The sequence below is a fragment of the Nonomuraea sp. B208 genome, from assembly GCF_057536035.1.
Genome location: NZ_BAAJOU010000030.1, coordinates 228,105 through 283,114, shown reverse-complemented (window position 1 = coordinate 283,114; position 55,010 = coordinate 228,105). Strand labels below are relative to the sequence as shown.

The following is a 55,010-nucleotide window of genomic DNA, read 5'->3' as shown; positions in this document are numbered from 1 at the left end:
TCTGCCGGGCCGTGTGGAACACCGGTCTCGAACAACGGCGGGAATACCGGCGACGCGGGCAGTGGATCACCTATGCCGAGCAGTGCAGGCAACTCGCCGACGCCCCCGCCCAGGTGATCCAGCAGACCCTCAAAGACCTGGACCAGGCGTGCCGCAAACATGGCGCCTGGACGGTGCACTGGAAGTCGAAGGCGAAGTGGCGGCCCTCGTTCCGGTTCCCCACCGCCAGACATTTGCCCGTGGAGCGGATCAACCGCAAGTGGGGGCGAGTCTTCCTGCCCAAGTTCGGGTGGACGCGGTTTCGGATGTCGCGCCCGCTCGGGGGAAGCGTCAAGTCCGCGACCGTGTCCCGGGACGGCAGGCACTGGTTCATCAGCTTCCTGATCGACGATGGGATCGCCGAGCGTGAGGAACACGCCTGCCCTCAATGGGTGGGCGTGGACCGGGGGGTGGTCACGGCCGCCGTGACCTCGGACGGGGAGTTCTTCGACCGTCGCCACGCCGGAAGCGACGGTGTCTCCTCCAGGCAGCTGCCACGGGAGACGGAACAGGACCGAAAGGACGACCCCGGGTATCTCACGCCCGGCGAAGCGGAACGGTATCTACGGCTGCAACGCCGGCTCGCCCGCACGAAGAAGGGGTCGAAGCGGCGCAAGGCGGTCACGGCCGCGATGAGTGAGATCATGCGGCGAGTCCGGTGGCGGCGCGCCGACTTCAACGCCCAAGCCGCGCACCGGCTCACCCGCGGGTACGGGCATGTGGTCATCGAAGACCTGAACACCAAGGGCATGAGCGCGGCCGTCAAGCCCAGGCCCGACCCCGGCCGGCCGGGCAGGTTCCTGCGCAACGGCGCGGCGGCCAAGTCCGGGCTCAACAAGGCGATTCTCGACAAGGGCTGGTACGGCCTGGAAGTCGCTCTGCGCTCCAAGGCGCGCTACACCGGCAGCGTCATCCATGAGATCAACCCCGCGTACACGTCCCAGACGTGCCCGGAACCCGCGTGCGGGAAGGTGGACGAGAAGAGCCGCAAGAGCCAAGCGATCTTCTCCTGCACTTCTTGCGGGCACACCGAGCACGCCGACATCGTCGGGGCGAAGAACGTCAAGAGCAAAGGACAGGCGGCCGGGCTGGCCGTCTCAGGGCGTGGAGACCCACCCGGGTCCGTGAAACGTCAAGCACCCCGTTCCACGGCACGGGCCGCGCAAGCGGCACGAGCTGCCGCATAGCGGCACGGGAATCCCCGTCCCTTCAGGGCGGGGAGCAGGTCAATGTGCCCGTCCAGGGGAAGAAGCGTGCACATCGGCTGCTTCGGGGACGGCCATCCACACGTTCATCCGCAGCGACCACGTGCCGTCCGGAGGGCTCACGAGCGAGCGTTCGTCCTGGCGGGCGGTGAGCGCGAAGACCTGCACGGGAGTGCCGTACCTCGCGACCTGGTCGGCCTCGGCGGCCAGCACGACCGGCACCCGGCCGGCCGCCCGCACCCGCTCCGCGAGCCGCCGCGTCTCGTCGTCGCGTGCCACGTCCATGCCGTCCGGCCGCAGCACGCGGGCGGTCGGCCGGTCGCACATCCCCCGTACGACCTGGGTGAACCGCTCGCCGGTGACCCGCTCGACGATCAGCACCGACGCCCGTTCGGGCAGCCGCGCGCACATGGCGGCCACGGCTGCCGCCTCGCCCCGCTCGATCGGCGTGAACGCGGTGCCGATCGAGGTCACGGCGGGCGGGACCAGCACGGCCACGACCGCGAGCGCGCTCACCCAGCGCCGGCCGCCGGTCCACGCCCGCAGCCGGTCCAGCCCGTACGCGGCCAGCACCACCAGCCCCGGGATCACGACCGGGACCAGGCGGCGGGCGGCCCACGGATGGTCGGGCGTGATCTCGGGCCGGACCAGCGTGGTGACCGTCGTCCAGCCGATCACCGCGAGCGGCAGCAGCCAGGCGAACGGCGTGCCGTCGCGCAGCAGCCGCCGGGTGAGCAGCGCCGCCGCGAGCGTGGCCAGCACGAGCGCGGGGAGGCCGACGTACCAGGCGACCCAGTGCAGCGACTGCTCGAAGTAGAGGCGGCGGCCGTCCACCGGCAGGCCGTTGGCCCGCTGGATGGCCTCGATCATGTCGAACGTGCGCCGGTCGTCGTCGGTCACCGGGGCGCGGGTGACGGTCTGGAACCACGGGCGGGCGTACAGCGCGGCCATGAGCAGCACGACCAGCCCCGCCCCCGCCGCCGGCGCCCAGCGCGGCGCCCGCAGGCGGGCCAGGAGCGGCGCGGCGGCCGTGCCGGCCGCGGTGAGCACGAGCACGGCGGCGCAGATCAGCAGCAGCGGCCGCACCGAGCCCGACAGGTAGTTCAGATAGGACCGCGCCAGCAGGTACGCCGCCAGCAGCCCGAGCCCCGCCCCTGCCGCCAGCCCGGCCAGCAGCGGCGGCCCGAGCGCCCCCCGCGGCCGGCCGGCCCGCCGCATCGCGACCAGCAGCCCCGCGAAGGCCAGCACCGGCAGCACGTCCCGCAGCCCGTCGATCCGCACCAGCACCGCCAGCCCGAACACCAGGCCCGCCAAGAAGCCCCGCCACCGGCCGGCCCGCTCCAGCGCGTCGTACGTCAACGCCAGCCCGCCGAACAGCAGGATCAGCGACGGGATCTCGCTGAACGTGGTCCGCGAGGTGTAGAGGACCGGCAGGCTGACCGCGAACGCCGCCGCCGCGACCGGCGCCCACCGCGCCCCCGCCAGCCGCGCGGTCACCCCTGCCACGGCGAGCACGGCGAGCGCCCCCAGCACGGCGGGCATCACGAACGGCACGCCCAGCCAGTCGCCGGGCGCGAACAGCATCGGCGCTCCCGGCATGAACTGCGGCGCCACGCCCCCGTCCACCCGGTAGAACCCGACGCTCTCGAAGACCAGCGCGGGATCGGCCCCGCCGAACGCCTCGGGGCGCACGTCGATCGGCAGCGCGCCGTGGCGGGCGATCCAGGCGGTGTACTGGGCGTAGGTCGCCGGGTCGCGCCGGACGGCCAGTTGCTCGCTGTGCAGGAGGGCGTTGAACACGCCCGACGCCACGGCGATCACCGCCACCGCCGCGACCTGCCACCAGGCGGTCTCCCCTACCACGGCGCGCGCCCGCGTTCCGGCCCAGGTCAGCAGGGCGGCGGCGGGCAGGCCGAGCAGCAGGGCGGGCAGCGGCGCGAAGCGGCCGAGCAGCAGCAGCGGCAGCCCGGCGAGCAGCCAGCCCGCCACGGCCAGCGCGGGCGCGACGGACAGCGCGGCGAGCGCCCGGCCGGGGAGGAGACGTTCCATCGAGCAGCGAGCGTATCCGGTCGCGCGGCGTGGAACCGGTACCGTACGGCACGTGCCGGAACTGGATCGGGAGGACGTGCGCGTGACGGAGGAGGTTCGCGCGGACGGGCCGGCGGCGCGGGAACAGGGGCGGGGACGGGGGCGGCGGCGGGTGCCGCGCGATCTGGGGTCCCTGGCCCGGCGGCACCGGTGGTTCCTGGTGGTGCTCGCGCTCGGCACGCTGCTCCGCGCCCTCGCCATGCTGGGCTACCGCCCTGCCCTGTGGTTCCCCGACACCTACACCTACGTCGTCACCGTCTTCCACCCGCGTCCCGACCTGGTCCGCCCGGCCGGCTACTCGATGTTCATCAAGCTGCTGGAGCCGCTGCACTCCTTCGCCGCCGTGGCGGCGGTCCAGCACCTGATGGGCCTGGCCGCCGGCGTGCTGATCTACCGGGTGGCCCGGCGGGCGCCGCGCTGGGCGGCGACGCTCGCCACGGTGCCGGTGCTGCTCGACGCCTACCAGGTCGAGCTGGAGCACCTGCTGGTGTCGGACACGCTGTTCATGTTCCTGGTGGTGTCCGCCGTGGCGCTGGGCGCCACCCGCCGTACGGGCGTGGCCGTCGCCATCGGCCTGCTGCTCGCCGCCGCCACCCTGACGAGGACCGTGGGGCAGCCGCTCATCGTGGTGTTCGCGGCCTGGTTCCTGCTGCGGCGGCGGTTCCGGCCCACCGGGGCGCTGCTGGCGGCGGCCCTGGTGCCGGTGGTCGCGTACGGGGCCTGGTTCTACGTCACGTACCAGCGGGTGGGCCTGGTCGGCGCGAACGGCGTCTTCCTGTACGCCCGCACGATGTCGTTCGCCGACTGCGCCAGGATGGACCCGCCCGCCGACCTGAAGGTCCTGTGCGACCCGCGCCCGCCGGAGCAGCGCCCGCCCTCGCAGGAGTACATCTGGGCCAAGGACGCCCCGATCGTGCGGTTGCCGGGCATCACCTTCACCAAGGAGACCGACGACCTCGCCGCCCGCTTCGCGGCGCGGGCGATCCTCACCCAGCCGCTCGACTACGCCGCCTCGGTCCTGGGGGAGCTGGCCCGTACGTTCCGCTGGGACCGGCCGGTCTACCCCGACCAGGAGATCTACGCCTACTACGAGTTCCCGGTCACGCCGCCGGGACCGCCCGGCCGCTATCCCGCGCAGCGGGGCGCGGAGTTCGCCCAGCGCTACGAGCAGGGCGCGATCGGCACGGAGATCGTCGAGCCCTACGCGGGATGGCTGCGGGCCTACCAGGGCATGGCGCGGCTGCCCGGCCCGGTGCTCCTGGCGGCCCTCCTGGTGCCCCCGGTCGCGGCGCTCAGGCGCAGGCGTTCGGGGGGACGGCTCGCCGGGGGCGCGTACTGGGCGCTGCCGTGGTCCACGGCGATCGTGCTGTTGATCACACCGGCCGCGGCGGCGGAGTTCGACTACCGGTACGTGCTGCCGGCCGTCCCCCTGGCGTGCCTGGCCGCGGCCCTCAGCATCCGCCCTGACCTGCGGTCAAACGCGGAGGGCGGCAAAGAGTTCGGCGATAATATTCCCCCTTATGTCCGGTCCTGAGTATGCTTCTCCGCGGAAACATCACGCCCAGGTCACGGTACTTTCCGGCGGTCGTCGCACCGGACACTCGGAACGTCACCTAATCTCATGGCGCGGCAGGACCAAGCCGGCGCACGGGCGCGAGGAACGAGGCCAGGGGGCGTATGAGTGACTACAGGATCGCGCCGGTAGTCGACACCGCGCAGCAGGGCTACCGCTCGGCGCCCACCCAGCCAGGCAGCAGGATGGCCCGCAGGGCCGCCGCCGGCGGCGGCGCGAGCCCCATGCCGCCGCCCCCTCCCCCTCCGCCCGGCGACGAGCCGCCGCGCGGCCGTCGCGGCGGCGGTGGCGGTGGCGGAGGCGGCAAGATGCGGGTGCTGGCCTGGGTCAGCATCGGCGTCACCACGGTCATGGTGGCGGGCTCGCTGACCGCCTACGCGACGTTCCGCGACGCCTTCGGCAACATCACCCAGAAGAGCGTCAAGGACGACATCATCAACCCCCGGCCCCCGGACACCGGCGCGCTCAACGTGCTGCTCGTCGGCTCCGACACGCGGGCGGGCGCGGGCAACGCGAGGTACGGCCAGCAGACCGCCCGGCTGGCCGACGCGGGCGGCAAGCGCACCGACACGATCATCCTCATGCACATCTCGCCCAACCGCGACAAGGCCCGGCTGATCAGCTTCCCGCGCGACTCCATGGTGCAGATCCCCAAGTGCAAGAACGAGACCACCAAGCAGGAGATGGCGCCGCGCCGTGACATGATCAACTCGGCGTACAACTCGGGCGGCGTCGCCTGCACGATCTCCACCATCGAGACCCTCACCGGCATCCGCGTCAACCACTTCGTCGAGGTCGACTTCAGCGGCTTCAAGAACATCGTGGACGCGCTCGGCGGCATCGAGATCTGCCTGAGGACCGCCGTCAACGACAAGGCCAGCAAGCTCGTCCTGCCCGCCGGCAAGAGCCGGCTCGACGGCGAGAAGGCGCTCGGCTACGTGCGTCTGCGCAAGTACGGCGACGGCAGCGACATCCAGCGCATCCGCCGCCAGCAGATCTTCCTCAGCAAGGTCGTCGCCAAGGCCACCAGCAGCGAGCTGCTCACCGACGTCGGCAAGCTCAGGGACTTCATCTCCGCCGCGGCCGGCTCGGTCACCATGGACCCCGAGCTCGCCAACGACCCCGAGCAGCTCATCGAGATCGCGACGAGCGCCAAGCAGCTCACGGCGGGCGGCGTGCAGTTCACCACCATCCCGTGGGTCCCCGACCCGGAGGACAAGAACCGCGTGGTGTGGAAGGAACCCGACGCCACCAAGCTGTTCACCTCGATCAAGACCGACACCGAGGTCGCCACCCCGGCCCCGTCGGCCAGCGCGGGCACCGGCAAGCCGAAGGTGACGATCAAGCCGGAGCAGGTCAAGGTGCAGGTGCTCAACGGCACCAAGACCGTCGGCAAGGCCCGCGAGGTCGCCGACCAGCTCGCCGAGCAGGGCTTCACCGTCGTCGGCCTCGGCAACTACGAGGCGCCGGGCGGCGTCGGCCTGGCCAAGACCGAGGTCCACTACGCCAAGACGACCGAGACGGCCCCCGACTACGCCGGCACGCTGGCGGGCGCGGTGCTGCCCAAGCCGACGGCGGCGTCGGGGCGGGTCAAGGTGACCAACCCGTCGGCGTACACGTCCACGACCGCCGCCGCGGGGGCCGCGCCGAAGGGCGCGCCGGTCATCCAGCTCGTGGTGGGCGAGGACTTCGACTCGGTCAAGGTCACCAAGCTGCCGGACAGTGTGAAGAACAGCACCATCACCGCCGCCGACCAGAAGAACGTCTGCACCTGAGGCTCCAAATTCGCTGTGTAACCCGGCATTCTGGGCGGCTGTCGGAGACAGGAACCGTACGGGCGGGATAATGTGTTGCGGGTCGGCGACGCAGCGCGACACCGGATCGTTACCGGATCATCACGTCTCGTTGGCGCCGTGCTCCCCGGCCCCTAGCGAAGCTGAGCGACTTCCCCCGTGTCTGACACCAGATTCTCCCGACCGGCCACGACTCCCGGGGGCCAGGCGGCTCCGGGCGAGGAAGGCGGCCCCGCCCAGACGGGCGCGCGGTGGCCGCTGCCGGAGGAGTCGATCTGGAGCGACCGCACCGACCCCGGCGTCGCAGGCCCCCAGGGCCCGCGCCCGCAGGGACCGGCCGCACAGGGACCAGCCCCGCAGGGAACGGCCGCACAGGGATCAGGCCCGCAGGGGCCGGCCCCGCAGAGGCCGGCCGCGCAAGGAGCGGGACCACAGGGACCGGGCTCGCACGCGGGTCCGCCCAACCGGGCCCCCGGCGCTCCCGCTCACCAAGGCACTCCGCCGCACGATCCCGCTCCTCGGGGGCCTGGCTCCGCTTTCCAGCGGCCCGCCGCCCCTGCCGGGCCGGCCGGCTACGCGGGTGCGCCGGGTGTCCCGGGCGCTCCTGCCGGGCGTCCAGGCCCGCCGCCGGGTGCCGGGAACGCCCGTCCGGACGGGCCCGCCACCGGGGCTGCCGCCGGGCCCGCCACCGGGGCTGCCGCCGGGCCCGCCACCGCCACCGGGGCCACCGCCCAGGCCGGGCCCGGTGAGGGCGCGGAGGCCGAGGCGCGGCCCGAGGCCGAGCCGCCGCGCCGCCGCCGCGACCCGTTCCTCGACAACGTCAAGTTCGTCCTGATCGCGCTCGTGGTCGTGGGCCACTCCCTGGTGCCCACGCTCGCCGCCGACAGCTCGCGGGCGCTCTACATCTTCATCTACACCTTCCACATGCCGCTGTTCGTGCTGATCAGCGGCTACCTGTCCAGGAACTTCTGGAACTCCAACGCCAAGACCAACAAGCTGGTCGACACGTTCCTGGTCCCGTACGTCATCGTCGAGGTCGGCTACGCCGCGCTCCGCACCGCGCTGGGCAGCAAGTGGAGCCTGACCATCATCGACCCGGCCTGGCTCAACTGGTATCTGCTGGCGCTGCTGTTCTGGCGCCTGTCCACACCGGTGTGGAAGCGCATGAAGTACCCGGTGCCGGTGGCGATCGCCATCTACCTGTTCGCCGGGTTCTCCCAGATCTCCGGTGACTTCAGCATGGACCGCTTCTTCGGCCTGATGCCGTTCTTCGTCATCGGCCTGGTCATGCAGCCCGAGCACTTCGAGATGCTCAACCGGCGCTGGATCAAGATCGTGTCGGTGTTCACGATCCTCGGCGCGGCCGCCGTGGCGATCCTCGTGGCCCCCCACATCAAGCTCGGCCCGTTCTACTACAAGAACAGCTACGCCGACCTCAACCTGTCCTGGTACATGGGCATCGGCCTGCGCACGGCGCTGCTGATCTGCGCGCTGGCGATGTGCTTCGCCGTGCTGGCGCTGGTGCCCCGGGGCGAGACGTGGTTCTCCGACCTCGGCACCCGCACGCTCTACTGCTACCTGCTGCACGGCGTCCCTGTGCTGATCGCCAAGGAGATGGGCTGGCTGGAGTTCCCGTGGCTGTTCGGGCCGCTGGGCGTGCTGGCCATCGCGTCCAGTTGCTTCGCGCTGGCGATCATCCTGTGCCTGCCGGAGACCAGGACCCTCTTCAAGTGGGTGCTGGAGCCACGCCTGACCTGGCTCTACCGGCGGCCGTCGGCGAAGCTGAGCGCCGGAAGTTAGGCGAGCGTTCCACCCGAGTTCACGCCCGTGACCGTGTGGGCGCGGAGCATCGACACATGCGCGCATGTGTCGCCACCACCGTCCATCATCCCGAGGACGCCCGGATCATGCACCGGCAGATCCGGGCGCTGCTCGACGCGGGCCACGAGGTGACCTACGTCGCGCCGTTCACCTACCACAACGTGACCCCGGCGGCCGGGCTGACGCCGGTGGACGTGCCCCGCCGCGCCTCGCTCCGGAGGGCCCACGCCGCGCTCAGGCGCGCGCTCAGGGACGCGGACCTGCTCGTCGTCCACGAGCACCGGCTGCTGCGGGCGCTGCCGCACCGGCGCCCACCGGTCGTCTGGGACGTACGCGAGCGGGTCACGCCCCGCCGCCTCGCCCGCGCGGAGCGGCGGCACCGGATCGTCACCTCGGCGGAGGTGCCGGAGGCCACGTTCGTCGCCGCCGAGCCGCCGCCGCCCGGCGACGCCAGGATCGTGCACCTCGGCCGCCTCGCCGCCGACCGGGGCGTGACGGAGCTGATCGCCCTGGCCGAGCGCCTGGCCCCGCACGGGGTCCGGCTCGATCTCATCGGCCCGGCCGAGCCCGGTGTGCGCCCGCTGCTGCGCGACGCCCAGCGGGTCGGCCTGCTCGACTGGTACGGCTACGTGCCGCTCCGCCACGCCCTGCGCATGGCCGAGGGCGCGCTCGCCGGGCTGTCGCTGGCGGACGAGACGGTGCCGTGGCTGCCGACGAAGATCCTCGACTACATGGGCCGTGGCCTCCCGGTGGTCACCACTCCCCAGGGCGCGGCCCCTGTGGAGTCCGCCGCGTGCGGCCTGGTCGTGCCCCGGGACGTGGACGCCGTGCTGAACGCCGTGCTCGACCTCAAGGAGGACCCGGCCCGCCGGGCCGAGCTGGGGGCGCGCGGGCACGCCGAGGCCCGGCTGCGCCACCACTGGCCCGACCACGCGGCGGCCTTCGTGCGTCACGCCGAGTCGTGGGCGGGCCTCGGCGCCGCCCGCGTCCTCACGTCCGGGGTAGGCATCAGGGGCGCGGCGGGCATGGCGGCCCGGCGTGGCGGTTGATGTACTGAAGCCATGGCATCGCAACTGATCCAGGGCCGGACGGTCGAGTTCCCCGTCCGGGTGCGGGACGCGCAGGTGTGCAGTGCCGTCTACCCGGTCCGTGCCGACGCCGCGCGGGCGGTGATCGCCTACTCCGGCCTGGACGTGGCCGAGGCGCTGCCCGGCAAGGCCGTCTGCGTGCTGGTGTTCGTCGACTACCGCGACGGCGACCTCGACGCCTATCACGAGTTCGGCATGGCGTTCCTGGTCCGGCCGCCGGGCATGGCGGGCTCTCCTGGGCCGGGCGAGGTGCTGAGGGCGGGGGTGTTCGTGCACTGGCTGCCGGTGGACCAGGGGTTCACGCTGGAGGCCGGGCGGACGCTGTGGGGGTTCCCGAAGGAGCTGGCGGACATCGAGCTGCGGCTCGGGTCGCCGTACAAGCGGTGTGTGCTGCGCAAGGACGGCCGGCTCGTGCTCGACCTGCTGATCAAGCCCGGCGTCCCGGTGCCGGGGGCGACCGCGGTGACGCCCATGGACGCCTACACCCACCGCGACGGGGTCACCCGGCGGGTGCCGTGGTCCGTACGGGCCCGCGGCGCGCGGGTGCGGCCGGGCGGGGCGCTGATCCGCCTGGGCAACCACCCCATCGCCAAGGAGCTGAGCGAGCTGGGGCTGCCCAAGCGGGCGCTGTTCAGCACGACGGTCGCGCGGGCGCAGATGACCTTCGGCGAGGCGTCACCCGCCTGAGAGAGACGCAGCGGCTCAGACGATCGGCGGGCGGCCCAGCTTGACCATGCGCCACGCCGTGCGCCAGGCCATCGGCCGCCGCTCGCCGGCGGGCGTGCGCAGCCCCTCGGCGAAGCCGCGGAACCACGCCTTGATCGCGGTCGGCGAGCGGCGCTCGCGGATGAGCGTGAGCACGACCCAGTTGGTCAGGTAGAGCACCGCCAGCGGCCACGGCAGGTTGCGCCGCGCCAGCCAGACCCGGTTGCGGGCGTTGAGCCGGTAGAACTCGGCGTGCCGGGTGGGCGGCACCTGCGGGTGGTACATCACCGTCTCGGCGTCGTACTCGATGCGGTAGCCCTCGCCGAGCAGCCGCCAGGCCAGGTCGGTCTCCTCGTGGGCGTAGAAGAACCGCTCGGGCAGGCCGCCCACCTGGAGGAACGCCGAGCGCCTGATGGCCGAGGCGCCGCCGAGGAACGTGGTGACGGGCGAGGAGCGCTGCGGATCGCCGGCCCGCAGCCTCGGGACGTGGCGCCGCTGGCCGATGCCGCCGTCGGGGTCCATCACCCGGAAGGAGATCACCGCGAGGTCGGGCTCGGTGGCGAAGCGGTCGCGTACGTGGGCGACGACCTTCTGGTCGGCGTACCAGCCGTCGTCGTCGAGGAACAGCACGACGTCTCCGGAGCACTCCTCCACGCCGCGGTTGCGGCCGGCGGGGATGCCGGTGTTACGGTCGAGCCGGATCGATTTGACGACCGCGGACGACCCTTCGGGTGGCGTCGCCGACACCGCGGGCACGTCGGCGCCATTGCCCACGATCACCACCTCGACGTCGCCGTCGATCTGGTTGAGCGCGGACTCGACCGCCCGGTTCAGCTCCGCGACCCGGTTGCCCATGGTGAGGATGACGCACGAGATCTTCAACGAATCACTGTCCTGACGCGTTGAGAACACGGGCGGAGCATTCTTTCATGATCACCGAGTCTGGTCGCATGGTCCTGAATCTAGGGTGAGCTAAGCGTATCGGAACCGAGGGTGAACCCCCACCGAACCGACGACGTCCGATCAATACGACGGACGAGCGGCCGCTCCGGTTCCGACATCGGATCACGCCAGCCGCCGCGACGCCAGGATGCTGACCAAATGCAGGACGACTTGTAGGCAGGCCGCGACGAAGCAGGCCACCAGCAGCACCCTGGTCGCCGCGAGGTCGCCCCGCACCGCGTCGATCACGGCCGTGGCGAGGGCCAGCAGCGACAACTCGATCGGCTGCACGATGCGGTGGAACTTCGTGGCCGACAGGATGCGCCGCCCCAGCCCAAGCAGCCCGGAGCGGAACTGCACCGCGCCCGACTCCCCCGCCGCGGGCAGGCCGCCCTTGGCCCGCGCCACCTCGACCAGGTCGGTCTCGGCCTTGATGAGGATGGCGCCGAGCGCGGCGGCCACCCCCAGCACGGTGTACCAGTCGGGCAGCACGGCCGAGGCCCGCCAGCCCAGCCCGGCCAGCACGGCCGCCTCGGCGAAGTAGGCCCCCACCCGGTCGAGGTAGACGCCGGTCAGCGAGGTGCGGCCGGTCCAGCGGGCCAGCTCGCCGTCGGAGCAGTCGAGCAGCAGGTAGACCTGGATGAGCAGAGCGGCGGCCACGGCCGCCCAGAGCCCGGGCAGCGCGATCACGAACCCGGCCAGCACCCCGGCCACCGTCATCACCCAGGTGAGCTGGTTGGGCGTGACCCGGGTGCGCGCCATGAGCCAGGTGACGTAGATGGACAGGCGGCGCATGTAGAGCACGCCGGCCCAGTGCTCGCCGTTCCTGCGCTCCAGATGACCGGCGGGCTGGGCGACCCGCCGCAGCTCAGCTACCGAAGGTCCGGACATAGTCCGCCACCCGCTCACGGATCTCGTTGTCCTGCATGCGGAGGTGCTCCAGGATCGTGTAGCGGCCGGGACGGGTGGACGGAGCCAGCGCCACGGCCTCGGCGAACTGCTCGACGCTCAGCCCGATGTCGCCCGGCACCACCGGCAGCTCGTGCCGGCGCAGGCAGTCGACGACCTGCCTGGCCCGTGCCTCGTCCTCGCGGAGGAAGAAGCAGAAGGCGGAGCCGATGCCGGCGAGCTCGCCGTGGTTGGAGGTGCCGGGGAAGAGCTGATCCACGGCATGCAGGATCTCATGATCGCCGCCGCTCGCGGGCCGCGACGACCCGGCGATGACCATGGACATGCCCGACAGGATCAGGGACTCGGCCAGCACGGTCAGGAACGCGTCGGACTCGATGCCGTCCTGGCGGCCGACCAGCGCCTCGGCGGCGGTGCGCGCCATCGAGCAGGCCAGGCCGTCGATGGGCTCGCCGCGCTCGACGTTGCCGAGCTGCCAGTCCTCGATCGCCGACAGGTTGCTCACCACGTCGCCCACGCCTGCCCGGACCAGCGTGGGGGGCGCGGCGTGCACGAAGTCGAGGTCGACCAGGATGGCGAGCGGCATCGGCACGCCGAACGAGCCCTTGCCGCCCTCGTAGACGAGGGAGGCGGTGGGCGAGCAGATGCCGTCGTGGGAGAGGTTGGTGGCCACGGCGACCATCGGGATGCCGGCCAGCGAGGCGGCGTACTTGGTGGCGTCGATGGTCTTGCCGCCGCCCACGCCGACCACGACCTCGAAGGCGCTCTTGCGCAGGTCGGCCCCGAGCGAGACGGCCGCGTCGACCGTCCCGTCGGACACCCGGAACACCTCGGCCTCGTCGAGCTGCGGGGAGATCAGGCTCTCGATGTGGTCGCCCTGCCCCGGGCCGACGGCGACGGCGACCCGGCCGGAGGTCGCCACCCTGCTGTCGGCCAGCAGAGCGCCGAGCTCCGCCACGGCGCCCCGCCTGACCTGCATGGTCAGCGGCGCCGGCAACATCCTCGCCAGAAGCGGCATGCCCGCCTCCTCAGTAGCGCACGGCGATGGTGCGGGCCTTGGCCAGGTCGTCGTGGTTGTCCACCTCGACCCAGTCGACCTCGCCGATGGGCGCGGCGTGGATGGTCTCGCCGCGCTCGACCATCTCCTGGTAGCCGTCCTCGTAGTAGAGCTGCGGGTCGCGCTCGAAGGTGGCCTTGAGCGCGTCGGCCAGCCGCTCGGCGGCGGCGGGGCGGATCAGGGTGGCGCCGATGTACTCGCCGTACGCCTCGGCCGGGTCCATCAGCTTGGTGATGCGCCGCAGCGAGCCGCCCTCGTCGAGGATCACCTTCATCTCCTCGTCGGCGAGCTTCTTGACGTTGTCGACGGCGAGCAGGATGTCGCTGGTCTCGGGGGCGGCCAGCAGCGTCTTCTCGACCGAGACCGGGTGCACGGTGTCGCCGTTGACCAGCAGCGCGCCCTGCGCGAAGTAATCGCGGGCGCACCACAGGGAGTAGGCGTTGTTCCACTCCTCGGCCTTGTCGTTGTGCACCAGGGTGAGCTTGACGCCGTACTTCTCCTCGAAGGCGGCCTTGCGCTCGTGCACGGCCTGCGCCGCGTAGCCGACGACGATCACGATGTCCCGCAGGCCCACCTCGGCGAGGTTGCGCAGCGAGATGTCCATGATCGTGGTTTCACCGTCGACCGGCACGAGCGCCTTGGGCAGCGTGTCGGTGTAAGGCCGCAGGCGTCGTCCGGCCCCAGCGGCCAGCACCATTCCCAGCAACGTGCACTCCTCAGTCGAGCATGACTACGTGTGGGCCAAAGGTTAGTTGCCTTTGGGCCCTCCGCGGGTAATCCGGAGTCAGTCTTGCGTTCGCGCATCGGTCGCCTCCACCCGTATGGAGGGCACGGCGAGCCAGCGGGTGAGGCTCTCCCAGCCGAACAGGCCCCACAGGTAGAGCGCCAGCAGCGTGTAGCCGGCGGTCAGCGGCCCCATGAGCGCGACCAGGGAGACGACCATCATCCGGCCGTCCCAGCCGAGCCCGGCCGTGGCCAGCCACGAGGGCGGGTGGACCCGCTGCCGCAGGCGGTAGACCAGATCGTAATGATGGAAGGCGAGCGCGCCGAGCAGCACCATGATCAGCAGCGGGTGCAGCCCGTGGGCGAACCCGACGGCGGCCACGAAGGTGTACTCGATGAGGCGCAGGATCGGCGGCACCAGCCAGTCGAAGCGGCCGTCGTGCGGGTGCGTGCTGCCCGGCCCGGCCAGCAGCAGCGTGACGGCGGGCGCGAAGACCGCGAGCCCGTCGGTGCCGGCCACGCCGAGCAGCAGCAGCACGCCGGTGACGAACGTGCCGGCCAGCACCGGCGGCAGCGGCGGGAGCTGACCGGCCACCAGCAGGCCCATCGCGCGCGAGAGCGGCCCGTCGTCGCGCTGCGCGACGACGGCGCTCCTCGGCACCGGCGCCATGTGCACGGGCCTGCCTCCCGGGCGCCCTCTCAGGTCACTCATCGCGCCGACCTCGCCATCCGTCCGAGCAGCTGGTACGTCATCGCCACCCCGCCCCAGGCCAGCAGCGTCACGAACGTCGTACGCGCCCCCCACCCCGCGGCGGTGACGCAGATCAGCGCGGTCCGCTCGCCGATCGGCAGCACGATCATCCGCTTGAGCCAGCGCACGACGGGCATCCGCTCGACCCGCCGGGCGAGCGCGAGCAGCCCCCGGGGCGAGGCGGCGTCGGCCGACTCGCGCAGGGGCCGCGCCGGGCGGGCCCAGGGCGCGCCGGACCCGGCCGCGTCCGCCGTCGCGCCGGCGAAGGAGTGGGTCAGGGCGTGCCGGACGACCTGGAGGATCATCGCGGCCACGGCCAGCCGCCAGATGCCGGGGCCGGGGACGCCGAGGGCCAGCCCGGCGTAGACGAGGTATTCCTTCAGCCGGTCGGCCATGCCGTCCACCCACGCCCCGAGCGGCGAGAACGTACGGGTGTAGCGGGCGAGCTGCCCGTCGAGGCAGTCGAGCCCGAACGACAGGTAGAACAGCACCGCCCCCAGCAGGAGCCCGCCCGGCGTGCCGGCCGAGAACCACACCGCCGCGAGCACCGCCAGCCCGATCGAGATGCCGGTCACCGTGTTGGGGGTGAGCTTGAGCCGGGCGGCCGGTTTGATCAGGTGGCGGGTCCAGGTGGAGACGAGGAACGTGGCGAAGAAGCCGTCGTCGTCCTTGACCGAGGTGTCGAGCCGGACGCGGTCCTCGTCCACGTCGGCCAGCCGCTCGACGGCCACGTCGGCCGCGTGCTGCCCGGTGACCCGGTCGGCGTGCAGCGGCCCGAGCGGGGCGGCGCGGACCTTCACGCCGCTGCGTACGAGCCCGACCAGCAGCAGGTCCACGGTCTCGACGGGGGTGACCGGGCCGAGCTTGCCGGTGTCGGCCAGCTCGGCCAGCTCCTCGGCGACCTCGGCGAGCGTGCCGAGGTCGGGCGCGGCGGTCTGGAGCAGGCCGCGGAAGGTGGCGTTGGCCTCGGGCACGATGTGGAACGAGCTGCCGGCCGCCACGACCGTGCCGCCCTCGACCCGGACCGGCGGCTGGAGCGGGCCCGCGGCCGCGTCGAGCGCGACCAGCGCGCCGGTGCCGGGCGCCGGTTGGTCCAGCAGCAGCGCCAGGGCCTCGGTGTGGGCCACGAGGTCGGCGGGCACCAGGGCGACCGCGCTCACGGCCGTCCTGGCGATCTTCGCGACGCCTCTGAGGTCGGCCGCGAGGCCGCCCCCTGGCGACAGCACCTGCACGTCGCGGACGGGCAGGAGGTCGAGCTGCGTGCCGAGGCGGTCGAGCAGCGTGCCGTCGGAGCAGGAGAGCCTGCTCGCCGGCGTGGTGGCGAGGACGACGGCCGCCGTGGCCGGATGGTCGTGCCTCGGGTGGTCGTGCGCGGTCAGCGAGTCGGGCAAAGCGCAGGTCTCCTACCGGTCGGGCGGAGGTGCGTGGACTTGAGGGGTGCGTAGGCTCAGCGTAGCGACCGGTCAACGCGATATCACGGAACAGGACCGTCGAGCCGGTCAGGTGGCAGGGAACATCTCGTCCGTGGTGATCGTCTCCCTCGTCCCGCAGGTGGCGCAGTCGTCGAGCCTGGGCAGCAGGACGCCGTACCAGCGCAGCACGCTGAGCTCGTCCACGGTGACGCCCATGGGCGGGAGCCCGGCGTGCGCGGCCTCGCGCCGGTTGATCCACTGGAACATGGGGGCGACGAGGTCCTGGCTCAGGCCGCGGAAGGCGGGCGAGGCGTCGCCGAGCAGCTCCACCAGGGCCAGTTTGGCCATGAGCAGCGCGATCGGGACGACGTCGGTGGACAGGCCGGGCTGGGGCAGGACCGCCCGGTCGGTGTAGGAGAACCGGGCGGCGTCGGCCTCGCTGCTGATCTCGGTGTCGCCGGCCTGGCCGGGCAGCGCCTGGACGAAGCACTGGTAGCAGGCGGTCAGGCCCGGGATGACGCGCTGGACGATGCCGCCGTACGCGCGCTGGAAGACCCCGCCGATGATCATCGGGAGCTGGTTCTCCACGCAGAGCCGGTTGATCAGCAGCCGGCTCTCCCGCGTGTCGGTCGCGCAGATCACCAGGTCGGCGTCGAGTTTCCTGATGTGCTCCAGGACCTCGTGCCTGGTGGTCCCGTTCACGTGGAGGGTGCTCGTCACGACCTCGGCCGCGGGATGGTGGCGGTGCACCAGGTCCCGCATGGCGAGCGCCTTGAGCCGGCCGACGTCGTTCATGCCGCACTCGTGGCGGATGACGTTGCCGGGTTCGAGCCGGTCGTGGTCGAGGAGCAGGAAGCGGCCCACGCCCGCCTTGGCGAGCTCGCGGACGATGAAGCTGCCGCCCGACCCGAGCCCGAGCACGGCCACGGCGCGGTCACGGAGCACGTCGGTCTCGAAGATGCCGCGTACGCGGTCGAAGAGGTCGACGGAGGCGGGGATGACGGTGGTGTCCACCTCCTCGCCGGTCACGCGGCGGCACCGTACGCGGTCCGCCTCCACCTCGCACACGAGCACGGCGTCCTCGACCGGCGCCGCAGGGGCCGCCCCGCGCACGACCACGACGTCGGCGCCCTCCGTGCCGTCGATCACGCCCAGGTCGCCGTCGTCGAGCGAGCGCAGCGCCAGCCTCTCCGCCCCCTCGGACAGGGCGGCCGCGTGCACGACGACGTGCCGCGGGGCGCTCATGAGACGAACGCCTTCATGTCCTCGGCGTCGATCTGCGGGACGATGTCGCCGGCCCGTTCGCCCGAGGAACGCACTTCCCACTTCCCGGTCTGCGGGTTGAAGACCATCTGCTTCCCGCGCGGCATGGTGCCCTTGGCGGCCTGTTCCATGAACGCGCGAATGTCATTGTGTCGATCAGATGCCACGGGTCTTTTCCCTTTCAAGCGTCCATCAGGAATCGGGAGATGGGACTGCCGTCCTGCAGATGGCATTCGTACGCGGTCACCCAGAGCATCGCCTTGCGGACGATCTTGACGATGGAGTTGGCGGCCGACCACACCTCCGGCCGGTAGGTGCAGACCTTCACCCATCCCCCGCGGTCGGACGCCCACGTGTGCATTTCATGGCTCGTCCCGTAGGCGACGATGGGGTGCGCGTACCCCATGAGGGGAAGGGGCTCGCTGACATAGGTCGCCGGGCACTCGTCCGGATATCCCGGCGGAAGGTAGATCCGTATCCCATAAGGGTGGCCGGTGTTGCTGTGATAAGTGCCGTAGACGAAGGTCTCCCCCAGCGGATCGAAGAAGTCGAAGCCGCGGAACTGCTGGAGCAGCGCCTGGCGATCGGCCGCCAGGCGATAACGCTGCCATTGATCCCATGCCATTGGTCTCCCCTGACTCTCACTGCCCCTGAAGTTCCTGCAGCCCCCAGAGGAAGACCCCCTGCAGGAGATAGCGCTCCTCCGGCCCGCGGGGGCTCCATTCGACGCTGCGCCGGCCCGCCTGGACGCACGCCGCCCAGACGAAGGGATATCTGCCGTCCCACCCGAGGGTGTAGAGGAAGTTCGCGCGATGGCGGTGCCCGCGGACGACGACCCGGATGAGCGCGTCGCCCATGGGGTGCAGCTCCGCCACGTGCCCGCTCCGGACCAGCAGGGGGTTGAGGTACTCCTCCAGGAAGGCGGCGGGGTCGGGGATAGGCTCCAGCCGGGGGTCGCCGGCCGCGCCGGGCCGCGCGGCGACGTCCGCGGCGGGCGTACGCGGCTCCTCCGGGGCCGGGCGGACCGGCGGGTCCTCCCGTTCGGCCGCGGGCCCGCTCGCCGGCCGTGCCGTGGACGTGCCGAGCTGGTAGCGGCTGCGCGCCGGGGAGTCGGCCTCGCGCAGCAGGTCGGCGCCGATGCCGGCGGGCAGCCTGAGCCTGGCGGCCTCCTTGCGGACCGGGCTCTCCCCGGGGATCGTGACGAACGACGCCTCCGCCCGCTCCGACGTCGCGGCGTCCGGATAGAAGAACGGCGTGAGACGGACGACGGCGTCCCCGGACGGCTCGCGCCGCCAGGGCAGACGCGAGCGCTGCTGCGGGGCGGCGCCGTCCCCGCGGACGAAGTTGGCGAGGATCTCCACGTGGCGGAGCCGCTGGGCCTTGGCCGCGAGCCCCCGCACCCGGTTGAGGTCGCCGGCGCTCGGCTGGAACAGGTCGATCCAGTGGTGGGAGTGCCACATGCCGAGGCTCTGCAGCCCGAACGTCGCCCACATGCCGCTCTCCATGACCCTCGCCACCTCCGGGTCGAGCTCCAGCGCGGTCTCGCCGCGGACGACCTGGCCGGCCGGGCGGGTGGCCAGGAAGACCGTGGCGCTGCCGCCGTGGCTGAACAGGCCGTAGAGGCTGCCGCCGGTCTCGATGTCCTGGTGCTCGAACGTCTCGGCGCAGATGGTCTCCAGCTCGGACTCGTAGATCCTGATGCGGTAGTGGTCGGTCATCGAAGGCTCTCCACGATCTCCAGAAGGGTGCGGTCGGGGGACCACCCGGACGCGTCGAGGTCCAGGCGCTCGCCTTCGGCTCCCGACTGCACGAGCACCAGAGGAGGCTCCGCGGGATAGGCCGCGGTCACGATCAGCGCGACCTGGCACTCCTCCAGCTCGACGATCACGGCCACCTGGCTGTCGGTGAACGCCGCGATCTCGGGCGCGTGTCCCGCGTGGATCAGCTCGCCGAGCTCGGTCTCCATCCGGTAGCCGAACACCTCGCCCGCCGGTGGCTCCTGGACGATCGCGGCGGCGTCCGGCACGGCCCGCAGCACCTCGTCGAGCAGGCCGGCGTCGGGCACCCCGCGGATCCGCCAGTGCTGGTCCAGGCAGGCCAGGACGAACCAGGCGAGCACCGCGGCCACCACCCGGTCCGCCGGCTGCGCGACCGCCGCCAGGTTGACGTACTGCCAGGTCGGCAGGTCGCCGTCGCCGGGAAGGCTGTGCATCGTTCCAAGGGGCGAGTCCCATCCGAACGTGGCCACCCGCATGGCGAATCCCGTGGACCCGTCGGCGGCCGGGAACAGCGCGTTCAGAAAGGCGAAGACGGAGAGGCGGTCGCCGTCCCGTTCGAAATAGAGAATGATCGCGGGACGCCCGGGGAACTCCAGTGCGGCGATCTCCTCAGCGCCCACCGATCCCGTGATCGTCCGTGGCACGCCGTTGTCGGACACGAAAGAGCCGGTGCGGAGTTTCGCGAACCGCGGGAAAGCCGTGACGCCGCGCAGAGCCTCGTGAACGAGCCCCGGAATGCGGTTCCCGGCCAGCCTTCCGCCGGGGGCGACCGGTGAGATCAGGACCGACGGGAGCGAATGCGACGTCGTACGGTGCAGCCTGCCGACCACGCCGAGCGGATAGTGCGCGTTCTGCAGCCGATAACGCTCAAGAAAGAGACCGCGTTCGTGCTGCTCGCGGGAATGCGCCTCAAGGGTCGCCGCCAGCCGCTGCTCGGCCACCCGGTCCAGAGAAGCCCGCTCCGCGGCCGCCCGCCGGGCGCCGGCCCTGTCGATGATCAATTCTGGGATTTTCCCGGCGAGCCCGCCCAGAACGGAAGAAATGATCGCCACGAGCCATTCCATCATTCCCCCACCCGCCGCCGGACGGAGGCCCCCCTGCCTCACGGTGACGCCATATGTATCACAGCAATCACGCTAAGTCAGCTGATTAATCGGAGAATATGGAACGGTGCAAATTCCGGACATCCGGAATGGCGGGCGGACCGCCGGCCCGTCCCGGCCCCTGCCGGACCTGCCCTACGCTCGCGTTATGGATTCGCGGTCGGTTGGCGTGCTCCTGGCGGGCGGCGTGGGGCAGCGGGTGGGCCTGGCCCTGCCCAAGCAGCTCGTCGAGGTGGCGGGCAGGACGATTCTCGAGCACTCGCTGGCGGTCTTCGAGTCCGCGCCGGACATCGACGAGATCGTGGTGCTGATGACGCCCGGCTACACCGACCGGGTGGCGGAGATCGTGGAGCGCGGCGGCTACCGCAAGGTCTCCCAGATCGTGGAGGGCGGCGCGAGCCGCCCTGAGAGCACGTGGCGGGCGTTGCGGGCGCTCGGCACCGAGGAGTGCGACGTGCTGCTGCACGACGCCGTACGGCCGCTCCTGGAGCCCCGGATCATCTCCGAGTGCGTCCGGGCCCTTCGCACCCACAAAGCCGTCAACGTGGCGATCCCGAGCTCCGACACGGTCTTCGTGGCCGCGCCGGCGGGGGACGGCGAGGTCGTCGGCGAGATGCTGGACCGCGCGGTGCTGCGGCGCAGCCAGACGCCGCAGTGCTTCAAGCTGTCGGTGATCAGGGAGGCGTACGAGCGGGCGTTCGCCGATCCGGAGTTCGCCGACCGCCCGGCGACCGACGACTGCGGCGTGGTGCTGCGCTACCTGCCGGAGGTGCCGATCCACCTGGTGGCGGGCAGCGAGCGCAACATCAAGGTCACCCATCCCGCCGACCTGCGGATCGCCGAGCTGCTGTTCAAACTGGCCGCAGAGGCGTAGCAGCGGCATAAGGGCCCAATCCGCCGCTATCAGGGCACACGACAGACGGGTACGTGGACGGCGCTTGACCCTGACCTTGTTACCGTGCGATCACATGAGGAGACTCATCGTGATCGCGGCGCTGCTGGCCTCCTACCCCGTCCTGCTCGCGGCGGCGCTCTGGCCGGCTCCGCTGGTGTTCGGGGCGGCGGCCCTCGTGTCCTACGCCGCCGAGTACGCCGCGCCGCGCCTGGCCCGCCGCCCGCTGGAGCTGCTCGGCCAGGCGCACCTGGGCGTCACGGTGCGTTTCGCGGCCCGCGAGACGGCGGCGCTGCTGCTGGTGGCGCGAGCGGCCGGGCCCGATTCGGCGTGGTTCGTGGCGCTGGCGGTCTCGATGTTCGGCGTCCACGGAATGCGGGCCCTGCACACGGGGCTGGCGCTGCGGCTCAGGCAGACGCTCGCCCGGATGCCGGTCACCACCCGCAACCTCGACGTGTCGGCGCTGCGCATCCCCAAGCTGCCGCCCGGCTGGCTGGGCGACCCGCGCGGCCTGCGCTTCCTCTACCTGGACGCGCTGCCGGTGCTCGGGGCCGTCTGGGGCGCGGTCACGGCCTGCTGCGGCGCGGCCCTGGCGCTCGCCCTCGGCGCGGCCGGCGCGCTCGCGCTCCTCCCCTACGTGCGCCGCACCCGCCCGCTCACCGACCGGGTCCGCGTGCTGGAGGTCGTCGGGGCGCAGGTGGCCGCCTACCGCCCCGAGGTCATCCTGTACTTCTCCGGCGCGACGGCCGCCGCCTACCAGGCCCGCATGTGGCTGCCCGTGCTGGAGCGCATCGACCGGCGGGCCATCGTGGTGCTGCGCGAGCGCGGCATGGCGAGGCACCTGGAGCCGTCGTCGCTGCCGATGGTGTGCATCCCGTCGTCGGCCGACCTGATGAGCTTCCGCGCGCTGTCCAGCGCCAAGCTCTGCCTGTACGTCTCGAACGTCGGCCGCAACGTCCACATGCTGCGCATCCCGACGCTGCGCAGCGCCTTCCTCAACCACGGCGACAGCGACAAGGAGGCGTCGTTCAACCCGTTCTCCCGGGTCTACGACGAGGTGTGGGTGGCCGGTCCCGCCGGGCGCGACCGCTACAGGAAGGCCAAGGTCGGCGTCCGGGACGAGTGCGTCCACGAGGTCGGCCGGCCCCAGTTGCAGGGCATCTCGACGGAGGGGCCCGGCCTGCCGTACCGGACCGTGCTGTACGCGCCCACCTGGGAGGGCTGGAACGACGACCTGTTCCACACGTCGCTGATGACGATGGGCCCGCGCATCGTGCGGGCGCTGCTGGAGCACGATCCGCCGCTGCGGGTGATCTACAAGCCGCACCCGCTGACCGGGCACCGGGACAAAGCGGCCCTGCGGGCGCACCGGAGGATCGCCGCCATGATCGAGAAGGCGGAGCTGGCCAAGTCGAAGGCCCGGCACCCCTCGCGGGCCGAGGCGCCAGCCACGTACGTCAGGCACCTCGTCGTCACCGGCCCCGAGCCGCACCTGTACGCCTGCTTCAACCAGTGCGACCTGCTGATCAGCGACATCTCCAGCGTGGTCGCCGACTTCCTGGCCAGCGAGAAGCCGTACGCGGTGACGAATGTCGCGGGGCTGCCCGAGCACGCCTTCCACGAGCGCTATCCGAGCACCGAGGCGGGCGTGCTGCTGGGCGAGGACCTGGCCGGCCTCGCGGAGTTCCTGGACGGGGAGGACACCCTGGCCCGGGCGCGGGTGAAGCTGAGGAGCTATCTGCTCGGGCCGGAGTATCCGGACGCGCTGACCCGCTTCAACGCGGCGGTGGAGCGGGTCTTCGCGGAGTCATGACGATCGGGGCGGCCTGGCCAGCTTGCGCGGGCTGGTGAGGAAGCCCCAGCCCCAGGAGCAGTGCATGGCGGCGTACACCAGCGGGAGCCGCACCCGGGCGGCCATCGGCAGGTGGCTGCCGGTCACGGCCGAGCCGGCGACGATCGCGAGGGCGTAGCCGCCGGGGATGACGAGCCCCAGCGGGAAGAACGGCGAGACGACCAGCCCGAGGATCATCGCCAGCACTGCGGCGGGCGGGGCGAGGTAGCGCAGGTTGATCGTGCCCTCGTGGGTGCGCGCGACCACCCGCCGCCAGCGGCCGTAGTGGAAGTACTGCTTGGCGAGGGCCTTGACGTTGGGCCGCGGCCGGTAGGAGACCCGCATGCGCGGCTGGAACCACACCAGGCCGCCGCTCTGGCGGATGCGGTGGTTCATCTCCCAGTCCTGGGCGCGCTGGAAGTGCTCGTCGTAGCCGCCCACCCGGTCGAGCGCCGAGCGGCGGAAGACGCCGAGGTAGACGGTGTCGGCGGGGCCCGCGGTGCCTCCGACGTGGAAGGCCGCGGCCCCCACGCCGATCTTGGAGGTCATCGCGCAGGCCACGGCCTGCTCGAACGGGCTGATCCCCTCCGCGGCCATGACGCCGCCGACGTTGTCGGCGCCGGTCTCGGCCAGGGTCTCGACCGCGATGCGCAGGTAGTCGGGGGGCAGCATGGCGTGCCCGTCGACCCTGGCGACGATGCCGCTGCGGGAGGCGGCGATCGCGGCGTTGAGCGCGTTGGGGGTGCGGCCGGTGGGGTTGGGCACCACGGTGACCCGGCGGTCGGACGCCGCGATGGCGTCGGCGACCTCCTGGGTGCGGTCCTGGGACGGGCCCACCGCGAGCACGACCTCGATGTCACCGGGGTAGTGCTGCGCGAGGACCATGTCGACGGCCTCACGAAGGTGCCGCTCCTCGTTGAGGACCGGCATGATGACGGAGATGGGGGGCCAGGCGCGCGTCTGCGCGGGCGCGTGCGGCGAGTCGGGGAACTGCTTCATGGCGGGGCTCACGCTACTGTACCGGCGAGGGAGTCGGGCAATCGAAAGCCCGATCCCGGGGTGACTTGGGGGGGACGGGCATGCGCGACCCGGGCGAGGAGGAGGACGCCGGAGTGCTCGTGGGCGGCGACGCCTACGGGGGCGTCAGGCTCACGCCCAACCGTGCGCGCCGGCCGTTCAGACGCAGCGCGAAGGCGCGGCGGCGCAACGTGCTGATCGCCGGGTTCCTGTCCACCTGCGTGCTGGTCACGACCGGCGTCGTGTGGGCGACCCCGCGGCAGATCGGCACCGTGGACGCGGGCGTCGGCGAGTCGGTGGCGCGCGGCGGCGCCGAGAACATCCTGCTCGTCGGCGTGGACAAGCGCGACGACCTCACCCGGCAGCAGCAGAACCGCCTCAAGCTGGGCCGCGAGGTGGGCCAGCGCACCGACACGATGATGGTGATCCACCTGTCGGAGGACCACCGCCAGGTCACGGTGGTGAGCCTGCCGCGCGACACCTGGACGACGATCCCCGGCAAGGGCGAGCACAAGATCAACTCGGCTTACCAGTTCGGCGGGCCGAAGCTGGCCAAGGAGACCGTCGAGGCGACCACCGGGCTGCGGATCAACCGCTACATCGAGGTCAACATCCTCGGCTTCATCGACGTGGTCGACTCGCTCGGCGGCGTCACCGTCTGCACGCCCGTGCCGATCGCCGACCAGAAGATCGCGCTCAACCTGGCCGCCGGCACCCACCAGCTCGACGGCGTGCAGGCCCTGCTGTACGCCCGGACCCGCGCCACGGCCCGCTCCGACCTCGACCGCATCGACCGCCAGCAGCAGGTCATCTCGGCCCTGCTCAACAGGGCGCTGAGCGCCGAGACGCTGAGCAACCCGGCCAAGCTGGCCTCGTTCGTCAACTCCACGCTGGGCACGGTCAAGGTGGACCCGGACGACGGCCTGGTCGACCTCGCCGTGCAGATGCGCGACGTCTCGCTGCAGAACGTGCGCTTCGTGGACGTGCCGCTGGCGGACGTGAACTACCGCGCCCCCACGGGCGAGTCGGCGGTGCTGTGGGACAAGCCGGCCGCCAAGGACCTGTTCGCCAAGATCGACAGCGACCAGGACGTCACCAAGCCCACGCCGACGGCCGCCGCCACGCCCTCGGCCAAGCCCTCCGCGGTCGCGCCGGGCAGCGTCACGCTCAAGGTCAAGAACGGCACGCTCATCACCGGGCTCGGGGCGCGGACGAAGGAGGGGCTGGTCGCGTACGGCTTCAAGGTGCCCGACGAGCCCGGCAACACCGACAAGAAGGACTACAAGCGGACCCTGATCCGCTATCCCGAGGGGCAGGAGGCCGCCGCCCGCGTGGTCGCCGCGGCCGTTCCCGGCGCGGAGCTGAAGAAGGCGGACGTGAAGGGCATCGAGGTGATCGTCGGCAGCGACCAGCCGAAAATCGCGAAAAAGACCTCGTCCGACGCCACTCCGAAACCCGCTGTTACACCAACCACCAAAACGGCAATGCAGAACATATGTAAGCAATAGGCATATCTTTTCGCGTGTCGGGCAGGTGCTGGTCATGGTGGTCAGATACTGGCGGGAGGACCCCTGCACCGTCCTGCACGTCGTCGGCGATCTCGACGTGGCCGCCGCTCCCCGGCTGCAGGCCGAGCTGGAGCAGGCCATAGCCGAGGCCGACCCCCCTAACCTCGTGCTCGATCTCAGCGAGGTGCCGTTCTGCGACTCGGTCGGCCTGGGCGTCCTGGTCGCCACGCTCAACCACATCCAGCACATGCGCGGGCGCCTCATCCTGGTGCTGGCCCCGGGCATGATCAAGCATCTGCTGACGATCACGAACCTCGACCGGCACTTCGAGACCACGGACTCGATGACCGCGGCCCGTACGGTGCTCGGAACGGCGGCCTGACCCTCTTCCTCCCGTGCTGGATACTCGGTTGTCGGCCGGGTGTTCCCGCAACTGCTGGAGGAAACCGTGAGACTTGGCGTGATGTTCGACCGGGGCCTGCCGCCCGAGCGGCTCGTGCCGTTCGCCAGGGAGCTGGACGACAGCTCCGCCGACGACCTGTGGGTGGTCGAGGACCTCGGCTGGGCGGGCGGCCTCACCTCGGCCGCGACCGCCCTGGCGGTCACCTCCCGCCTGCGCGTCGGCATCGGCATCACCCCCGCTCCCCTGCGCAACCCGGTGCTGCTGGCCATGGAGCTGGGCAACCTCGCCCGCCTGCACCCGGGGCGGCTCGCCGCCGGGATCGGGCACGGCGTACGGGAATGGATGCGACAGGCCGGGGCGGCCCCCGCGTCGCCGCTGGCGCTGCTGGAGGAGACGATCACGTCCGTACGGGCGCTGCTGCGGGGCGAGACGGTGACGCTGGAGGGCCGGGAGGTCCGGCTCGACGGGGTCTCGCTCGTGCACCCGCCCGCCACCGTCCCGCCGCTGCTGGCCGGGGTGAAGGGGCCGAAGTCGCTGGCGCTGTCCGGGCGGGTGGCGGACGGCACCATCCTGCCGGAAGGCGTCGGGCCCGCGCAGCTCACCGCCATGCGGAAGACCATCGGGGCCGGGGACGGGCACGAGGTGGTGATGTTCACCTTCCTCGGGGTCGGCGACGGCTACACGGTCGATCGCGGGCTGATCGAGGAGCAGGCCGGGTTCCTGGGGGTGGCGCCCGAGGACGTGGTGATGGCGACCGGGACGGCCGAGGAGGCCGCCGAGCGGATCAAGTGGCTGGCGGCGGCCGGGGCGGACACCGTCGTCGTACGGCCGCTGGACCTCGCCGACCCGCTGCGGCACGTCCGGGCTCTCCTGGCGGCCCTTTAACCCGGGCTGGTGGCCATCTGGCCGATGGTGGTCGGTCAGATGGCCGATGAGGGCGGGGCCCCTTGTCGCGAAGATCGATTCCATGACGCGACTCGCTGTGATCGCAGCCTCAACCGCCGTCGCCGCCCTGACGGCCCTCACCACGGCCGGATGCGGCGGCCTCGACGCCGAAGACGTCCGCGCCACCCGCGCGTTCCCCGTGACGGGCACCGAGCTGAAGATCGTCTCCTCGCTGGGCGGCGTCCGCGTCCTGCCCGGCACGGCCGGCTCGGTCCAGGTGGAACGCTGGGTGCGCGGCAAGGCGGCCCGCGAGGGCAACGCCACCTGGTCCCTGCGCGACGGCGTCCTGCGGCTCGGCGCGGACTGCAGCATGATCTTCGGCGACTGCGGCGCCCGCTACCACGTCAGGGTGCCGCCCGCCGTCCACGTCACCGTCGAGGCCCCGGACGGCGTCATACTCAAGGAGCTCAAGCAGGACGTGGACGCGGTCTCGCGCGAGCACATCCAGGTGGACACCGCCTCGGGCCGGCTGCGCCTGCGCAGCGACGGCCCGATCACCGCCACCGGCCTGACCTCTCCGGCGTTGCGCGCCCGGACCGTGGACGGCGCGATCGACGTCACCTTCGTCACCGCCCCGGCCGACCTGGACCTGGAGTCCGCTGACGGCCGGGTGACGGCGACGGTGCCGAAGGGCTCGTACGCGGTGACCGCCCGCAGCAAGGACGGCTCCGTCGACTCCGAGGTCAGGAACGACCCGAAGGCGCCGGCCGCCATCGTCGCCCGCAGCGGCACCGGGAACGTCCGCGTCCGCGTGCGGTGACCGCTACTCCCATACGGCGGCGTACCTGCCGTTCTCGGCGTTCACCTGGACCGGGCGAAACCCCTGGTCCTTGAGCTGGTCGAACCGGGCCTGGTAACCCGACGCGCTCATGTCGATGTAGTGCGCCCAGGACTTGAGCCCGTCCTTGCGCCACACCGCCGCGTACGTGCCGTCGGGCGCGACCGCGACCTTGACCGGACGGAAGCCCTTGTCCTTCCTCGCGTGGAACTCGGCCTCGTGCCGGGAGCGGCTCAGGCCGTGGGTGAAGGACGAAGCGCCGCCCGGGTTCGTGGCCCAGACCGCCACGTAGCGGACGTCGTCCGGGGTGCCGTACGCGTCCACGGAGGTCAGGGCGAGGCCCTTGCCGGTGGCGTACTTGTCGGCCGCGGCGAACTCGCTCCCCGTGAGGTGGTGGCGGGCGTAGACCTTGCCGGCCTTCTTCTCGAAGACGGCCGCGAACACGGCCGAGCCCGCCGGGCCCGTCGCCGACACCGACACCGGCTGGGAGCCCTCCTTCAGCGCGGCGTCGAAGCGCTGCCGGTAGTCGGAGACCGACATGCCCTGCCGGACGCTCCACTGTGACGAGCCGCCCTTGACCCAGACGGCGGCGTACCGTTCGCCGTCGGAGACGTTCACGGTCAGCGGGCGGTAGCCCTGGTCCTTGAGCCGGCGTATTTGCTTGGCGCTCTCGGCGGCGCTCACGTCGTGATAGGCCACGAAGGCGGGCGCCGTCCGCGCGCTCGCCGCCGCCGCCGGAGCGGCGCCCGAGGCGACGAGCATGGAAGTGACGACGGCGATCTTGCTCGTGGTCCGCATGACCCTCCCCCTGCATGACGGAATGCTCTAGGTGATCAAGAGAATGGGCACGACCCTAACAGCGATCGCAGGCGGCTAGATCTCAATCGTCTGGAAGTCGTCCGGCACCAGGCAGCGCTCGATGTGCCCGGCCTCCACCCCCGCCCCCAGGTGGGTCAGCACGAACGGCAGGGCGGGGAAGCGCTCGCGCAACGCCTCCACGTGCGCGACCTCCATGTGCCCGGCCGCCGGGTGGTGCGGGCCGTTGCACTCCAGGATGAGCGTGTCGCTGGCCGCCGCGAGCGCGTCGAGGCCCGCGCACGGCCGCGTGTCACCCGAGTAGCCGACGGTTCCGCCGTCGCGTTCGAAGACGTAGCCGTAGCAGTCGAGATGCGGCACGTGGTCCACCTCCACGGCCCGGAACTTGACCGGTCCCGCCACCTGCCACGAGCAGTCCACCTCGACGTAGCGGAGGTCGAGCTTCTCGTGCGCCTCCTCGTGGATGCCGGGAACGCCGGCGACGTCCATCATCGTCCGCAGGAACCGCTCGACCCCCGGCGGCCCCACCACGTGGAGCGGCGTGGCGGCGTGCCGGTGCAGCAGTTCGAGCAGCAGGAAAGGCCAGCCGAAGGTGTGGTCGGCGTGAAAGTGCGAGATCGCCACCACGTCGAGGCCGGCCACGTCGATGCCGCAGCGATGCAGGTGGGGCAGCGCGGTGGGCGACGGCTCGACCAGAATGTGATCGTCGAGCACGAATCCATTCCAATAGCGGCCGATGCCGGTGAAATTGCCGGTGCCGAGAAAGGTGACCCTGGTCAATACGCCCCCCGTGGTAGCCGTCCCGAAGAATCTCACACCGGATATACGGGAGAGAGGCCCACTTCAGCCTTTTCCGTACGCGACCAGCTCCACCTCGTAGCCGTCCTCGTCCGCCAGATAGGCCGCGTAGTGCCGCTCGCCGCCGGCGTACGGGTGGCGCTCGGGGAAGAGCAGCGTCCAGCCGTGGGCGGCGGCCCGCTCGGCCAGGGCGTCCACCTCGGCCCGGCCGCCCGCGTGGAAGGCGAGGTGGTTCAGGCCGGGACGCCGCCGGTCGTGGCTGCCCGCGGTGAGCGCGGGCGACCGCTCCAGCACCACGTACGTCGTCCCCAGCCGCCAGCTCCGGCCGTCCGGCCACTCCTGGAACACCTCGTACCCCAGCTCCGTCAGCAGCCAGCCCCAGCTCCGGGTCGCGCGGTCCAGGTCGGGCACCCAGATCTCGACGTGGTGCAGGGAGCCCGTGACGGGCTCGGTCGTGTCCTCCATGCCGCGACCCTAACGGCCCCGCCCCCCTTGGTCAGTCGACGCCGTTGGGGCAGAGGAACGACGTGATGCGGGCGGGCGCGGCCGTCACCAGCTTCGAGCCGTAGTCGCGTGAGCAGAGGTTGCTGCCGATGTCGCCGTCCAGGAAGCGGGTGGCGTCGCGCGTGGCGATCAGGTCGATGCCGCCGACGCTCGGGGATTCGATCCTGGCCGCCACCCAGTTCCCCACGCACAGCCGGGCCGCGACGGCGGCGTCCGACGGGAGGTTGCCGCCGTTCAGCGCGGCGGCCTCACGGAGGATGGAGCTCTTGGACGCGCATGGGGTGGGGGCTGTGGAGGCCGGCTGCTTGCGTGGGGGACGCGTCTTCTCCGGGGTGGCCGTCTCTTCCGGGGTCGCCGTCTCGTCCTCGGCGTCAGCTGTGGGGTCGTCCGTGGTGGCGTCGTCCGTGGGCTGGTCCTTGGTCTCGTCGCTCGTGTCCGGGGCCGGGGTCTCCTCGTACGTCTTCGTCGTCGCGGTCGGGCTTTCGCTCGGGCTCAGCAACGCCTCCAGCAGTCCTCGTCCGGAGCTCGACGCCAGCGCCGCTCCCCCGGCCACGACCGCCACGACGGCGACGGCCACCGCCGCGGCCGCCCATCCCGGAATCAGCCTGCGCCTGGCGGGCACCGCCGGAGGCGGCAGGACCTTCGTGCGCGTCGTCAAGGGCAGGGTGACGGGCGCCGGGCCCGTGCCCGACCTGATCGCGGTGAGCCGGGCGAGCACCTCCTCGGCGGGCGGCCGGGCTGCGCGGTCCTTGGCGAGGGCGCTCCGTACGAGCTCGCGGACCTCCTTCGGCACTCCGGATAAATCGGGATCGACGCCCATGACCCGATAAGCGAGGACATCGGGAGCCCCGGTGCCGAAGGGCGGGCGCCCGGTGGCCGCGTACGTCATGAGCGCGCCCCACGCGAAGACGTCGGCGGCGGCGTCCGCCTGGTCGCCCCGGTACTGCTCGGGGCTGATCCAGCCGGGCGTGCCGATCAGCGCGCCGGTGCCCGTGAGCCCGCTCTCGTCGAGGGCCCGCGCGATGCCGAAGTCCAGGACCTTCGCGCCGGAGTCCGCGAGGATGACGTTCCCGGGCTTGAGGTCGCGGTGCACGATGCCGGCCCGGTGGATGTCGGTGAGCGCCTCGGCGATGTCCACGCCGAACGAGAGCAGCCTGTCGGGGGGCAGCGGCGCGTTCTGCTGGACGTACGTGCTGAGCGTCGGCCCCGGGACGAACTCGGTGGCCAGCCAGGGCGGCATCGCGCCGGTGTCGGCGTCCAGCACCGAGACGACGCAGCGCCCCCGCACCCGCGACAGCAGCTCCACCTCACGGACGAACCGGGCCAGGAACTGCGGGTCCGCCGCCAGCCCCGGATGGATGACCTTGACCGCGACCCGGGCGCCGTCGGCCGCGACCCCCGCGTAGACGACCCCCATGCCGCCCGCGCCCATCCGGCCCACGATCCGGTAGGGGCCGATCGACTCGCGCTCGTCCATCGTCAGGGGGCCGAAGCCGCCGGGGTCGCTCATCCAGGCTCCCGTCGCCGTCGCGTCGCAACAGCAGCGATCTTATTGACCGGCTCGTGAACCGGTGCCGCGCTAGGCTCGCGACCCGTGTCTTCAGATCATTTATGGCGGATTATCAGGATCGGCTTAGTAGGTCTGGTTCTTGCGGCGACCGTCGCGGGCCTGGTGTTCGGCGACGACTGGCTCTGGACGGCCGTCCAATGGTCGCCGCCGTACGGCGAGCGCGCCGGATTCGACACCTCGACGACCGTGATGCTGCTCGTGACCGCCCTGGTGAAGGCCGCGTTCCTGTGGTTGATCCTGCGTGCTCCCCTGCCGGGACCGCTGGACCGCCGGGCGAGAGCGCTGCGCCGGCTGCTGTATCTGGCGGTGGCGTACGCCCTCGTGTTGTGGTACCCGATCGGGCTGCTCCCCGACGCGGTCGACACGGCATTCCAGCTCGCGCTGTGGGCCGCGATCGACGTCCTCTACCTGCTCGTCATCCGCTGGCGGTCCCGCCTGTTGCGCGCGGCGGCCGCAGCGCTGTTCGCGGTCGAGCTGGCCGGGATGGCCGACCAACTGCTCGACGACCTCGACCTCCCTCAGGTCCACTGGGGCGAGGTCGTCGTGCTGGGCCTGATGCTGGGCAGTGCGGCGGCGACCGCCCTCACGGTCGTCGGGCAGTGGCGCGACGGCCGATGGAGCCGCGGCACGCTGATCGCGGGATGGGCGTCCATGGGTGTCTACACGCTGTTGATCCCGCTCAACCTGCTCGCCGGACAGTTCCCGGGCGGCGGTCTGGTGTTGCCGGTCATGCTGGACGCGATGGGGCTCGTCACCACCGTGTGGATGGCGGCGACCGCCCGCGAGTTGCCCACCGAGAACCCCGTACCGGATCTTCCGCCCGCCAGGCAGCGGATGATCCGCGTCGCGGTGGCGACCGTGACCGTCCTGCCGATCATCGCGATGATCCACCCGGAGCAGGCCGCGCGCCTCACCTACACCGGCTGGTCGACGGACTGCTATGACCGGCCCAGCTTCGGCGACCTGAAACCCGCGCAACGCGACGCCGTGTTCCTGTGCGTGGCGCGGGGCATGGACGGCGGAGGCCCGCCCATGTTCCCGGACAGCATGTCGGACCAGGCGATCCTCGCGTACGGGCGGGCGCTGTGCCGGGCGAAGGACCGCGACGAGCAGGTGGCGATCCTGACGCGCGCAGGAAGCGCGCGGCCGTCCTGGGGCGTGGACCCGTGGGACCTCGTCTACGTCTGCCCCGAGATCATCGGCGCGACCCATCCCGAACTGCTGCGCTCGGCCGAGGAGACACAGGCGGCGAACGACTCCTACATCGCCGAGGAGAACGCGAAGTGCCGCGACCCGTGGCCCCGCACGAAGGGCGTCGTCCAGGCCACGGCCAAATACTTCCTGTTCGTGGACGGCGATCCCGGCTACCTGGTCCACGACCCCGGCGACGAAACGGTCGAGGAGGAGGCGGACAAGCTGTACAGCGGCGACGGCCTCGTCACAGCCGGCCGCAACTCCGCGCTCGTCGGGCACATCGAGGACGTCTCGGACCTGTGCCTCACCGTGAAGGCGTTCCGCACTGCGCCGCCCCGGCGGACGGCCGGGTGGCAGCAGGTCGAGGAGGTGCCGATCGTCAGCCGCACCGGCCGGCTCACCGTCCCGGAGATGGGCGAGGACGAGGTGGGCGCGGGCGCCCCGATGCCGAACCTGGCGATCAAGGGCAAGGGCCGCTACCGGCTCCGCGTCTACGTACGGATTGACACCGCAGGCGAGGAGCAGCACCTGGTCGTCGTGTTTCCGGGCGCGTCGAGGAAGAGACTCACGCTGAAGCCGTGAACGGCCGGGGCTGCACCGCCCGTGCACCCCGGCCCGCGGACCACAGGAGAACGATCGAGTACAGCAGCCCCGCCACCGCCGACGCCACGGCCGCGACCAGCAGCGGGACGCGGACGATGCCGTCGTGGCTGAGCACGATGAAGGTCGGCCCGGACAGCGTGGCCACGCCACACCCGATCCAGGTCATCACGACCGCCGAGCCCGGAAAACGGCCCACGAAGCCGCGCGCCGGCGGCGTGACGTATCCGATCGCGACCAGGAGCCCGGTGACGGCCAGCACCGTCCGCTGAGCCGGACTCTCGAACCCGGCAGGCCCGCCGCCCTCGGGACCCGTGACCGCCCAGACGACCAGGGCCAGGGCGTAGCCGAGCAGGGGGACTGCGCAGATCGCCGCTACCGTCCGATCGGCCGGTGGGGGGCCGGTGGCGAAGGTACGGGACCAGCGTTCCATGGCGTGCAGCAGGACGAGGACGGCCAGGCAGCAGCCCAGCACCCCGAAACCACCGTAGATGGTGACGAACACCCACCCGGCGAGTCCGTCCCCACTCCCGACGGGCGTCGCCGTACCGGCGACCGCCTGGACCAGCAGTCCGGGCGGGAGACCGAGCACGATCGGGGCCAGCAGCCCGGTGGCCCCCCAGGCGGGCACCAGCAGCAGCCAGGCCGGCAGGCGATGGGCGATCGGCCGCCCCAGCACCACCGCGAGGGCGATGGCGAGCAGGTCCATGGCGACGGTGATGTAGTTGCCGACGACGTGCCGCGGATCGTTCATCAGCGCCTGGCCCGCGGCGTCGGTGATCCCGATCGTGGAGCCCGCGAGCCAGGCCACCTTGAAGATCAGGTACGGCAGGCAGGACACGACCGCGACCACGAGCACGGCGGTTCTTAAGGCACTTCTGTTCATGATCCACTCCCCCAATTAGAGAACGATCTCTAGAACAACCGTAGCGGATAAACTCATCGCGATGCCCAGAAGTCCCTCGTTCACCCACGACCAGATCCTCGACGCGGCACGGGACGCGGCCTTCGAGCACTGGCGCTCGGCCACCGTCGGCCACGTCACCGCGTTGCTCGGCGCCCCTTCGGGCTCGATCTACCACCGCTTCCCGTCGAGGGACGTGCTCTTCGCGACGGCATGGATCCGCTCCATCAAGGCGTTCCAGGCCGGCCTGACCTCGGCCGCCGACACGGACGAACCCATCGAGGCCATCGTGCGCACGGCGCTCTGGATCCCCGACTTCTGCCGCCGCCACCCGCGCGACGCCCGCATGATGACCGTCTTCCGCTACGCCGACCTGGTCGCCACCGGCCCGCCCCAGCTCCAGGACGAGCTCCGCGACCTCAATGCCCCCGTCGCGGCCCACCTGCACCGCCTGACCGAACGCCGCTACGGCCGCATCACCCCGCACGGACTGGAGGTGATCGCCCTGGCGTGCCGCGACTCTCCCTACGGCATCGTCCGGCCGCTCATCGGCGAGCCCATCCCGGCCTGGATCGACGACGCCGTACGCGTGACCAGCACCGCCCTGGCCCACCTGAACGACTGAGCCAACTACGCTCGCGCCCATGCGAAGAATCACCGTGGCACTGACAGCACTGCTGGCCCTGACCGGATGTGGGCAGAATGGCGGCGAAGGCGGCCTGAAGGAAGCGATGGCCGCCGTCTCCGGAGAGGGACCCGCCGCCGCGTACTTCGAGTACGGCGAACCGGCTTGGTGGCGTGACCTGGGCGTCAAGGCAGGCGCCGCCGAGGCCCGCCGCTGGTTACCCGCATCCGTCTCCGGACTGGGCAGCTTCGCCTCAGCCGCGGCGGCCCTGCCGGAGGCCACGGGCATGACCCCCACGGCCGGCACGCGGGCGATCTCGATCGGTGTGCCTCCGCAGCAGGCGTTCCGGTTCGACGGCGAGGTCGATGCGGACGCCGTACGCAAGAAGCTGACCGCCCACGGCGCCAAGCCCCGTGAGATGGGCGGCCACGAAGGGCTCTCGTTCTCCCCCGGCGACGAGATCGACCTGTCCCGGACGATCGTTCCCGGCGTGACCAACCAGCTCAACCAGGTCGTGGTCACCGACTCCCTGGTCGCCACGGCCTCGTCCCCCGACCCGCTCACGGCCGTCCTGGGCGGGGAGACCACACTGGCCGACAAGCCGGCGTACGCGGCCATGGCCTCCTGCCTCGGCGACGTCGCCGCAGCCACGATCACGACTTCGCCCAGTGAAACCGTCACCCTGTACGGGGTGGGGCTGCGCCGCCCGGCCGACCTGAACGACCGGCCCGTCAACGTCATCTGCGTACTGCCGTCGGCATCCGCCGCCACCGAAGTCGAACGCGCCCTGACGACCCGCCTCGTCCCGACGGGGACCATGGGTGACGGCGGAACGTACGGAAAGCATGCCGCGCAGATCGCGCACGACCGGGTCAGCTCGGACGATCACACCGTGCTGCGGGCCGTTCTGACGCTGAACGACACCACGAACGCGATGTTCGCCAACCAGATGCTGGTCCGGGGCGACCTCCAGACCCTGACCAAGCCGTGAGGCAAGCGCCACGGTAAGCACCGGACCCTCGCTTCCTGCCACACCTCGTACTCCACGAACTGGAGGCGTGGGTCCTGCTGGGCCACGACGCACTTGGCGAACTCACCGGCGACGACGCACTCGCCCGTGCCGTCCAAGCGATCGTGACGCAGGCCCGAGGCGCCGAGCTGGTCAACGACGGGGCCGGCACCGCTCCTCCAAACGTCTACTGCGCCTGTTTCCGCTGTACAGAAAGACCGTCGTTCGCTGGCAGGTGAAGGGGTGCGTCGTAGCCTGAGCGCCCTGGACAGTGCATGGATGTCGGCTCGGGCTACGCGCGAATGGTGGGCGCGGTTCTCCAGATCGTCAGGAGCCGAGCTGGTTCATCTTCTGACGTGTCACCCGCATGAGATCCTCGACCCGTGCAATCTCTGCCGTCACGTCCGTGATCTGGTTCTCCAGGATGATCGGCACCCCTGCGCCCCCGTAGCGCGCCTTCTCGATCTCAAGTTTGTTGAGCGAGCCGTAATGAACGTTCAGCAACGTGCTGAGCCCCTCCAGCCGAGTCTGCAGCGCCTTGCGCTCCACCTGGCTGTCACGCCAGCGAGGCTCCACCAGCACGTCGTCCGCCAGTTCGACGGCGCGCCAGCCTGCCTCCGCTGCCGAGCTGCCCTTCTGCAACCGGTCGACGTCCTCCAGGGTCCGAGGCCGCTGTCGCAGTACATCGGCGACGTCCCTGATCTCCTGAAGCAAGTCCCGAATCTCGGGCCGCAGCCGCTCCAGCGCTTCATCCTGTGACGACCGCTCCAGCGTCCGTACGGCTCCTGCGAGTCTGCGGGTCTGCCCGCCCACCGCCGCGAGCGACGCCGCCCGCTGGTAGAAGACGGCTAGATCGGTCTCCTGCAGCCCGCGCCCTGGCAGAAGAACCAGGCTCACCTCCTCCAGTGACGACCCACGCGCCAGCCGGTCGCAGATCGTCTGAACGAGGATCTGAGCCCCTTCGTACAGCGGAAACCGCCCGGTGCCAGTGCCGAGTGCAGGGAGGGCGATACTTCGTACTCGAAGGTTCTCCGCCAAGTCCAGCGAGCGGGTCACGAGTTGCTTGATGCACGCCGGGTCGGGCATGAGATTGCGATCCAAGTCGATGGTGACCGCGTGGAAGATGTACTTGGCGGGCAGCTGCCCCGCTGTTGTCACTCCGACGTCGCCCAGCGAGAGTGGCAGCAGCTTCCTGGCATGTAGACCGAGTTCCTTACCTGCCTTGAGGGACAGGGCCCTGGATACACCGCCGCCCATCGTCAGATAGTTGTCGTCGGAACTCACCAGTACCTCAGCCGTCGACTCGGTGAGGTCGCCGTAGCCGACGCGAAACAGGGACGCGCCGATCCGGTAGACCGCCGTCATCGCGGCTGGCTACGCAGGCGCTCGCGCACCGCCTCCAGGCGGTCGCGCTCGTCCTCGAGCTGGGTCTGCAGGTGGACGGGAGCGCTTCCAGCGTACTTGGCGACCTGCTCTTCGAGAATGCGCACGTTCCGTTCGTGAATACGCAGGAGATTCCCCAGGCCTTCGATGTCAGAATCCGGCGTGCCGGGAGTTTCGTGCATGCCTGACTCCTGTCGACTTTCCTCCATGCCCGGCTTATCCGCCAGCCGGGCGAGCCATACCGCCAGCCCCAACGCCGCCACCGCGCCGGCGAACCACAGCGTTTGGACCCACCAGGGGCCCTCCACCCGGTTGGTCGCCACCCCACCGGCCACAGTGGCCACAGCGCTGCCGGCGGCAATGAGCTGGACCGGCTTTCGCACACCCTTTTTGCCCTGTTTCATGAGAACCAAAAACCGGCGCCGAGGTTTCTCATTGGAAAAGTGTAAAGGCGTCGTCCTGCCATTCGGGCGAGAACGTTGAACCTTCCGCGCCAGGTTGGATGCCGAGCGTGCTCTGTCCGGCTACATCAAAGGTTGCCCATTCGCGAATCCGACAATCTGCCAACACGGCAACTCGGCCTGGCTGAAGACAATGATCGTGTCCGATCCAGCTTGGGCGCATGCTCGCCAGGGAGGTCCGTACGAAGTCGACTTCCTGGTTGTCCGGCGTGGCGGCGACGGCGGCGAGGTCGAGGAGGCGCGAAGCGCCCTCTGCGAGGACCGCCGTTGGGCGTGGCGTCCCGCATGGGCTTTCGCCTCGCCCAGCTTGCCTGAGGACGATCGGGGACGGCCGGGCGACGCCAGCGCCACCTGGTGAGGAGTCAGGGGGCGAGCACGTCCGCGTGGCGCTGGAGCACCTCCCGTCATCGTTCGCCGGCCCGTTCCTCCGCCTCCAACCCGTCCAGGCAATCCTCCAAGTAGCCGGGCAACTGCTCGGGAACGCGCCGCCCCGGCAGAAGGCCATCCTCGTCCTCAAGTTCGTAGACCTTCACCTGTCGAGGCACCACCTGGTCTGTACGGAGATCCAGTGCAGGCGCCAACTCCCAAGCGTGGACCACGAAGATGCTGATCACGCAGCGCACGCCGTCCCACATCAGTGCCTTGGCGAGGTTGTCATCCACTGACCCCAGCCCCATTTCTGTCCGTCAGAGGAATCACAGAGCTCGAAGCCATTGATCGAGGACCGCGAAGTCTTCGTCGGCGAGTCCCCGGAACGACTCCACGTGGTGAAGGAGTGCACGGCCGCCGTGGTGCGTGGAGACCCAGTCGCGATCGGCGTCGGTGATCTCGTCGTCCACCCAGGCGAACGGGCGTCCGGCCGCCCAGCTCACCAGGGTCCGGGTCTTCCAGCAGAGCCTGAACCACTGGTCCTCGCGTTCATGCTCGTCGGATGACTCCGGCCAGGTCACGACTGGCAGACGTGGCAGCCCGATTCGGGGTGCTATCTCGACGTTCGCCTCGTCTTCCCAGGTGGTGGCCCAGACGAGTTCGCAGGGCAGCGCCGCCAGTCGACGCCCCACCTCGATGGTGAGCCGCGCCACGTGCGATCGGGGCGTGGTGGCGAACGGCTCACGATGCGGGTCCTCACCGAACGGGAGCAGCGGCCCGTCGACATCGAGGAAGAGCAGCGGGCGTTCCGCATGGCTGGTCATGCTGCGGCGTACTCGTCACACTTGACGAGTACGCCTCGTTCGAAGCGGGACTCGATGAGCTTGAACGTCATCGCCAGGAGCGCCGCGCGGTAACCGGCGCCGCGGGTGACCTTGGTCCGCAGCCGGACAGTGGAGAAGGTCGACTCAATCGGGTTCGTGGTGCGCAAGGTCGGTCCAGCGTTCGGCCGATTGATTGGAGAACACCCGCAGCACATCCGCACGGAACAGGGCAGGTGGTTACTCATGGCGATCCCGAAGAAGGGTTCGCGGCTCATCACTGTGGATGGCACCGTATACCGCTGGCGCGTCCGTCGTAAGCCCACGTATTGCCAGGGCAACAGCTGGGGTCCTATGACGTTCGCGGTGGAACTGGCCGACGCGTCGGGTCGCGTCCTTCTGGTGTCGCTCCCCTGCTCACGGCCAGACGCATGGTGGGGAGAACGGACGATGGCCCTACGGCCGGTGCTTGTTGCGGCGATCATACGGACGGCGCTCAGGCACGGCTGGACACCACGGCAACCAGGCAACGCCTTCGAGCTTGCCCTGACTGATGAGGATCTGACCGAGCTGATGAACGGCCAGCCTCCTGCCTATAGCGTCCCTTTCATGCGGCGATAGCCCCTGCTATGTGATCAGTACGACCGTCGCTTCAGGATGCCTGTGCACGCGGACGGTGGGGCTCGGAGCGTGATTGAACGTCGTTTTGAGTTTCGGATGAAGTCTGGTGGGGGGCGACTCAAGGGTTACGCTTCGTCACCGGCCCTGGCGATGGTGCGGTCTGCGGGGAGTAGGCGGGTTCCTCCGTCTGGGTCAGTGATGACCAGGATGGGCACGCCTTCGGCTACGCCGAGTTGCTTGCGTTCGGGCTCGGTAGGCATACGGGCTGCGACCTGGGTTCCGGGGGATATCTGGACGGTGACGGCTTCGCCTGCATCTCGGACGCGTGAGCCGCGCAGCTCGGTGATGATGAGCCCCTCTCCCCTGAGTACGGCCATGGCCCGACGGACCGAGTCTCGGGAGATGCCGAACTCGGCCACGTAGTCGCTTTCAGCGGGGAGTCTCTGGCCGGGGCGCAGGTCTCCCCCTTCGATGCGTGCCCGGATCAGGTCGGCGAGCTGCTTGTAGACCGGGCGGTCGGCGCTGGGGTCAATGGCCATGGCATCGAAGCTACGTAGTACTGTACGCATCTCCGATTGCGCCTACGTACGTATGTAGCTACATTGGGAGGAACGTTGACCGCACTTGATCGGCTGGCCCAATGACACTTCAGGAACTGGCAGCCCGGTACCCGAACTGGGTGATCTGGCGCGGCGCGACCGACACCGGCCCCGGAAGCTGGTACGCCACACGGCGAGCGATGCCCCTGAGCAATGAACAGATCGATGCCGGGATGGCCCAGACAGTGAGCGGTGACGACCCCGCCGCGCTCGTCCGAGAGCTGGAATGGCAACACGAACTCGCCTTTACCCTTTCGCGCAACGCGAGGATGAGCCCGTGACGGACCTGGGTGATTTCGGGAAGCCGTACCACGGGATTCATCCGGCCGCGCCCCAAGCCGGCTACGAACGGCTCACCTGGCAGGAGCCCGATCCTCGTAATGATCGGTTCCGGGTGCGCGATCACACCTGCGAGTGCCAGCGCATTGTGTACGAACTGTGCCAGGCAGGCGGCCTGCACTTCATACGGCGGCTCTACCGTTCTGACGGCGTGACCGAGCACGAATCCGATCGGATGCGTGCCCCCAGGCCGCACGGCTCTGGCTGCGTATCCTGCTCGGGCAGGCGCGATGAAGGAACAACAGGTCGTACCTGGCGCGAGGAGCCTACTCATTGAGTAAGCCGGCCGCTCCCAGGCTCGTTATGGACACGTCGATGGCCCGACGGCCGGCCAGCCTGCAGCAGGGTTTAGCTGGGGGTTTGGGGGGCTGTGCCCCCCAATGAAGCTGCCCGAGCCCCAGGCGCGAAGCGCCCCCCCGCGAGGACCGCGCCTTTGGGCTGGGGGTTCGGGGGGCTGTGCCCCCCGATGAGAACTGCCTGAGCTTTTCGCGCGAAGCGCCCCCTGCGAAGACCTTGCCTTTCGTCAACGCCTACTTGAGGAGCTGGCGGGCCATGACCATGCGCTGGATCTGGTTGGTGCCCTCGTAGATCTGGGTGATCTTGGCGTCGCGCATCATGCGCTCCACCGGGAAGTCCTTCGTGTACCCGTACCCGCCCAGCAGCTGCACCGCATCCGTCGTGATCTCCATCGCCGCGTCCGAGGCCGCGCACTTGGCCGCGCTCGACAGGAACGTGAGGTCCTTCTGGGGTTCGCCGTTCATGGCGCGCTCCGACTTCGCCGCCGCGTGGTACGTGAGCTGCCGCGCCGCCTCCAGCTTCATCGCCATGTCGGCGAGCATGAACTGCACGCCCTGGAAGTCGGCCACCGGCCGGCCGAACTGCTTGCGCTCCTTGACGTACCCCACCGCGTAGTCGAGGGCCCCCTGGGCGATGCCGAGGGCCTGGGCGGCGATGGTGATGCGGGTGTGGTCCAGGGTGGCGAGGGCGGTCTTGAAGCCGGTGCCGGGGGCGCCGATCATGCGGTCGGCCGGGATGCGGACGTTGTCCATGATCACCTGGCGGGTGGGCGAGCCCTTGATGCCGAGCTTGCGTTCCTTCGGGCCGAAGGAGACGCCTTCGTCGGACTTCTCCACCACGAAGGCGGAGATGCCGCGCGCGCCGGCGGAGGGGTCGGTCACGGCCATGACCGTGTAGTACTCGGAGACGCCCGCGTTGGTGATCCACATCTTGGTGCCGTTGAGCACGTACGAGTCGCCGTCCGCGACCGCCCGCGTCTTCATGGCCGCCGCGTCCGAGCCGGCCTCCGGCTCCGACAGCGCGTACGAGAACATCCCCTCCCCCCGCGCCACCGGCTTCAGGTAGCGGGCCTTGAGCTCCTCCGACGCCGACAGCAGCAGCGGTACGGTGCCGAGCTTGTTGACGGCGGGGATCAGCGAGGTCGACGCGCAGGCCCGCGCCACCTCCTCGATGACGATCACCGTGGCCAGGGCGTCGGCCCCGGCGCCCCCGTACTGTTCGGGCACGTGCACGGCGTGCAGGTCCGCCGCGACCAGTGCCTTGTAGACGTCCCAGGAGAACTCCTCGTTCTCGTCGGCCGCCGCGGCGTACGGGGCGATCTTCTCGTCGGCCAGGGCGCGGACCGTCTCGCGGAGCATGTCGTGCTCTTCGGCAGGCGCGTACAGAGGAAAGCTCATGCTCAGATACTAGGACGTCCGAGCTTCTTGTTACCAGCCGGTACGGTTTGCGCCGAGAAGCAGGTGGCACGTACGGAGCAGCGGGGGCCGATAGCATGCGTGCGCGATCGAAAGGAGCACCCTCGTGCCATATCGCCTCACGGTGATCGGGACCGGATACCTGGGGATCACGCATGCGGCCTGCATGGCGGACCTCGGTTTCGAGGTCCTCGGCCTCGACATCGACGCCGACAAGGTCCAGCGGCTCAACAGCGGCGAGCTCCCCATCCACGAGCCGGGACTCGAACCCGTGCTCCGCCGCGGCCTCGAATCCGGGCGCCTCCGCTTCACCACCTCCTACGAGGACATCGCCGCCTTCGGCGACGTGCACTTCATCTGCGTCGGCACCCCGCAGAAGCGCGGCGAGTACGCCGCCGACGTGTCCTACATGGACGCCGCCGTCGAGTCCCTCGCCCCGCTCCTCGATCGCGAGTGCCTGGTCGTCGGCAAGTCCACCGTCCCCGTCGGCACCGCCGAGCGCCTGGCCGACAAGCTCGCCCGGCTCGCCCCTGCCGGGGTCCTGACCGAGCTGGCGTGGAACCCCGAGTTCCTGCGCGAGGGCCACGCCGTCCAGGACACGATGCACCCCGACCGGCTCGTGTTCGGCGTGCGCAGCGAGCGGGCCGAGAAGGTGCTGCGCGAGGTGTACGAGCCGCTCGGCGACGTTCCGATCGTGGTGTCCGACTTCGCCACGGCCGAGCTGGTCAAGACCGCCGCGAACGCGTTCCTGGCCACGAAGATCTCCTTCATCAACGCCATGGCCGAGGTCTGCGAGGCGGCCCACGCCGACGTGCAGAAGCTGTCGGAGGCGCTGTCGTACGACGACCGCATCGGCGGGCGCTACCTCAACGCCGGGCTCGGCTTCGGCGGCGGCTGCCTGCCCAAGGACATCCGGGCGTTCATGGCCCGCGCCGGGGAGCTGGGGGCCGACCAGGCGCTCACGTTCCTGCGTGAAGTGGACGCCATCAACATGCGGCGCCGGGCCCGGATGGTCGACCTGGCCAGGGAGCTGGCGGGCGGCTCCTTCCACGGGTGCGTGGTGGGCGTGCTGGGGGCGGCGTTCAAACCGGACTCCGACGACATCCGGGACTCGCCGGCGCTGGACGTGGCCGTGACGATCGGGCGCCAGGGCGGCCGGGTCACCGTGTACGACCCGATCGCGCTCGACAACGCCCGCAAGGCGCATCCCGAGCTCAAGTACGGCGAGTCGGTCGTCGAGGCGGTGCGCGGCGCGCACGTGGTGCTGCTGCTCACCGAGTGGCAGGAGTTCGTGGCGCTCGATCCCGAGCAGCTCGGCGGAGTCGTGGCGGCGCGCCGCATCGTGGACGGGCGCAACGCGCTGGACGCCGAGACGTGGCGGTCGGCGGGCTGGCACTACCGGGCGCTGGGCCGCCCCTGAAAACGGGTCACACCCCCAGGTGGCGTACCCACTGGGTGTAGAGCGGGCGATAGCCGCGACGCGCCCAGAACGGGGTCGAGAGCGGGTTCGGCAGGGCGTGGTGGAGCAGCATGGTCCGTACGCCCTGCGCCGCCGCGTACCCGTGGGCCACGTCCGTGAGCAGCGCCCCGACGCCGTGTCCCCGGGCGTCAGGATCGACGTACAGAACGCTCAGGTACGCCACCGGCGAGGCGTCCACGCTGCCCGCGATCCAGCCGCAGTGCGCGGGCGGCTGGACGATGACGCAGCCGAGCGGCGTGCCGTCGGCCCCCTCGGCCAGCCAGCACCACTCCGTCGGCATGACCTCCGAGGCCAGGAACGCCCTGATCCGCGAGGCGGTCGAGGCGCGCACCGCCACCCAGCCGAAGTGGGCGTCGTAGGCCACCAGCCGCTCGTACAGGCGGGCCAGCGTCTCCAGGTCGTCGGGCGTGGCCCGGCGGACGCCCGCGCCCTGCGCCGTTCCCGCGATGCCGGCGCGCACCGCCTGCGCCACGACGGGGGCGAAGTTGCGGGCGGCCAGCGCGCGTACGGGTGCGACGTCCCTGCTCGGCCAGGTCACGGTGAGCGCCTGCCCCGGCTCGTCGAGCGGGATCCCGGCCAGCCAGGTGTCGAGCAGCGCGCCGAGCGCCGCCTCCGGGGACGGGCCCGCGACGCGCGCCTGGAGGCGGTGCACCACCAGCGGGGACCAGGAGGCGCGCATGCTGCCGGGATCGACGCGTTCGACGGTGGCCCGCCCGACCGCGCCGCGTGCCTCGATGTGCCCTTTGCCCCGTAACTCGTCCTGGCCCGCGACCAGCGGGTCCGCGGCCCGGACGCGGGCGGCGTGCGCCCGGATCACGGCGTCCATCCCGGCACGATAACCGCTGACGGCCGCCCCGGCTACAGCTCGGCGGCCGTCCCGACCAAAGCTCGGCTACAGCTCCTTGGCCTCGGCGCGCAGGCGCTCGCCCTTCGCGTACGCCTGCTCCTTCAACCGCTCCTGGAACTCCTCCATCCGGGCCCGCAGGGCGGGGTCGGCGGCGGCGAGGATGCGGATGGCGAGCAGCCCGGCGTTGCGGGCGCCGCCCACCGCGACCGTCGCCACCGGCACCCCGGCCGGCATCTGCACGATGGACAGCAGGGAGTCCATGCCGTCGAGGTGCTTCAGCGGCACCGGCACCCCGATGACCGGCAGCGGCGTGACGGAGGCCAGCATGCCGGGCAGGTGCGCGGCCCCGCCGGCGCCGGCGATGATCACCTGGAGGCCGCGGGAGGCGGCCTGCCGGCCGTAGTCGATCATCTCGGTGGGCATGCGGTGGGCGGAGACGACGTCGGCCTCGAACGGCACCCCGAACTCGGCGACCGCCTCGGCCGCCGCCTTCATCACCGGCCAGTCCGAATCCGACCCCATCACAATGCCGATCATGCATACTCCCCTGTCATGAGGTGGACGGCGGCGTGGCGGGCGCGGGCGCGGACCTCGTCGAGGTTGGAGCCGACCGCCGTGACGTGGCCGATCTTGCGGCCGGGCCGCACCTGCTTGCCGTAGAAGTGCAGCTTGATGCCGGGGTCGTGGGCGAGCACGTGCTCGTACCGCTTGAACAGGTCGGGGTCGTCGCCGCCGAGCAGGTTGGCCATGACGACGACCTGCGAGGTCATCGTGGGCGAGCCGAGCGGCAGGTCGAGCACGGCCCGCAGGTGCTGCTCGAACTGCGACGTACGGGCGCCCTCGATCGTCCAGTGGCCGCTGTTGTGCGGGCGCATGGCCAGCTCGTTGACCACGAGCCCCGTGGAGGTCTGGAACAGCTCGACCGCCAGCAGCCCGGTGACGCCCAGCTCGTGGGCGATGGTGAGCCCGATGCGCTGGGCCTGCGCGGCCTGCTCGGGGTCGAGGCCGGGCGCGGGGGCGAGCACCTCGACGCAGATGCCGTCCTGCTGGACGGTCTCGACGACGGGGTAGCTGACGCCCTGGCCGTGCGGCGAGCGGGCCACCACGACGGACAGCTCCCGCTCGAACGGCACGAACGCCTCGGCCATGAGCGGCACGCCCGCCGCCATGGCCTCCTCGACCTCGGCCGCGTCGCGGCACACCCACACGCCGCGGCCGTCGTAGCCGCCGCGCACCGCCTTGAGCACGACCGGCCAGCCGTGCTGCTCGGCGAACGCCGCCACGTCGGCCGCGGACGACACCCGCGCCCAGGCCGGGCAGGGCACGCCGATGGCGCTGAGCCGCTCGCGCATGACCGCCTTGTCCTGCGCGTGGACGAGCGCCGCCGCCCCGGGGTGCACGGCGTGGCCCTCGGCGATGAGCGCCTCGATGTGCTCGGTGGGCACGTGCTCGTGGTCGAACGTGATGACGTCGCAGCCCTGGGCGAACTCACGCAGCACGTCGAGGTCGCGGTAGTCGCCGATGCGCGTGTCGACGATGACGCGGGCGGCGCTCTCGTCGGGGGCGTTGGCCAGCACCCGCAGCTCGAAGCCGAGCGCGATGGCGGGCGGCTGGGACATTCTGGCCAGCTGACCTGCGCCGACGATGCCGACGACCGGACCGATGGGGCGGTAAGCACTCACGCCAGGTGAGCTTACCGGGGCGTACGGACCACCCGACTGCGGGCCCGCGCGCCCGAGGGGGCGCTGGGCGGCCGTTCCGGGTGCCCTCGCGGGCGCGGCCGCCCAGCGGCCCGCCTCGCAGGGTAGTCCTCGGCCCAGGAATACGCCCGACATTGCTGGATATTTCATGAGTACGCGGTGACGGGGTAAGTTCATCCGTCTGACACCGGCCCTACGACCCGGCCGGTACGCTGGACAGATCGAGCCCGGCTGACGAGCCGCGACAGCGCCGGGCAGCGAAGAAGGGACCGAAGCAGACCCGTGGAAGTCGTCAAGCGCCTCTACGAGCGGTTCTCGTCCCTGGTTCACGAGCTGGCCAAGTTCGGCAGCATCGGCGCGGTCGCCTTCGTGATCGACACCGGCCTGCTCAACTTCTGCCACGTCGTGATCGGCCTCGGCCCGCTGACCTCTAAGCTCGCGGCGACGGTCGTGTCCACCACGTTCGCCTACCTCGGCAACCGCTACTGGACCTTCCGCCACCGCGAACAGACCGGGCTCGGGCGCGAATACTTCCTGTTCTTCCTGCTCAACGGCATCGCGCTGCTCTTCGGCATCCTCGCCATCGGCTTCACCACCTACACGCTCGGCCTCAACGACACGCTGTCGGTCAACATCGCCAACATCGTCGGCGTGGGGCTCGGCACCCTCTTCCGCTACTGGTCGTACAAGAAGTGGGTGTTCCTGGAGGCCACCGAGCCCATTCCGGTCGAGCTGCCCGGCCAGGGCGTCAGGCAGGACCGCTGACCACCCGGTTGCCCCGGCCGTCGTCCTCGGCCGGCCGCAGGAAGACGGCGAACGTCGCCGGCCGCCGCCGCACCAGCTCCAGCCGCCCGCCGTCCGCGGCGGCCAGCGCCCGCGCCAGCGTGAGGCCGAGACCGGTGCCCCCGCCGCCGCTGACGTTCCGCTCGAAGATCTTGGGAGCGATCTCGTCGGCGATGCCGGGGCCCTCGTCCGCCACCTCGACCACCACGTAGTTGTCGCCGCTGGTGCTGGTGACGGTGACCCTGCCGCCCCCGTGCCGCAGCGAGTTCTCCAGCAGCGAGGCCACCACCTGGCCGAACCCGCCGGTGGTGGCGAGCGCCTTCAGCCCGCGCGCGCCCTCCAGCCGCAGCTCGCGGTGGGCGTCCTTGAACACCGGCTCCCACTCCCTCACCTGCTGGATCAGCACCTCGTCGATGCACACCGGCTCGGCCTGGGCGTGCCGCTGCCGGCGCGCCGCGGCCAGCAGCTCGTCGATGACCGCGGTCAGCCGCTCGGCCTGGACGATCGCCGCCTCACCCTCCTCGCGGACGACCTCCGGCTCGCCGGCCGAGGCCACGATCTCCTCCAGCCGCATGGTGAGGCCGGTGAGCGGCGTGCGGAGCTGGTGTGAGGCGTCGGTGGCGAACTCGCGCTCCCGCGTCAGCAGGTCGGAGATGCGGGCCGCGCTGCGGTCGAGCACCTGGGCCACGCGGTCGAGCTCGGGTATGCCGTAGCGGTGCTTGCTCGGCCGCGCGTCGCCCGACCCCAGCCGCTCGGCGATCTTCGCGAGGTCCCGCAGGGGCAGCGTCAGCCGGCGGGACTGCACGACGGCCAGGCTCACGGCCACCGCCAGGGCGGCCACGGCCAGGGCGACGATGAGCAGCAGACGGGCCCGTACGTCGCGCTCGACCTGGTCGCGGTCGCGGCTGATGCGTACGTAGACGCCGGTGTTGGTCTGGGCGTCCTCCGTCATGAGGTGACCGGACGCCGGTGCGGTGCCGACGACGGTCACCCGGAGGGGGGTTCCGCGTTCCCAGATCTGGATGTATCTGCCCGGGTATTTCTGCTCCAGTTGCTGAGGATCGAGCGGCGTCTCCTGGACGCGGGCGTACTCGACCTCCCCCACGAGACGTTTGGCCTCCGCCCCGAGCTCCTGAGCCGCCTCGTCGACGATCAGGCGGCTCACCACGACGCCCAGGGGGACCCCCAGCAACAGGACCGCGATGACCGCGACGACCAGGGTGGAGGTGAGCAGTCGACGGCGCATCCGCCTACTCGCGTTCGAACCGGAAGCCGACTCCCCGGACGGTCGTGATGTAGCGCGGTTTGGCGGCGTCGTCGCCGAGCTTGCGCCGTAGCCAGGAGATGTGCATGTCGAGCGTCTTGGTGGAGCCCCACCAGTTGGTGTCCCACACCTCGCGCATGATCTGCTCGCGGGTGACCACCTTGCCCGCGTCGCGGACGAGCACCCGCAGCAGGTCGAACTCCTTGGTCGTGAGGTGCAGCTCCTTGTCGCCCATCCAGGCGCGGCGGGAGTCGGCGTCGATGCGCACCCCCTGCACGACCGGGGTCTCGGAGGTGCCGCGCCGCAGCAGGGCACGCACCCGGGCCAGCAGCTCGGCCAGCCTGAACGGCTTGGTCACGTAGTCGTCGGCCCCGGCGTCGAGCCCGACGACGGTGTCCACCTCGTCGACGCGCGCCGTGAGGATCAGGACCGGGGTCCCGTGGCCCTCGGCGCGGATGCGGCGGGCCACCTCCAGGCCGTCCATCTCCGGCAGCCCGAGGTCCAGAACTATGAGATCGATGCCGCCCGACAGGGCCCGCTCCAGGGCTTGCGGGCCGTCGGGGCTCACCTCGACCTGATAGCCCTCGCGGCGCAGGGCGCGCGCGAGCGGCTCGGAGATCGAGGTGTCATCCTCGGCGAGAAGTACGCAGGTCATAAAGCGATCGTAGGACCTTAAGCGATCGTTTCCCGGCTACAGCGCGCGGTTTGACTCGTCGTTGACCTATCCATTGACCTGGGCAAACACGACTAAAATACGGTTGGTCGTGATTAAATTACCGCGCTTTCCCGCGCACGGGGATCGACTCATCATGCCCACCGCGATAATGCTCAACCCTGCCGTTCGAGATTGTCCCGAAATAGCCGGTGTCCGGAATATCGCGATCGCTGGCGAGAGCGGGGAAACCCTCCCGCCACGACGGGTACGCGGGCGTCCAGCCGAGGTCCCGCCGCGCGTGCCGGTTGTCCGCGCCGCGCGCGGCCGGGTTCGCCGGCCCGCCGGACACCGGCGGCGCGGGCGCGCCGACCGCGCGGCAGAACGCGGGCGCCCAGTCGAGCCCGGCGGCCGGCTCGTCGTCGCAGACGTTGACGTGGCCCGCCGGCCAGTCCAGGGCCGCCACGGCGGCGGCCGCGGCGTCGTCCACGTGCACGAAGCTCGTCACGTCGGCGCCCGCCACCAGCCTTCCTTCCCGCGCCTCGGCCGCGCGCAGGCCGCGCGGCTCGAACCAGGTGCCCGGCCCGTACAGCAGGCCGTAGCGCAGCACCACCCACTCGGGGAGCTCGGCCACGGCCGACTCCAGGGCCGCCACGCCCGCGACGGTGCTGCGGCGCGGCTCGGGCGCGCCGAGGTCCAGGGGCTCGCCCTCGCGGGCGGGGCCCGCGCCCGGCACGTACGTCCAGCAGATGCTCTGCGCCACGATCCGGCGCACCCCGGCGGCGCGAGCGGCGTCGACCAGGTTGCGGGTGCCGTCGCGGCGCAGCGCGGCGTTGGCGGCCAGGTCTCCCCCGGCCAGGTCGGTGAGCTGGTGCATGACCACGTCCGCCCCCGACTCGCGGACCGCCTCGGTCAGGGCGGCGGCGTCGAGGACGTCCACCAGCGCGGGCGTGGCGCCGAGGTCGCGCAGCGGGCCCGTACGCGCCGCGTGCCGGGTGGTGGCGACCACGGTGTGTCCCGCCGCGACCAGCAGCGGGATGACGCGCCGGCCAAGCACCCCCGCGCCGCCGGCCAGGAAGATCCGCAGACCGGAAACGTTCTTGCTCGTCATGCCGACCACCCTAGGAACGAAACGGTCCCCAGAAGCGGGCCACTTCGCACAGGTTCGGACAAACCACTCAGCGGGTCAGTAGTCCTTGTCCTTGTGCTCGGTCTTGGCGTAACGGGCCAGGTAGAGCTGGATGCCGAGGGTGTTGATCAGGCCGAGCTCGGTCTCCAGGTAGTCGATGTGCTCCTCCTCGTCGCGGAGGATGTCCTCGAAGATGTTGGCCGAGGTGATGTCGCCCTTCTCGCGCATGAGCGCGATCGCCGGGCGCAGGCGCTGGACGACCGCCAGCTCGACCTCAAGATCGGCGTGGAGCTGCTCCTCGACGGTCTGCCCGATGTGCAGGGTGCCGAGCCGCTGGTAGTTGGGCAGCCCTTCGAGGAAGAGGATGCGGTCGGTGAGCCGCTCCGCGTGCCGCATCTCCTCGAAGGACTCGTCGCGGGTGTGCTCGGCCAGCTTCGTGTAGCCCCAGTTCTCCTGCATCTTGGAGTGCAGGAAGTACTGGTTGATGGCGGTGAGCTCGGCGGTCAGCTGCTCGTTGAGCAACTCGATGATCTGTTTGTCGCCCTGCATGACGGGGCCCCCTGCTGTCCGGCTATGCGGTCGTCAACTCTTCAGACCGCTTCAGGATCGCACAGATCTTCCGCACACAACGGGCACAGTCCCCGCCCGCACCAGTGGTGTCGCGAATCTCTTTCGCACTTTTCGCCCCAGCGGCGATGCAGTCGTGCACCTCATTTTCCGTCACAGCACGACAAATACACGCATACATTCCGGGGATGGCCTCTCAGCGGGGACTGACGCCTAAGGTTAGGCACACCTAAGAGTAGCCCACTGTGGTTAGGCTTGCCTATGTAAGCTGGCTCACAGTGAGCTACCTCTTGGTGATCTTCAGTGACCGCGCGCGATCCACTCCTCCAGATGCGGAGCCTCGGCGCCGATCGAGGTCGACTCGCCGTGACCGGTGTGCACGACCGTCTCCGGCGGCAGCGTCAGCAGCCGCTTCCTGATCGAGTCGATGATCGTCTCGAACGACGAGTAGGACCGCCCGGTCGCCCCCGGCCCGCCCTTGAACAGGGTGTCCCCGCTGAACAGCACGCCCAGCTCGGGCCCGTGGAAGCACACCGCGCCCGGCGCGTGCCCCGGGGTGTGCAGGATCTCCAGCACGCAGCCGCCCACCTCGACGCGCTCGCCGTCGGCCAGCGGCTCGTAGCCCAGCTTGTCGCCGTATTCCTGCTCCCACAGCACCTGGTCGGCCGGGTGCAGCCGGATCGGCGCACCCGTGCGCTCGGCCAGCTCGCGGGCGGCGTTGATGTGGTCGTTGTGGGCGTGGGTGCACAGGATCGCCTTGACCTCGCGCCCGTTGACCCGCGCGGCGATCGCCTCGGCGTCGTGGGCGGCGTCAATGACGACGACCTCACGGTGGTTGCCCACCAGCCAGACGTTGTTGTCGACCTCCCAGGTGCCGCCGTCCAGCGAGAACGTCCCCGAGGTGATGATCCGGTCGATCACTGGAACGTCACCACCGAACGCAGCACGTCGCCGCGGTGCATCTTGGCGAACGCCTCCTCGACCTGGTCGAGCGCGATGGTCTCGGTGACGAACTTGTCCAGCGGCAGCCGGTTCTGCAGGAACAGGTCGATGAGCATCGGGAAGTCGCGGCTCGGCAGGCAGTCGCCGTACCAGGAGGACTTCAGCGCGCCGCCGCGGCCGAACACGTCGAGCAGCGGCAGGTCGATGCGCATCTCCGGGGTCGGCACGCCGACCAGCACCACGGTCCCCGCCAGGTCGCGGGCGTAGAACGCCTGCTCGTAGGTCTCCGGCCGGCCGACCGCCTCGATCACGACGTCCGCGCCGAACCCGCCGGTCAGCTCGCGGATCGCCTCGACCGGGTCGTTGTCGCGCGAGTTGACCGTGTGGGTGGCGCCGAAGCCGCGCGCCCACTCCAGCTTGCGCTCGTCCACGTCCACCGCGATGACCTTCGACGCGCCGGCCAGCGAGGCGCCGAGCACGGCCGCGTCGCCGACGCCGCCGCAGCCGATCACCGCCACGCTGTCGCCGCGGGTAACGCCGCCGGTGTTGATCGCCGCGCCGATCCCGGCCATCACGCCGCACCCGAGCAGGCCCGCGACCTGCGCCGGGGCGTCGGCCGAGACCTTCGTGCACTGGCCGGCGGCCACCAGCGTCTTCTCCAGGAACGCGCCGATGCCGAGCGCCGGCGACAGCTCGGTGCCGTCCTTCAGCGTCATCTTCTGGCGGGCGTTGTGGGTGTTGAAGCAGTACCAGGGACGGCCGCGCAGGCAGGCCCGGCACTGGCCGCACACCGCCCGCCAGTTGAGGATCACGAAGTCGCCCGGCGCGACCTCGGTCACGCCGTCGCCGACCGCCTCCACGACGCCCGCCGCCTCATGACCGAGCAGGAACGGGTAGTCGTCGCTGATCCCGCCCTCCCGGTAGTGCAGGTCGGTGTGACAGACCCCGCAGGCCTGTACGTTCACGACGGCCTCGCCCGGCCCCGGGTCCGGGACGACGACGGTTTCGAGTGAGACTTCCTGGCCCTTACCACGGGCGACGACGCCCTGCACTTCGTACGGCATGCCAGCCATCTTGTGTCAGAGGGTTGATCTCCGCAAGACAAAGGGCTGCACCACGCCGAGCCCCCTGGCCGGGCGTTTCCTGATCCTGTGCAGGGCGAAGCCGTGCGGCTCGGCGTCCAGCTCGGCGGCCAGCGCGGCGTCCACGAGCACGGAGCCGGGACGGGCGATCGCGGTGAGCCGGGCGGCCAGGTTGACCGTCGTGCCGAACACGTCGCCCATCATCGGCACGACCGGCCCGTACGCCAGCCCGATCCGCAGCTCGTCGGCCTCGACCAGGTCGAGCGCGATCGCGGCGGCCTGGGCCGCGCCCGGCGCGGTGAACAGCACCTCGTCGCCCAGCGTCTTGACCAGCCGCGCGCCGTGCGAGGCCACCACGTCGGAGGCCCGCGACTCGAACCCCTCGACCAGCGCGGCCAGCTCCCGCTCGGTCAGCTCGCGGGAGCGGCTGGTGAAGGAGACGAGGTCGGCGAAGCCCACCGCCATCGGCACCCGCGTGAGCAGCGGCTCGTCGCTGAGGTCGGCGAGGGCCAGCAGCCGGGTGCCGGCCGCGGCGAGCTGGGCCCGCCAGACGTGCACGAGCACCCGCTCGAAGTCGGGCAGCAGGCCGCGCGTGGCGTCGAGCATTCGGGCGAGGTCGTCGTCGCCTGGCTCGGGCGGCAGCATCGCGCTCGTCATGGTCTCGGCCTGCCACTGCGCGAGCCTGGCCGTGGTCTGGCCGAGCGCGCGGGCCATCCGGACGACCGTCTCCTCGTCCAGCAGCCCGGTGTCGAGCAGGTGGCGGACCCGGCGCAGCGCCTCGACGTCGGCGTCGGTGAATGCCACGGCGTCGTCGGCGCGCTGGGCGAAGCCGAGGGCGCGCCAGATGCGCGCGGCCAGCTCCTGCGGCACGCCGCTCAGCTCCGCGACCCCGGCCCGCGTGTGCCGCGGCGGCCGGCCGAGCAGCAGGCGCTCGACCTCCTCGGCCGTCGGCCGCCCCTGGCTGCTCAACGGCCGTCGATCTCGCCGTCCGAGGCGTCCTCGACGAGCCGGAACAGATCGTGGCGGACGTCCTGGATGTGGGGGATGTCGCGCAGCACGATCTCGCCGCGGTCGCTCGCGGACTCGACGGTCAGGGTGCCGCAGCCGAGCATGCGCTCCACCAGGGTCTGGTCGGAGCTGACCGTGTTGACCTTGGCGATCGGGATCTCGTCGGTGGACTTGTTGAGCACCCCCCGGCTGATCGTGAAGCGGTGGGTGGTGAGCACGTACCCGGTGTTCTTCCAGCGCAGGTAGGGCGTGAACGACCAGATCGTCAGCAGGATGAGCGCGAGGACGGCGACGGCGGCCCTGGCGTAGAGGGCGAACTGCCAGTCCGACGGGATGAACCACAGCGCCGCGCCGGAGGCGGCGGCGATGAGCACGAGAGCGACGGCCGGTCCGATGAGGCGCTTCCAATGGGGGTGGAAGGCCCGGATCCGCCGCTCACCCTGCGTCAGATGATGGTCGGGAAGGGTCATGGGCCAAATCGTGCCACCAACGCCGTCCGGGGGCCACGCCGATGCCTCATTCCGCGGGCCGCACGTGGACGACGTCGCCGGCGCTCAGCGTGTGGAGCCGGTCCGGCCCCTCGACCTCCAGGCAGCCGGACTGGTCGATGCCGCTCGCCCGGCCGATCAGCGCCGGCCGGCCGGGCAGCTCGACCCTGACCTGACGGCCGACGGTGGCGCTGGCGGCGAGGTAGGCCGCGCGCAGCCCGCACGCCTCGGCGTCGCCGCCCGCCGCCGCCCACTCGCGGTAGTGGACCTCGACCTCGCGCAGGACGGCCCGCAGCAGCGGATCGCGGTCGAGGCAGGCCGCCTCCTCGATGGCGAGCGACGTGGCGGTGCCGACCGGCAGCTCGTCGGCGCGCAGCGAGACGTTCAGCCCCATGCCGACGACCACGGCGTCGTCGGCCCGCTCGGCCAGCACCCCGGCCAGTTTGCGCTCGCCGATCAGCAGGTCGTTGGGCCACTTCAGGCGTACGTCCACCTCGGCCAGGCGGCGTACGGCGGAGGCGGCGGCCACGCCGTACAGCAGCGGCAGCCAGCCCTGCGCCGCCACCGGCACCTCCGGCCGGAGCAGGATCGAGAACGTCAGCCCCGAGCGCGGCGGCGCGTTCCAGACCCGGCCGAGGCGGCCGCGCCCGGCCTCCTGCGCCTCGGCCACCAGCACCGCGCCTTCCGCGGCGCCCTCCTGGGCGGCACGGGCGAGGTCGGCGTTCGTGGAGCCGGTGCGCTCCACGACGGTGACGCCCGTCCACAGGCCGCCCGGACGGACGAGGGCGCGGTTGAGCGCGGCCTCCGAGAGCGGCGGACGGTCGAGGTCGGAATAACGCGAGTCGGGCATCCACCTATCTTTGCAGGGAGAGAGGATGGCGATTTGACATCCTCCCCCTCGTGAACGAGGGGGAGTCCGACCGTCGCCGGTCGGTCTTCCTGCTTCACCGCCGATCGCCCGCCCGAGAGGAGGACTCCCGCTTGAGGTCTTACACCAGCTCCACAGGCGTTTCAGCTCTCCGCCGGCCCGGCGGCGAGCAGCATGTTCTGGGCCGCGTTCACCTCCCGGTCATTCACCGCGCCACACGCACAGACCCACGCCCGGACGCTCAACGGCAT

General features: G+C 71.1%; 55 protein-coding genes and 2 pseudogenes (2 of these 57 cut by a window edge). 18 read left to right on the top strand and 39 right to left on the bottom strand.

Going from position 1 to position 55,010, the window contains the following annotated elements; genetic code table 11:
• Window positions 1–1,226: the 3' portion of an RNA-guided endonuclease InsQ/TnpB family protein gene (locus AC27IY_RS42910; protein ID WP_487181639.1), read on the top strand. The gene continues 73 nt to the left of window position 1, outside the view; only the last 1,226 of its 1,299 coding nucleotides appear in the window; its start codon lies beyond the left edge, outside the window; its stop codon occupies window positions 1,224–1,226.
• Window positions 1,227–1,265: 39 nt separating this feature from the next.
• Here AC27IY_RS42910 and AC27IY_RS42905 read toward each other — a convergent pair whose 3' ends face one another.
• The gene (locus AC27IY_RS42905) at window positions 1,266–3,293 is read right to left on the bottom strand and encodes a hypothetical protein (protein WP_487181532.1); all 2,028 of its coding nucleotides are present in this window, start codon (window positions 3,291–3,293) and stop codon (window positions 1,266–1,268) included.
• A gap of 52 nt (window positions 3,294–3,345) precedes the next feature.
• Here AC27IY_RS42905 and AC27IY_RS42900 point away from each other — a divergent pair, with 52 nt between their 5' ends.
• The 5 genes from AC27IY_RS42900 to AC27IY_RS42880 all read left to right on the top strand — a co-directional run bounded on the left by AC27IY_RS42900 (window position 3,346) and on the right by AC27IY_RS42880 (window position 10,294).
• Window positions 3,346–4,866, top strand: a complete 1,521-nt coding sequence (locus AC27IY_RS42900) for an ArnT family glycosyltransferase (RefSeq protein WP_487181531.1) — start codon at window positions 3,346–3,348, stop codon at window positions 4,864–4,866.
• A 143-nt stretch (window positions 4,867–5,009) separates the two neighbouring features.
• Window positions 5,010–6,680, top strand: a complete 1,671-nt coding sequence (locus tag AC27IY_RS42895; protein ID WP_487181530.1) for an LCP family protein — start codon at window positions 5,010–5,012, stop codon at window positions 6,678–6,680.
• 177 nt (window positions 6,681–6,857) lie between these two features.
• Window positions 6,858–8,498 carry an acyltransferase family protein gene (locus AC27IY_RS42890; protein ID WP_487181529.1) on the top strand — a complete coding sequence of 547 codons (1,641 nt, stop codon included), beginning with the start codon at window positions 6,858–6,860 and terminating at the stop codon, window positions 8,496–8,498.
• A 56-nt stretch (window positions 8,499–8,554) separates the two neighbouring features.
• Window positions 8,555–9,568 (top strand): glycosyltransferase, encoded by a 1,014-nt coding sequence (locus AC27IY_RS42885; RefSeq protein ID WP_487181528.1) that lies wholly within the window; start codon window positions 8,555–8,557, stop codon window positions 9,566–9,568.
• Between the two features lie 12 nt (window positions 9,569–9,580).
• Window positions 9,581–10,294: an acetoacetate decarboxylase family protein gene (locus tag AC27IY_RS42880; protein ID WP_344210284.1), complete on the top strand. Its 714-nt coding sequence runs from the start codon at window positions 9,581–9,583 to the stop codon at window positions 10,292–10,294.
• 15 nt (window positions 10,295–10,309) lie between these two features.
• Here the strand turns inward: AC27IY_RS42880 and AC27IY_RS42875 are convergent, their stop codons facing one another.
• The 11 genes from AC27IY_RS42875 to AC27IY_RS42825 all read right to left on the bottom strand — a co-directional run bounded on the left by AC27IY_RS42875 (window position 10,310) and on the right by AC27IY_RS42825 (window position 20,148).
• Window positions 10,310–11,194 (bottom strand): glycosyltransferase family 2 protein, encoded by an 885-nt coding sequence (locus AC27IY_RS42875; protein WP_364449921.1) that lies wholly within the window; start codon window positions 11,192–11,194, stop codon window positions 10,310–10,312.
• A gap of 183 nt (window positions 11,195–11,377) precedes the next feature.
• Window positions 11,378–12,145, bottom strand: a complete 768-nt coding sequence (locus AC27IY_RS42870; RefSeq protein WP_329584760.1) for a CDP-alcohol phosphatidyltransferase family protein — start codon at window positions 12,143–12,145, stop codon at window positions 11,378–11,380.
• Complete coding sequence (locus AC27IY_RS42865; protein ID WP_364450166.1) at window positions 12,123–13,163, bottom strand: iron-containing alcohol dehydrogenase family protein; 1,041 nt, start codon at window positions 13,161–13,163, stop codon at window positions 12,123–12,125. The genes AC27IY_RS42870 and AC27IY_RS42865 overlap by 23 nt, the downstream gene beginning before the upstream one ends.
• A gap of 28 nt (window positions 13,164–13,191) precedes the next feature.
• Window positions 13,192–13,926 carry a phosphocholine cytidylyltransferase family protein gene (locus AC27IY_RS42860; RefSeq protein WP_344210287.1) on the bottom strand — a complete coding sequence of 245 codons (735 nt, stop codon included), beginning with the start codon at window positions 13,924–13,926 and terminating at the stop codon, window positions 13,192–13,194.
• Window positions 13,927–14,004: 78 nt separating this feature from the next.
• Window positions 14,005–14,655 (bottom strand): DUF5941 domain-containing protein, encoded by a 651-nt coding sequence (locus AC27IY_RS42855; RefSeq protein WP_487181527.1) that lies wholly within the window; start codon window positions 14,653–14,655, stop codon window positions 14,005–14,007.
• Window positions 14,652–16,085 carry a CDP-alcohol phosphatidyltransferase family protein gene (locus tag AC27IY_RS42850; RefSeq protein ID WP_487181526.1) on the bottom strand — a complete coding sequence of 478 codons (1,434 nt, stop codon included), beginning with the start codon at window positions 16,083–16,085 and terminating at the stop codon, window positions 14,652–14,654. The genes AC27IY_RS42855 and AC27IY_RS42850 overlap by 4 nt, the downstream gene beginning before the upstream one ends.
• A 108-nt stretch (window positions 16,086–16,193) precedes the next feature.
• Window positions 16,194–17,351, bottom strand: coding sequence for a ThiF family adenylyltransferase (locus AC27IY_RS42845; protein ID WP_487181525.1), 1,158 nt, complete (start codon window positions 17,349–17,351; stop codon window positions 16,194–16,196).
• The gene (locus AC27IY_RS42840) at window positions 17,348–17,500 is read right to left on the bottom strand and encodes a hypothetical protein (RefSeq protein WP_423443482.1); all 153 of its coding nucleotides are present in this window, start codon (window positions 17,498–17,500) and stop codon (window positions 17,348–17,350) included. Before AC27IY_RS42840 ends, AC27IY_RS42845 begins: the two co-directional genes overlap by 4 nt.
• Window positions 17,501–17,550: 50 nt before the next feature.
• Window positions 17,551–17,994 (bottom strand): hypothetical protein, encoded by a 444-nt coding sequence (locus AC27IY_RS42835; RefSeq protein ID WP_423443480.1) that lies wholly within the window; start codon window positions 17,992–17,994, stop codon window positions 17,551–17,553.
• A gap of 16 nt (window positions 17,995–18,010) precedes the next feature.
• Complete coding sequence (locus AC27IY_RS42830) at window positions 18,011–19,087, bottom strand: hypothetical protein (RefSeq protein WP_423443478.1); 1,077 nt, start codon at window positions 19,085–19,087, stop codon at window positions 18,011–18,013.
• Window positions 19,084–20,148: a hypothetical protein gene (locus tag AC27IY_RS42825; protein ID WP_449947965.1), complete on the bottom strand. Its 1,065-nt coding sequence runs from the start codon at window positions 20,146–20,148 to the stop codon at window positions 19,084–19,086. The genes AC27IY_RS42830 and AC27IY_RS42825 overlap by 4 nt, the downstream gene beginning before the upstream one ends.
• A 250-nt stretch (window positions 20,149–20,398) precedes the next feature.
• Here AC27IY_RS42825 and AC27IY_RS42820 point away from each other — a divergent pair, with 250 nt between their 5' ends.
• Both AC27IY_RS42820 and AC27IY_RS42815 read left to right on the top strand, forming a co-directional pair.
• Window positions 20,399–21,124 carry an IspD/TarI family cytidylyltransferase gene (locus AC27IY_RS42820; protein WP_423443474.1) on the top strand — a complete coding sequence of 242 codons (726 nt, stop codon included), beginning with the start codon at window positions 20,399–20,401 and terminating at the stop codon, window positions 21,122–21,124.
• A gap of 94 nt (window positions 21,125–21,218) precedes the next feature.
• Window positions 21,219–22,955: a CDP-glycerol glycerophosphotransferase family protein gene (locus AC27IY_RS42815; RefSeq protein ID WP_487181524.1), complete on the top strand. Its 1,737-nt coding sequence runs from the start codon at window positions 21,219–21,221 to the stop codon at window positions 22,953–22,955.
• On the opposite strand, the gene AC27IY_RS42810 is transcribed toward AC27IY_RS42815, so the two are convergent.
• Window positions 22,950–23,972 (bottom strand): glycosyltransferase family 2 protein, encoded by a 1,023-nt coding sequence (locus AC27IY_RS42810; protein ID WP_364450168.1) that lies wholly within the window; start codon window positions 23,970–23,972, stop codon window positions 22,950–22,952. The genes AC27IY_RS42815 and AC27IY_RS42810 overlap by 6 nt on opposite strands.
• An 80-nt stretch (window positions 23,973–24,052) precedes the next feature.
• On the opposite strand from AC27IY_RS42810, the gene AC27IY_RS42805 reads away from it, so the two are divergent.
• From AC27IY_RS42805 to AC27IY_RS42790, 4 genes are all read left to right on the top strand, one after another.
• Window positions 24,053–25,498 carry an LCP family protein gene (locus AC27IY_RS42805; RefSeq protein ID WP_487181523.1) on the top strand — a complete coding sequence of 482 codons (1,446 nt, stop codon included), beginning with the start codon at window positions 24,053–24,055 and terminating at the stop codon, window positions 25,496–25,498.
• A 34-nt stretch (window positions 25,499–25,532) separates the two neighbouring features.
• Entirely contained in the window at window positions 25,533–25,880 is a 348-nt protein-coding gene (locus AC27IY_RS42800; RefSeq protein WP_487181522.1) for an STAS domain-containing protein, read from the top strand.
• 66 nt (window positions 25,881–25,946) lie between these two features.
• Complete coding sequence (locus AC27IY_RS42795; RefSeq protein WP_371250761.1) at window positions 25,947–26,786, top strand: LLM class flavin-dependent oxidoreductase; 840 nt, start codon at window positions 25,947–25,949, stop codon at window positions 26,784–26,786.
• A gap of 82 nt (window positions 26,787–26,868) precedes the next feature.
• A complete protein-coding gene (locus AC27IY_RS42790; RefSeq protein WP_487181521.1) occupies window positions 26,869–27,606 on the top strand; it encodes a DUF4097 family beta strand repeat-containing protein in 738 nt (245 codons plus the stop codon).
• 3 nt (window positions 27,607–27,609) lie between these two features.
• Here AC27IY_RS42790 and AC27IY_RS42785 read toward each other — a convergent pair whose 3' ends face one another.
• From AC27IY_RS42785 to AC27IY_RS42770, 4 genes are all read right to left on the bottom strand, one after another.
• Entirely contained in the window at window positions 27,610–28,422 is an 813-nt protein-coding gene (locus tag AC27IY_RS42785) for a hypothetical protein (protein WP_487181520.1), read from the bottom strand.
• 75 nt (window positions 28,423–28,497) lie between these two features.
• The gene (locus AC27IY_RS42780; RefSeq protein WP_371250758.1) at window positions 28,498–29,220 is read right to left on the bottom strand and encodes an MBL fold metallo-hydrolase; all 723 of its coding nucleotides are present in this window, start codon (window positions 29,218–29,220) and stop codon (window positions 28,498–28,500) included.
• 63 nt (window positions 29,221–29,283) lie between these two features.
• Entirely contained in the window at window positions 29,284–29,703 is a 420-nt protein-coding gene (locus AC27IY_RS42775) for a VOC family protein (RefSeq protein WP_487181519.1), read from the bottom strand.
• Between the two features lie 31 nt (window positions 29,704–29,734).
• Window positions 29,735–31,252 carry a serine/threonine-protein kinase gene (locus tag AC27IY_RS42770; RefSeq protein ID WP_487181518.1) on the bottom strand — a complete coding sequence of 506 codons (1,518 nt, stop codon included), beginning with the start codon at window positions 31,250–31,252 and terminating at the stop codon, window positions 29,735–29,737.
• 162 nt (window positions 31,253–31,414) lie between these two features.
• Between AC27IY_RS42770 and AC27IY_RS42765 the strand changes: the two genes are divergently transcribed.
• Complete coding sequence (locus tag AC27IY_RS42765; RefSeq protein WP_487181517.1) at window positions 31,415–33,088, top strand: hypothetical protein; 1,674 nt, start codon at window positions 31,415–31,417, stop codon at window positions 33,086–33,088.
• Here AC27IY_RS42765 and AC27IY_RS42760 read toward each other — a convergent pair.
• Window positions 33,072–33,992, bottom strand: coding sequence for a hypothetical protein (locus AC27IY_RS42760; RefSeq protein WP_487181516.1), 921 nt, complete (start codon window positions 33,990–33,992; stop codon window positions 33,072–33,074). The two genes, AC27IY_RS42765 and AC27IY_RS42760, sit on opposite strands and share 17 nt — an antisense overlap.
• 61 nt (window positions 33,993–34,053) lie before the next feature.
• On the opposite strand from AC27IY_RS42760, the gene AC27IY_RS42755 reads away from it, so the two are divergent.
• On the top strand, window positions 34,054–34,635 hold the full coding sequence (locus AC27IY_RS42755; RefSeq protein ID WP_487181515.1) for a TetR/AcrR family transcriptional regulator: 582 nt from the start codon (window positions 34,054–34,056) through the stop codon (window positions 34,633–34,635).
• 19 nt (window positions 34,636–34,654) lie between these two features.
• On the top strand, window positions 34,655–35,626 hold the full coding sequence (locus tag AC27IY_RS42750) for a hypothetical protein (RefSeq protein WP_487181514.1): 972 nt from the start codon (window positions 34,655–34,657) through the stop codon (window positions 35,624–35,626).
• 345 nt (window positions 35,627–35,971) lie between these two features.
• Here the strand turns inward: AC27IY_RS42750 and AC27IY_RS42745 are convergent, their stop codons facing one another.
• From AC27IY_RS42745 to AC27IY_RS42720, 6 genes and pseudogenes are all read right to left on the bottom strand, one after another.
• Complete coding sequence (locus AC27IY_RS42745) at window positions 35,972–37,009, bottom strand: macro domain-containing protein (RefSeq protein WP_487181513.1); 1,038 nt, start codon at window positions 37,007–37,009, stop codon at window positions 35,972–35,974.
• Window positions 37,006–37,431: a hypothetical protein gene (locus AC27IY_RS42740; protein WP_449947930.1), complete on the bottom strand. Its 426-nt coding sequence runs from the start codon at window positions 37,429–37,431 to the stop codon at window positions 37,006–37,008. The genes AC27IY_RS42745 and AC27IY_RS42740 overlap by 4 nt, the downstream gene beginning before the upstream one ends.
• 461 nt (window positions 37,432–37,892) lie before the next feature.
• Window positions 37,893–38,150 carry a hypothetical protein gene (locus AC27IY_RS42735; protein WP_487181512.1) on the bottom strand — a complete coding sequence of 86 codons (258 nt, stop codon included), beginning with the start codon at window positions 38,148–38,150 and terminating at the stop codon, window positions 37,893–37,895.
• A 33-nt stretch (window positions 38,151–38,183) separates the two neighbouring features.
• Entirely contained in the window at window positions 38,184–38,681 is a 498-nt protein-coding gene (locus tag AC27IY_RS42730) for an HAD domain-containing protein (protein ID WP_487181511.1), read from the bottom strand.
• Window positions 38,678–38,897 (bottom strand): annotated as a pseudogene (locus AC27IY_RS42725) (IS256 family transposase); the annotation flags it as partial. The pseudogene AC27IY_RS42725 and the gene AC27IY_RS42730, both read right to left, overlap by 4 nt.
• A 527-nt stretch (window positions 38,898–39,424) precedes the next feature.
• On the bottom strand, window positions 39,425–39,838 hold the full coding sequence (locus AC27IY_RS42720; RefSeq protein ID WP_487181510.1) for a GntR family transcriptional regulator: 414 nt from the start codon (window positions 39,836–39,838) through the stop codon (window positions 39,425–39,427).
• 101 nt (window positions 39,839–39,939) lie between these two features.
• On the opposite strand from AC27IY_RS42720, the gene AC27IY_RS42715 reads away from it, so the two are divergent.
• Complete coding sequence (locus tag AC27IY_RS42715; RefSeq protein ID WP_423443438.1) at window positions 39,940–40,179, top strand: hypothetical protein; 240 nt, start codon at window positions 39,940–39,942, stop codon at window positions 40,177–40,179.
• A 588-nt stretch (window positions 40,180–40,767) separates the two neighbouring features.
• Here the strand turns inward: AC27IY_RS42715 and AC27IY_RS42710 are convergent.
• Entirely contained in the window at window positions 40,768–41,931 is a 1,164-nt protein-coding gene (locus AC27IY_RS42710; protein ID WP_371250725.1) for an acyl-CoA dehydrogenase family protein, read from the bottom strand.
• A gap of 124 nt (window positions 41,932–42,055) precedes the next feature.
• Between AC27IY_RS42710 and AC27IY_RS42705 the strand changes: the two genes are divergently transcribed.
• A complete protein-coding gene (locus tag AC27IY_RS42705; RefSeq protein WP_344210331.1) occupies window positions 42,056–43,369 on the top strand; it encodes a UDP-glucose dehydrogenase family protein in 1,314 nt (437 codons plus the stop codon).
• Between the two features lie 7 nt (window positions 43,370–43,376).
• Here AC27IY_RS42705 and AC27IY_RS42700 read toward each other — a convergent pair whose 3' ends face one another.
• From AC27IY_RS42700 to AC27IY_RS42690, 3 genes are all read right to left on the bottom strand, one after another.
• Window positions 43,377–44,255, bottom strand: a complete 879-nt coding sequence (locus AC27IY_RS42700; RefSeq protein ID WP_423474139.1) for a GNAT family N-acetyltransferase — start codon at window positions 44,253–44,255, stop codon at window positions 43,377–43,379.
• Window positions 44,256–44,321: 66 nt separating this feature from the next.
• A complete protein-coding gene (gene purE / locus AC27IY_RS42695) occupies window positions 44,322–44,813 on the bottom strand; it encodes a 5-(carboxyamino)imidazole ribonucleotide mutase (protein ID WP_487181509.1) in 492 nt (163 codons plus the stop codon).
• Window positions 44,810–45,958, bottom strand: a complete 1,149-nt coding sequence (locus tag AC27IY_RS42690) for a 5-(carboxyamino)imidazole ribonucleotide synthase (protein ID WP_423443431.1) — start codon at window positions 45,956–45,958, stop codon at window positions 44,810–44,812. The genes purE and AC27IY_RS42690 overlap by 4 nt, the downstream gene beginning before the upstream one ends.
• Window positions 45,959–46,258: 300 nt before the next feature.
• On the opposite strand from AC27IY_RS42690, the gene AC27IY_RS42685 reads away from it, so the two are divergent.
• Window positions 46,259–46,741 (top strand): GtrA family protein, encoded by a 483-nt coding sequence (locus tag AC27IY_RS42685; RefSeq protein WP_364450010.1) that lies wholly within the window; start codon window positions 46,259–46,261, stop codon window positions 46,739–46,741.
• Here the strand turns inward: AC27IY_RS42685 and AC27IY_RS42680 are convergent.
• The 11 genes and pseudogenes from AC27IY_RS42680 to AC27IY_RS42630 all read right to left on the bottom strand — a co-directional run.
• The gene (locus AC27IY_RS42680; RefSeq protein ID WP_344210338.1) at window positions 46,725–48,005 is read right to left on the bottom strand and encodes an ATP-binding protein; all 1,281 of its coding nucleotides are present in this window, start codon (window positions 48,003–48,005) and stop codon (window positions 46,725–46,727) included. The genes AC27IY_RS42685 and AC27IY_RS42680 overlap by 17 nt on opposite strands.
• Before the next feature lie 4 nt (window positions 48,006–48,009).
• Complete coding sequence (locus AC27IY_RS42675; protein ID WP_012888073.1) at window positions 48,010–48,678, bottom strand: response regulator transcription factor; 669 nt, start codon at window positions 48,676–48,678, stop codon at window positions 48,010–48,012.
• Window positions 48,679–48,796: 118 nt separating this feature from the next.
• On the bottom strand, window positions 48,797–49,786 hold the full coding sequence (locus tag AC27IY_RS42670; protein WP_487181508.1) for an NAD-dependent epimerase/dehydratase family protein: 990 nt from the start codon (window positions 49,784–49,786) through the stop codon (window positions 48,797–48,799).
• A gap of 75 nt (window positions 49,787–49,861) precedes the next feature.
• Complete coding sequence (bfr, locus tag AC27IY_RS42665) at window positions 49,862–50,353, bottom strand: bacterioferritin (protein WP_344210342.1); 492 nt, start codon at window positions 50,351–50,353, stop codon at window positions 49,862–49,864.
• Window positions 50,354–50,375: 22 nt separating this feature from the next.
• The gene (locus AC27IY_RS42660; protein ID WP_344210344.1) at window positions 50,376–50,552 is read right to left on the bottom strand and encodes a (2Fe-2S)-binding protein; all 177 of its coding nucleotides are present in this window, start codon (window positions 50,550–50,552) and stop codon (window positions 50,376–50,378) included.
• Window positions 50,553–50,671: 119 nt separating this feature from the next.
• Window positions 50,672–51,292 carry an MBL fold metallo-hydrolase gene (locus AC27IY_RS42655; protein WP_423443422.1) on the bottom strand — a complete coding sequence of 207 codons (621 nt, stop codon included), beginning with the start codon at window positions 51,290–51,292 and terminating at the stop codon, window positions 50,672–50,674.
• A complete protein-coding gene (locus AC27IY_RS42650; protein WP_344210348.1) occupies window positions 51,289–52,377 on the bottom strand; it encodes an S-(hydroxymethyl)mycothiol dehydrogenase in 1,089 nt (362 codons plus the stop codon). The genes AC27IY_RS42655 and AC27IY_RS42650 overlap by 4 nt, the downstream gene beginning before the upstream one ends.
• Before the next feature lie 15 nt (window positions 52,378–52,392).
• Window positions 52,393–53,364 carry an adenylate/guanylate cyclase domain-containing protein gene (locus AC27IY_RS42645; RefSeq protein WP_487181507.1) on the bottom strand — a complete coding sequence of 324 codons (972 nt, stop codon included), beginning with the start codon at window positions 53,362–53,364 and terminating at the stop codon, window positions 52,393–52,395.
• Entirely contained in the window at window positions 53,361–53,873 is a 513-nt protein-coding gene (locus tag AC27IY_RS42640; RefSeq protein WP_423443417.1) for a PH domain-containing protein, read from the bottom strand. Before AC27IY_RS42640 ends, AC27IY_RS42645 begins: the two co-directional genes overlap by 4 nt.
• Window positions 53,874–53,919: 46 nt before the next feature.
• A complete protein-coding gene (locus AC27IY_RS42635) occupies window positions 53,920–54,741 on the bottom strand; it encodes a biotin--[acetyl-CoA-carboxylase] ligase (RefSeq protein WP_487181506.1) in 822 nt (273 codons plus the stop codon).
• Between the two features lie 71 nt (window positions 54,742–54,812).
• Window positions 54,813–55,010: pseudogene (locus AC27IY_RS42630) on the bottom strand (RNA-guided endonuclease InsQ/TnpB family protein); its annotated part runs 1,002 nt beyond the window's last position; the annotation flags it as partial.

What these genes read in the sequence shown, in the direction of transcription:
- AC27IY_RS42700 (WP_423474139.1), bottom strand. Translation starts at nt 44,255, where the DNA reads ATGGACGCCGTGATCCGGGCGCACGCCGCCCGCGTCCGGGCCGCGGAC.
- AC27IY_RS42790 (WP_487181521.1), top strand. Translation starts at nt 26,869, where the DNA reads ATGACGCGACTCGCTGTGATCGCAGCCTCAACCGCCGTCGCCGCCCTG.
- AC27IY_RS42830 (WP_423443478.1), bottom strand. Translation starts at nt 19,087, where the DNA reads ATGACCGACCACTACCGCATCAGGATCTACGAGTCCGAGCTGGAGACC.
- AC27IY_RS42845 (WP_487181525.1), bottom strand. Translation starts at nt 17,351, where the DNA reads ATGAGCGCCCCGCGGCACGTCGTCGTGCACGCGGCCGCCCTGTCCGAG.
- AC27IY_RS42865 (WP_364450166.1), bottom strand. Translation starts at nt 13,163, where the DNA reads ATGTTGCCGGCGCCGCTGACCATGCAGGTCAGGCGGGGCGCCGTGGCG.
- AC27IY_RS42885 (WP_487181528.1), top strand. Translation starts at nt 8,555, where the DNA reads ATGCGCGCATGTGTCGCCACCACCGTCCATCATCCCGAGGACGCCCGG.
- AC27IY_RS42680 (WP_344210338.1), bottom strand. Translation starts at nt 48,005, where the DNA reads ATGCGCCGTCGACTGCTCACCTCCACCCTGGTCGTCGCGGTCATCGCG.
- AC27IY_RS42670 (WP_487181508.1), bottom strand. Translation starts at nt 49,786, where the DNA reads ATGACGAGCAAGAACGTTTCCGGTCTGCGGATCTTCCTGGCCGGCGGC.
- AC27IY_RS42775 (WP_487181519.1), bottom strand. Translation starts at nt 29,703, where the DNA reads ATGGAGGACACGACCGAGCCCGTCACGGGCTCCCTGCACCACGTCGAG.
- AC27IY_RS42905 (WP_487181532.1), bottom strand. Translation starts at nt 3,293, where the DNA reads ATGGAACGTCTCCTCCCCGGCCGGGCGCTCGCCGCGCTGTCCGTCGCG.
- purE (WP_487181509.1), bottom strand. Translation starts at nt 44,813, where the DNA reads ATGATCGGCATTGTGATGGGGTCGGATTCGGACTGGCCGGTGATGAAG.
- AC27IY_RS42675 (WP_012888073.1), bottom strand. Translation starts at nt 48,678, where the DNA reads ATGACCTGCGTACTTCTCGCCGAGGATGACACCTCGATCTCCGAGCCG.
- AC27IY_RS42840 (WP_423443482.1), bottom strand. Translation starts at nt 17,500, where the DNA reads ATGGAACAGGCCGCCAAGGGCACCATGCCGCGCGGGAAGCAGATGGTC.
- AC27IY_RS42750 (WP_487181514.1), top strand. Translation starts at nt 34,655, where the DNA reads ATGCGAAGAATCACCGTGGCACTGACAGCACTGCTGGCCCTGACCGGA.
- AC27IY_RS42760 (WP_487181516.1), bottom strand. Translation starts at nt 33,992, where the DNA reads ATGAACAGAAGTGCCTTAAGAACCGCCGTGCTCGTGGTCGCGGTCGTG.
- AC27IY_RS42820 (WP_423443474.1), top strand. Translation starts at nt 20,399, where the DNA reads ATGGATTCGCGGTCGGTTGGCGTGCTCCTGGCGGGCGGCGTGGGGCAG.
- AC27IY_RS42720 (WP_487181510.1), bottom strand. Translation starts at nt 39,838, where the DNA reads ATGGCCATTGACCCCAGCGCCGACCGCCCGGTCTACAAGCAGCTCGCC.
- AC27IY_RS42635 (WP_487181506.1), bottom strand. Translation starts at nt 54,741, where the DNA reads ATGCCCGACTCGCGTTATTCCGACCTCGACCGTCCGCCGCTCTCGGAG.
- AC27IY_RS42740 (WP_449947930.1), bottom strand. Translation starts at nt 37,431, where the DNA reads ATGAAACAGGGCAAAAAGGGTGTGCGAAAGCCGGTCCAGCTCATTGCC.
- AC27IY_RS42710 (WP_371250725.1), bottom strand. Translation starts at nt 41,931, where the DNA reads ATGAGCTTTCCTCTGTACGCGCCTGCCGAAGAGCACGACATGCTCCGC.
- AC27IY_RS42805 (WP_487181523.1), top strand. Translation starts at nt 24,053, where the DNA reads ATGCGCGACCCGGGCGAGGAGGAGGACGCCGGAGTGCTCGTGGGCGGC.
- AC27IY_RS42880 (WP_344210284.1), top strand. Translation starts at nt 9,581, where the DNA reads ATGGCATCGCAACTGATCCAGGGCCGGACGGTCGAGTTCCCCGTCCGG.
- AC27IY_RS42660 (WP_344210344.1), bottom strand. Translation starts at nt 50,552, where the DNA reads ATGTATGCGTGTATTTGTCGTGCTGTGACGGAAAATGAGGTGCACGAC.
- AC27IY_RS42715 (WP_423443438.1), top strand. Translation starts at nt 39,940, where the DNA reads ATGACACTTCAGGAACTGGCAGCCCGGTACCCGAACTGGGTGATCTGG.
- AC27IY_RS42810 (WP_364450168.1), bottom strand. Translation starts at nt 23,972, where the DNA reads ATGAAGCAGTTCCCCGACTCGCCGCACGCGCCCGCGCAGACGCGCGCC.
- AC27IY_RS42870 (WP_329584760.1), bottom strand. Translation starts at nt 12,145, where the DNA reads ATGTCCGGACCTTCGGTAGCTGAGCTGCGGCGGGTCGCCCAGCCCGCC.
- AC27IY_RS42895 (WP_487181530.1), top strand. Translation starts at nt 5,010, where the DNA reads ATGAGTGACTACAGGATCGCGCCGGTAGTCGACACCGCGCAGCAGGGC.
- AC27IY_RS42855 (WP_487181527.1), bottom strand. Translation starts at nt 14,655, where the DNA reads ATGAGTGACCTGAGAGGGCGCCCGGGAGGCAGGCCCGTGCACATGGCG.
- bfr (WP_344210342.1), bottom strand. Translation starts at nt 50,353, where the DNA reads ATGCAGGGCGACAAACAGATCATCGAGTTGCTCAACGAGCAGCTGACC.
- AC27IY_RS42835 (WP_423443480.1), bottom strand. Translation starts at nt 17,994, where the DNA reads ATGGCATGGGATCAATGGCAGCGTTATCGCCTGGCGGCCGATCGCCAG.
- AC27IY_RS42745 (WP_487181513.1), bottom strand. Translation starts at nt 37,009, where the DNA reads ATGACGGCGGTCTACCGGATCGGCGCGTCCCTGTTTCGCGTCGGCTAC.
- AC27IY_RS42800 (WP_487181522.1), top strand. Translation starts at nt 25,533, where the DNA reads ATGGTGGTCAGATACTGGCGGGAGGACCCCTGCACCGTCCTGCACGTC.
- AC27IY_RS42770 (WP_487181518.1), bottom strand. Translation starts at nt 31,252, where the DNA reads ATGAGCGACCCCGGCGGCTTCGGCCCCCTGACGATGGACGAGCGCGAG.
- AC27IY_RS42640 (WP_423443417.1), bottom strand. Translation starts at nt 53,873, where the DNA reads ATGACCCTTCCCGACCATCATCTGACGCAGGGTGAGCGGCGGATCCGG.
- AC27IY_RS42650 (WP_344210348.1), bottom strand. Translation starts at nt 52,377, where the DNA reads ATGCCGTACGAAGTGCAGGGCGTCGTCGCCCGTGGTAAGGGCCAGGAA.
- AC27IY_RS42815 (WP_487181524.1), top strand. Translation starts at nt 21,219, where the DNA reads ATGAGGAGACTCATCGTGATCGCGGCGCTGCTGGCCTCCTACCCCGTC.
- AC27IY_RS42755 (WP_487181515.1), top strand. Translation starts at nt 34,054, where the DNA reads ATGCCCAGAAGTCCCTCGTTCACCCACGACCAGATCCTCGACGCGGCA.
- AC27IY_RS42785 (WP_487181520.1), bottom strand. Translation starts at nt 28,422, where the DNA reads ATGCGGACCACGAGCAAGATCGCCGTCGTCACTTCCATGCTCGTCGCC.
- AC27IY_RS42730 (WP_487181511.1), bottom strand. Translation starts at nt 38,681, where the DNA reads ATGACCAGCCATGCGGAACGCCCGCTGCTCTTCCTCGATGTCGACGGG.